This window comes from Bartonella sp. CL25QHWL (assembly GCF_042195335.1).
Lineage (GTDB): Bacteria > Pseudomonadota > Alphaproteobacteria > Rhizobiales > Rhizobiaceae > Bartonella.
This window is the reverse complement of sequence record NZ_JBHIOE010000005.1, coordinates 1-57,671: the sequence shown is the minus strand read 5'-3', so window position 1 is coordinate 57,671 and position 57,671 is coordinate 1. Positions and strand designations below refer to the sequence as shown.

Here is a 57,671-nt window from a genome sequence, read left to right as displayed (position 1 = left end):
CAGTATGTGACGATGCCGTATAATGTCAAACTTTGGTACGATATTCTGATAGCCATGGCTGTATACAAATTTTTTTGCTTGTTCATGCTTTTGAAAATGTTCAAAAGTCTCGTAATTTTCACTGATATATTCTTCGTAAAGTCTATCGTACTGCTCTAGACTATCTACGCGTGTACACCCCAACAACACAGATACAGAAAAAAGAGTTATAAATGTTACAATATGCGTTACGGATAACGATTTCATCGTTTTACCTTTTAATAACCATAATTTGTACAGCTTAACAGATTCCTATCAAATATATCAATATGTGCTGGTTTCTTGTGGCTTATTTATAGCAAATTGTACTCAACAATATTTCTTTACGTGGTTTTATTCCCTCTCAAAGAGGGAGTGCCATTTAAAATTTCCGTAAATAGGTTTATTATCTGGATTAAGGGTATTTTCTAACATCAGAAAATACAGAGCTAACGCCGCAACCAAAGAGAAAATACTCAAAAATGAGAATGAAAGATGTTGTTATCTCAACAAGATGATTGATATTTTAAAGGAGGCAATGGTAAAATCCGCTAAATATACCAACAATAAAATAGATCATCAAAATATCAAAATCGATCATAAGGGAATTCTTATGAGGACAGGCTATAAATTGTCCGACTGCTTAAATCAGCTCTAGTGCGATAAAGTGTTACCAGCAAGTAACCAATGAAAATAGGAAAATGCTCCATCACCATTCCTTAATAAGCATATAATCCAGCACAATCATTTTCTTTATCAACGTCCAATCTTGTCAGCAACTCTTGGCGCAATATTCATGAGCAGCATTTTTATTTCCTTTGTAATGATTGTTATGCCACGCCCACTTATAACGACAAGCGGATGACTTTGATTACTTCAACATACATAGATTTTAAATAAAAATAACGAATAACATTCTTCTTTTCCATTCAACATGCAAAAACAACGATGCGCCTTAATAAATAAAAGCCTTGCCCCACTATGAAACCCCATGAAACACACGTGATAATACGTTACTATTTTCACTGAACTTTTTTGAGATTTCCTTCTAAAAAAAATACCGCCAACAAGTAAATCAATAAATAAATAGCAAAAATATAAACGAGTGAGAAAAAGCCAAATATATTGACCATATACGCACTCATGTAAAAAAATACCAATAAGCTAAACCTCCCAACGGTTGACAAGAAAGATTCATATGTAGCCCTGAAATGATCACTAATACTATCATGCAAAACAACTTCTACACGAAGATATGTATACTTAATGAGATAAAAAATCATACAGACTAAAATGACAGCAATTTCTTTTCTTGGTTCAAAGAAAGCAATGGTAAAAATCAGTGAAGCCGAAAGAAACAACAGTAAAATAAAATTCACTCTTTCACTTAGTTTTGTAAAGAGAAAACTAGCCAAGAGCTGAGAGAGCAATATCAATGAAAATGTCACACCAAGATCAAAATAAGTGACATTAATATCATAATCTTTAAATATCCACTGCCAATACTGCGAGAATATATTGAAAAAAATCAATGAAAAATAAAAGCATAAAGAGATATAAGGAACTTTAATAAAAATAGATAACATCTCCTTAGCTTCACAAATGAGAGAATTCGCTTTATTTGGTTTTTTCTCCCCCTTCAAGTCATCAAGAAAAAACAAACCAAATAGTGTTGTCATCAACATTAAAAACGCCGCGATATACCATATATATTGGCTAGAATAATCAGCAAAATATGCCCCGATTAAACTGAATATAAACATGCCGATGTAATTATATTGAGAGCTGGAACCAAGCACTTTTTTAGTGGATGTCACTTTTGCTTTTGCATATTGAACAAGTAAAGCATTATAAGCCCCAGCAATTAATGTTAGCGATAAGGCATTAAAAGTTTCTGCCAAAAGAAAACCATAAAAGCTTGTAGAAAATCCCATGAGAAAGAGCCATGTAGCAGCAAAAGCAGCTGCCAAAACGATCGATATTTTATAACTTTTTCGATCAGCAAAATATCCCAGAGGAATATCGGTAACCATCATAATAAAAGCCTGAAACGACTTAATGACACCTATATCAATAAGCGTTAAGCCTTTTTCAAGCATATAAAAGACAATAAAGGCGCCAGTTAAAATCCTTATACCATTAAATAAAAAGCCAAACGCTAATATACTTGTCATGCATTCCCCCAATAACGCCCAAAAAGGCACCCGTATACATCATTTTATATCAATATAAAAGCTTATATTTTACGACAAATAGGACTATAATCGCTATAAGGATTTCCAATCCTATCAATTTGATACCCCAAAAAATGCTGGGAAAATGCCTGAAAAATCAATAAACAATGTTCTTTCTATAATTTGATATTTGAAGAATCCGTTAAATATTTTACTGTCTCAAGAGCAGCCAAAAAACCAGCAACAACATTTACGGATCTATTAAAGTATTCATATCGTTTTGCTTAATAGTCTTAACACACTTAAACTCATTAATATCCTTCATAAGCTTCTGATTCTAAAACAGGTATATCATCTGGTTTTACCTAAAATAATAAGCAACCAACAACAGTATTGACCATAGCTAAAGCAGCATACAACAGCACCCTCTTCACATTGAAGACAGCTTGTTTTAAAAAACGACACACCATTTTTACTTCAACCTTATGCGATTTTTACCTCAACCTTGCCCAAAGCGTGTATGAATATAATCACTCAAAAGCGCTTCAAATTCTTCAGCAATGTGATCACCCCGCAAAGTTTTTACCTTTTGTCCCTCAATGAAAACAGGTGCCGCAGGACTTTCCCCCACTCCAGGCAAAGAGATTCCAATATCCGCATGCTTTGACTCCCCCGGTCCATTGACGATACATCCCATCACAGCAACCTTCAAGCTTTCAACGCCAGGGTATTTTTCACGCCAAATAGGCATATTTTTGTATAAATCTGCTTCAATTTTTTGCGCCAATTGTTGAAAGACCGTTGAGGTTGTGCGCCCACAACCAGGACAAGCCGCAACAACAGGCAAAAATTGCCGAAACCCCATCACTTGCAAAAGTTCTTGCCCCACCTTTACTTCTCGTGTCCGATCACCACCAGGTTTTGGCGTTAAGGAAATTCGTATCGTATCGCCAATCCCTTGCTGTAATAAAATGCCCAAAGCCACCGAAGAAGCAACAACGCCCTTTGTTCCCATCCCAGCTTCCGTTAATCCCAAATGAAGAGCATAATCACAACGCGCCGCTAAGGTGGTATAAACAGCAATAAGATCTTGGACGTCACTCACTTTAGCAGAAAGAATAATTTTATCACGTCCCAACCCCATCTCTTCAGCGCAAAGAGCCGATTGCAGAGCAGACTGCACAACAGTTTCCCGCATCACTTCAGCAACCGATAAAGGATTTTCTTGCTGTGCATTTTCATCCATAAGCCGTGTTAACAATGCATTATCAAGAGAGCCCCAATTCACGCCAATGCGAATAGGTTTATGATACCGACAAGCAATCTCAATAATTTCTGCAAATTGACGATCTTTTTTTGCGCCAAAACCAACATTTCCAGGATTGATGCGATATTTTGCAAGCGCCTCAGCACACGCAGGATGCTCAGATAAAAGCTTATGACCAATATAATGAAAATCCCCAACCAATGGTACAAAAAATCCTAACCTCTCCAATCGCTCCCGTATTTTTGGTACAGCAGCCGCCGCTTCATCGCGATCAACAGTAATTCGAACCAATTGTGAACCAGCTTGCCAAAGAGCAGCCACTTGAGCAACAGTTGCATCAACATCAGCGGTATCTGTATTGGTCATTGACTGTACAACTATCGGGCTCTGCCCCCCAATGATCACATCACCAACAGCAACACCAACAGATCGACGACGCTCAAGTGGTTTAGATAAAAAATAGGTCGTATTCATCAAGTCCTCAAATTTTTAAAACCTGCGCTATCAATCATTACTTACATTGACTTCCTCCGCGCTTCAAAGGACGAAAATTACACCGCCCACCAATCTTAACAGATTGCTCTCAAAAGGTTCTACCTACTAACACTGATGCAATTCAACTCATAGGTGGATCATTCTATAGACGCACCGGATAAGTTCTACTACTTCTGTTCAAGTTTATACTTCTACACTTGGTTGATTCAAAAAGAAACTGAAACCAAACAGAGACAATACTGTATTTTTAAGTTGTATGCCGATACCTTACATCAACGTCATCACAAAACAGTGTTTTACAACACAACAGATAACACCCATCAAAGCGCCATTTTTAAAATGCATGAAAGACATCGCCAAATTAATCCAACATATTGATTTATAATAATCTATTTTTTACAAATTTGAATGCTAAACCCAAATATCGTAAGATTTCCTCATTTTAAATCTTCTTAATTGAATCAATCAATACCACTCCCTACAGCCACAAGAGAATATGTAGATAAAAACTCCTTATAAACTATTTCAAGTGCCAAAAGATATCCCAACACTTTAAACAAACAAAAAAATGAAGACATCGCCCACCATCTTTATGATGAATCTTACACCATCTTGTAAAAATTTTTACCTTACATCCTTAACAAAAACCATCATGAAAAGAACTCGGACACATTAAAAAATGCCTCATTAAACTCAAACTCTTAATTTTCATCTCACCCACGCGCGGCATTATCAATGCAACTTTTCAATTTTCAAGCCGTTATAGCAAAACCCCAAACACAATTCCAACTGTCACGCAACAATTTAACACATGAAGGAGTCAATAAATGTGTCTATTTTCACCCCATAGAAAAAATGCTAAAATTAAAAAACGTATAGCACAATTAAAAAGAGAGCTGGTCCCCGTAAATCATTGGAGTTTTCAAAATGATAGCTTTGAAAACATTTCTGAGCTGTTTAACACATGGAAACAAAAAGGCCGTCACGCACTTTATCACCTCAACGAACATGCTACAGAATTAAAGAAAAAAGCGAAAGAAAATCCTAAAAAAACCCTCGCATTAGCAGCAGGAATTGTTTTAGTAAGCTTCTTGCTAATCCGTAAACATTAATAACGCAATCAATAACCTTCCCTTTTAATGCCCGATTCAAAGCGGGCATTTTTATGGTTTACAAAATATAAACTTTACGTCTTTCTCCTAACTTTACGCCCTCTCCCAAAAGGATAAGTTTTCCAGCCATCCAGCCAGTCTATAATCCAGCTTTTGTCTATCGGAAACCTATCAACGCATGCGATTCACATCACCACCCCTCAAAGGAAAACATTTCTAAAGGCAACAAACAAGCCCTACAACGAATGTGCTCCCCACACAAACACTTAACGCATCAAAAAGATGCCTGATACCACACCTAAAATGAGGATATTCACGGGACAATAAGATAACAACTCAAATATTCAATCCAAAACTTCCCCCAATTTCCCAGCCTTCCCAAAACTTCATTGTGTATATAGACTAAAAATAAAGAATTAATACTGGAAAAGCTTACACTTTTACTCTATACGCCCCCGATTGTCATTTTAATTGGGGAAAGGGGAGGATATTTTGATATTGAAAACCCACACTCCTCTCACTACCAGGTATTTTTTATAAAAAATACCTTTAGACAAAAGAAATGTTTCTCAACAACAATCATTGCATTTTCCTTTGAATTTCACACGAGCGTATTTGCAATAATTCTTCTATTTTTTTCCAACTCATTTTGCCAAAATATAGAACAGATTAAACAAGAAAAACAACAGCTTGCACATTTTAAAAATCCACTCGATGAAATAAAAAAACGACATGGTTTCTTAAATAAAACATCCGCAGCTCTTCAAAGAACATTCAAAAAGCAAAAGAGTCATGGCCTCCATCGCTCTAATTTTAGTCACTTTCAAAAATTGACAGGTATCAGCAGCAGCAAAAATACTGAAAAGAGGAAAGAAAAATTCTTATACTAAAGAGCCATTAAAAAACGCAAAATCAAAAGCCGCAGTTGATATTTTTGATGAACAAAAAGCCAAAACACAACATAGAACAAGCTATTTACGAAAAAGCGCGTGAAAAACAAAAAAACCATAAAACAGCTTATTGATCAACTTAAAAGTCCTAAAGATACTGATCAAATTCAGCCCATTCAAACACTCTACGCAGCCCTACAGATTCACGAATACGAGTTCTACAAATGAAAGCCTCGGCAATAACCCAACAAGGAAAATTAGAAAACGACACAAAGATTATACCCAACCACTCTATAGTCATTAAACTAAAAAAAATTGTGAAAACGTACGAGTAGCTGATCATGAACTTGCCATAGAACGTTAGAAAAAGCTGAAGAGGAAGCTAAACGAAAAGCCGAATATGAAAATGGGAAGCTGAAGCTGAAAAACGGAGAGCTGAAAGTGAAGTTAGAGGACGAGCTAAACTTTAAGAATTACAGTGAACATAACAAGAGAATATTCGTAAAATATTTGGAACTGAAAAACAAAAAGAAAACGAAGGCATATTGACCTAGATAGATAACGATTTAGTCCCTTACAAAGACAAATAGACAACACCACACATCTTTCATCGGCTATATCTGCTCCGGTAACTACATTTTATACGCTCTATAGTGTGTCCCCGTAAAGTACAATATTATGTATAAGCGTTTTTTAGCTAGATTATTGCGACAGTTTTCAAACTTAGCATCATTGTTATACACACAATACACATTGATAATAACAACACATCTGTCAGAGATAGATTTTTCAATGATCTGCCTCACATCATTGCAAATATCACATAAAGAGTACACTCAGATAAAAAGAAGAGCCTCCTTTCCACACCTCAAAAGATGATGTTGCTAGAAACGACAGGCAAAGCTTCCAATACTCCATCCCCCCCTACTGAGTTATTTCAAAAGAAATGGAAGTGAGTAAAGATGCATGCGCTTTAATATTCTAAGGCACATTATTTTACATCATGAAATAGAATAATAAGAAGCTTAAGAGCTTTAAAAGATGTAGTATAGCAAACCAAACGAAATCTTCTAACGTGAATATCCATTTGCTATAAGTAAATGACGCAAAAATTAAACTGAAAAAACCCAAAATTTTATCCTCCAGAATCGACTCGCTGCGAAGTATCTACATAGGTAACCACGGACATGCCAGGAATGAGTTTTTCAATCCCTTCCTGTCCAGGATCTAAAGCAATTCGTACTGAAATACGTTGCGCAATTTTGATAAAATTACCAATTGTCGTATCCGTTTTTAACAATGAAAACTCTGAGCCTGTAGCAGGTGCAAAACGAACCACACGCCCTGTTAACTTTTTGTTGTTCAATGCATCAACAGAAAAAACAACCGGTTGTCCCACACGCATCTGAGAAAGTTGCGTTTCCTTATAATTAGCAATAATCCAAATATCATCAGAAATAACAGAGACCAATTGTGTCCCCGGCATAACATATTGCCCTACCCGCGCTCCAACTAATCCAATATAGCCTGTTCGAGGAGATAAAATCTTTGTATGATCGAGATTAAGTTTTGCCAACTCAACACTCACCTTCGCTCCAGAAATTTCTGACTGTAAACTTTGCCGTTCAAGATCCAATTGTTTTTGCAATTGGCGTTTTGTTTCGAGAGCTGTCAAGAGTTGTGAAAGAGGACGAGAAACAGAACTTGCCGCATCACCAAAACCTAACTTTTTACTATCTGGAACAACATTTGAAAATGCTCGTGAACGCGCCAACTCCACCTCTGCTGTATTAATCTCGCCCTGCAAAAGCTGTGCTTGTAATTCAATACTTGCCAGTTTTGCATTTTTTGAATCGAGAACAGCCTGTGCCCGTGCAAGCTGCTGGCGAAAAAGAGAATCATCGAGCTCAAAGAGCAGCATTCCCTTTTCAACGCGTTGATAATCTTGCACATAAATCCGTGCAATCACCCCAGAGATCTGTGAACTAACCAGAGTAACATTGCCCTTAATGGAAGCATTATCGGTTATTTGAATGTTACTCACAAAAGGAGGAAGTCTCCAAGCCCACAAAATCAGCAAAACACCCGTAATACCCGATAGGAATGCAACAACCGTAGCTTTTGACCGTAATGTTTTTATCATTTTTTTGCACCCCTCTTTCTATGACATTACTCTACTTTTCTAATGCGCGCAAAGAGCATGACTTAACAATCATTGTGACAAGAAAAATAACGAATACAACCATTGAAATATAAAAATAAAGCCGAAAAACGTCATCATAAGCAAAAATATTTGCTGTTAACTTAAATTTCTCTATCAACATAGAAGTACCTTGCTCACTTCTCAAGCCATTGGGAACAGAAACACCATAAGAAGGCGAAAATAAAGTATTCATCTCACCAGAAATAAGAGGATCAGTAATAATAATATTTTGTGTTAAGGACTCAAAGTTTTTATGGGCAAAATAAAACTGTAGGCTGCCAAAAAAAGCCGACCCCATCAATCCCCCTGTCACTTGCGTTAACAAAAAAACAGCAATAAAACTTAAAACGTAACGCGGTCCTCGCTCACCAGCGATCACAAACCCTTTGAAAAGAGCAGGAGGCAAAAAAAGTGCATAACTAAAACTCACCAACCCTTGGCTCAACATCATATCTTTCGGACGCGTTAAATAGTTTACATGACTGTCTAAATAAGCTCCCAACGCCAAACAACCTAAAGATAACAAATAAAAATAATCCTCACGCCCCGCCCGTAAAAAAAAGACACAAACAGCCCCCCCTAACAGAATCCCTAATGTCACCGCAAGATACATGGGCGCCATCTCACGATTGAGTAAACCAAAAAGATTAAAAAACCCTACGGGCAAATTTGACCGCTCCAATAAAAAAACATGAAAGATCAATAAAATAAAAACAGATTGGATCATTTCTTTACTGAAAATCCAACGTAAATCAATCAACGGTTTTTCTCTATTAAGCTCAATAATAATAGCAATAGCCAACGAGAAAATAGCAAGTGCGAGCCCCCAACCAATCCATGGTGCTTCATACCACCAATACAATATGCCAACAGACATGATCACAGCATTTAATCCAAGACCAAGAGCAATCAAACCATAGCTTATCCAATCTAATTTTTGAATAACCTTACTACGCACAACAGGAGTAAGAGGCAAAGTATAGATACAGACCAAGCTGATAAGAACCAACCCCATTTCCAGAGCGGAAAGACTGGAAAAACCACCATTTTCCAGCAAATCAGGAGAAATCAAACGTGATAAAGGTGCCGCTAAAGCCGCATTCATATAATTCAAACTAAGACCAATAGTAAACTTCTTTGCTGGAGCAAAAGCCTCCATCATATAAAGCAGCGCAAGCGAAGCCAAAGGAGCAGCAGCAATCCCAGCAAAAAAGCGAATAATCAATGCAGAACGCAAATCCGTAACAAAGAGCTGCAACACGCAAACCAAAACAAAGCCAAGAATTGATAATTCAGCAAAAGCGCGTAGCCCAAATTGATAGCGGATTTTGATCAACATAATCGCTACACTCACATTTGGCGCCATATAGGCCGCTACCAGCCATGTCGTCTCGGCCAAAGTTGCATGAAAATCACCCGTAAGATGGACAATATTAGACTGAACAATATTAGCCCCTAAACCATAAGCCCATTGCAAAATAAGAGAAGCCAAAATATAAACAAAGCACTTTGGCAAAGGTCCCGCAAAGACACGACCAGGACGAGGAAAGGGTTTTGCGCTCCTTTTAGCAGACACAACCGTACTCTTTTTTCCGCTCATGTCACCTTTTCCTGTATACTCTGCTACGCTTCTATCAATACAGCACCATCAGCTGACAACTGCTGGAAAAAAGACTCTATTTTATGATTGTCCTCATCACTTGTCCCTCCTTCTAACGTCGCTTGAATCTGCAAAATCTGCTGTTCTAATGCATCAAAAGAAAGATTCTCTACAGCCACAACGTGCTCTACCAATAAAGAGCAGCCCGAAAAGGTAATATTTGCAACGCCCCCGCATACAGCAAATAATTTTTCACCCAAAGAGGTGCGAACACGAACACTACCCAACACAATACTTGCCACCAATGGCGCATGATGCGCCATAACTGTCAAATAACCTGAGGCTGAAGGAAGAACAACAGACACTACCTGCTCTGAAAACACAATTTTTTCAGGCGATACAAGCTCAAATAAAAAATGCTCTTCTCTATTGTTTTCCACAAAAATCTCCACAATACCCGATATAAGGACTCTCTGTTTTCTTCAACGATGCGTCCTTTTTAACGAAAAATACCCATGACAGTTTTTTCTTGAATAAGAAGCTTCTTACTAAGAAGCCTCTGCCATGAGACGCTTTCCTTTTTCAAGTGCTTCATCAATCGAACCAACCATATAAAAAGCAGCTTCTGGCAAATCATCATAATCGCCAGCACAAAGACCTTTAAAGCCTTTGATTGTCTCTTCTAAAGGAACGAGTTTCCCCGGCGAACCAGTAAAGGCTTCCGCAACATGGAAAGGTTGTGAAAGGAAACGTTCAATTTTACGCGCCCGCCCCACCAGCAACTTGTCATCTTCAGAAAGTTCATCCATTCCAAGAATAGCAATAATATCCTGAAGCGCTCTATAACGTTGTAAAATGGTTTGTACTTGACAAGCAACTGTGTAATGCTCTTCCCCCACAATCAATGGATCCAACATACGTGAAAAAGAGTCAAGCGGATCAACCGCCGGATAAATTCCCTTTTCCGCAATAGAGCGCGAAAGCACAGTTGTTGCATCCAAATGAGCAAAAGACGCTGCAGGCGCCGGATCCGTCAAGTCATCTGCCGGAACATAAATTGCCTGAACGGAAGTAATAGAGCCTGTTTTTGTACTGGTAATACGTTCTTGCAACGCCCCCATATCCGTTGCCAAGGTAGGCTGATACCCAACAGCAGAAGGAATACGCCCTAAAAGAGCAGATACCTCAGCTCCTGCTTGCGTGAAACGGAAAATATTATCCACAAAGAAGAGAACATCTTGTCCTTCATCACGGAAACTTTCTGCAATTGTCAATCCTGAAAGAGCCACACGCGCACGCGCTCCTGGTGGTTCATTCATTTGCCCGTAAACAAGGGCACACTTTGACCCTTCCGTTGAACCATTATTCTCTTTTGGATTCACATTCACGCGGCTTTCGATCATTTCATAATAAAGATCATTTCCTTCACGTGTACGTTCTCCCACACCAGCAAATACAGAATAGCCACCATGTGCCTTTGCAATATTGTTTATAAGCTCCATAATGAGAACGGTTTTTCCAACACCAGCACCACCAAACAAGCCAATTTTACCCCCTTTAGAATAAGGGGCTAACAAATCCACGACTTTAATACCGGTGACGAGAATTTCCGAAACAGTCGATTGCTCAACATATTCAGGTGCCTCTTGGTGAATAGAACGTGTTTTGGTTGAAGCGATTGGTCCCACATTATCCACCGGTTCCCCAATCACATTCATAATACGTCCCAACGTTGCTTCTCCTACAGGAACGCTAATTTGTGTGCCTGTATCCACAACCTTTTGGCCCCGCATCAAACCATCAGTCGTATCCATAGCAATCGTACGCACGGTATTTTCACCCAAATGCTGCGCAACTTCTAATACCAAGCGATTACCTAAATTCTCTGTTTCCAAAGCGTTGAGAATATTTGGCAATGCACCTTCAAATTGCACATCAACGACAGCACCAATAATCTGCTTGATTTCACCAACAGCGCCTTTTGCACGCTCTTCTTTTTTTGCGGATGTATCTTTTTTTACAGGTGTATCTTTAGCTGCATCACGCGCAGGTACAGAGGAAGCCTTTACATCCACTTGAGATTTCGAAGCGGCTTTTTTCACGCTGGAACGAGCAGCTGGTTTCTTTTTTTCACCTTTTTCTGTTCCTTTGCTTGAGGTTACTGCTTTTACCATCAATCCTTACCTTCTCCATTTAAAGCGCTTCAGCGCCCGCAATAATTTCGATCAATTCTGTCGTAATCTGTGCTTGACGTTGACGATTATAAGCCACCGTCAATTTACTAATCATTTCACCCGCATTGCGCGATGCATTATCCATAGCTGTCATCTTGGCGCCCATCTCACCAGCAACATTTTCCAGCAAAGCCCGAAAGATTTGCACCGAAAGATTACGTGGTACAAGGGCCTCTAAAAGAGACGCAGCATCAGGTTCATATTCATAAACAATCGATTGTGAACCTGTGTTATGATCGGTTTGCTCCACAACATCTATTGCCCCAACAGCTGCTTTTGGAGCAACCATTGGAATCAAATCCAAAGCTGTTGGACGCTGATTAATTACGGAAACAAATTCAGAATAAAACAGCGTACAGACATCGAAAGCGCCTTCATTGAATAAATCAACAATCCGTTGACTAATCATCACTGCCTCTGCAAAACCAATTCGCTTTACAGCATGCAAATCGATATGGTCAATTATCAAGCCTTTGTAATCACGCGATAAAATATCCGCGCCTTTTTTACCCACAGTGATAATTTTTACTATTTTATCAGCCGCCAACAATGCCTTAATCTGTTCACGTGCACGACGAGCAATTTGCACATTAAAAGCACCACACAAACCGCGCTCAGCAGTACACACCACCAAAAGATGCACATCATCGCGCCCCGTACCACGCATAAGAGCAGGCGCATCAACACCATCTACATCAGCAGCAACACTGGTCAAAATATCAGCCATTTTCTTCGCATAAGGGCGTGCAAACTGCGCTGCCTCTTGAGCACGATGCAACCTTGCCGCTGCAACCATTTGCATAGCTTTGGTAATCTTTTGTGTTGCTTTAACCGAAGCGATACGGTCTCTAAGATCTTTTAGTGAAGCCATTCAAGCATTCCATCAATTCATCACGAGAAATTTTTCGCATAAGTATCAAGAACAGTTATCAACTTATCTTTCAGCTCATCTGTTATTTGCTTTTGCTCAGCAATTGCCTTTAAGAGATCTTGATAATCACTACGCAAAAGCACCAAAAGTCCCTGCTCAAACCGCGCAACATCAGAAACCGCCAAAGCATCAAGATAGCCATTCACACCCGCGAAAATAACCACCACCTGTTCTTCTGTTTTGAGTGGAGAAAATTGTGGCTGCTTCAACAACTCTGTCAAGCGCGCACCCCGATTTAACAAACGCTGGGTTGACGCATCCAAATCAGAGCCAAACTGCGCAAAAGCTGCCATTTCACGATATTGCGCCAATTCACCTTTAATCGAGCCAGCAACTTGCTTCATCGCCTTAATTTGTGCAGCAGAACCAACACGCGATACAGAAAGACCAACATTTACAGCAGGACGAATTCCTTGATAAAACAAATTAGTCTCTAGAAAAATTTGTCCATCAGTAATCGAAATCACATTTGTAGGAATATAGGCAGAAACATCATTTGCTTGCGTTTCAATAACTGGCAAAGCTGTCAACGACCCAGATCCATTTTCCGCATTCAACTTTGCAGCCCGCTCTAAAAGACGAGAATGCAGATAGAAAACATCTCCCGGATAAGCTTCACGACCTGGAGGACGACGCAATAAAAGAGACATTTGACGATACGCTACCGCCTGTTTTGACAAGTCATCATAACCGATCAAAGCATGTTGCCCATTATCACGGAAATACTCACCCATAGCACATCCAGCAAGAGGTGCAATAAATTGCAGTGGTGCTGGATCAGAAGCAGTCGCTGCAACAATAATAGAATATTCCAGCGCTCCACGTTCTTCTAAAACTTTAACGAATTGTGCCACCGTCGAACGTTTTTGACCGATAGCCACATAAATACAATAAACTTTATCTTGCTCTCGTCCAGCCCCTTTTTCATGAAAAGGTTTTTGGTTTAAAAATGTATCGAGCAAAATTGCTGTTTTTCCTGTTTGGCGATCACCAATCACCAATTCACGCTGCCCCCGTCCAATAGGGATGAGTGCGTCAATCGCTTTCAATCCGGTCGACATCGGTTCATGGACAGACTGACGCGGAATAATTCCAGGAGCCTTAACATCGACACGACGACGCTCTGTTGCTTTAATGGGCCCCTTACCATCTATAGGGTTTCCCAACGCATCAACCACACGCCCAAGCAAAGCGGGGCCCACAGGAACATCGACGATAGCGCCTAACCGCTTTACACAATCACCTTCACGAATATCACGATCTGAGCCAAAAATGACCACACCAACATTATCAACTTCCAAATTGAGTGCCATACCGCGCACACCGTTTGGAAAGGCGACCATTTCCCCTGCTTGGACATTATCCAAACCATAAACGCGAGCAATACCATCTCCCACAGAGAGAACCCAACCAATTTCTGAAACCTCAGCCTTTTGGTCAAAGTTTTTGATTTGCTCTTTTAGAATTTTTGAAATTTCAGATGGTCTAATATCCATCAGCTGACCTCTTTTTTCAATGCAAGCTTAAGCGAAGACAATTTTGTGAGAAGAGACGTATCAATTTGAGACGACCCCACACGAACGATTAATCCACCAAGAATTGTTGGATCCACAATGATGTGCAGCAAGACTTTTCCTCCAACAACACCTTCCAAAGCCTCACACAACTCTTGTCTTTGTTGAGAACTTAAGGGGCGCGCAGAAACAATTTGCGCAGTAACCTGCCTACGAGCGCGTGCAACACAACGCTGGAAAGCATGTAAAATACCAAATACGGCACTAAGCCTACGGTTTATTACAATAACGCGTAAAAAATTACCAATGACCTGCCCTGCGTTTTTATCAGCAAATTTGATGTTTGCACAAACAGATTGCATCACCTTAATTTGCTCTTTAACTGAAAAGAATGGACTGAGCACAAAGAATTTTAAATCCTTATTCTCCAAAACAAGCAAAAGATCCTCTACTGCCTTTTCAACCTTTTCGACGTTTCCGGCTTCTTGAACGCAATCAAAAAGCGCTTGCGCATAGCGTTGATCTACCAACGGCAGCGGTATGAGAGAAAATGAATCCGACACGAAATACCGCCTCTTTCCCTTGAGCGACTCTCTGATAGTTATCAGATGAAATGAAACAGACATTCTCAATCTTAAGAATCTTCTTCTTAAAACCTAGAACAAAAATCACTTGGTTTCTAGCATAGACATAGCCGACTCGCAACACCACAAATCGCTGCTTTTCAAAAATTTTAATAAAATATTCAAAATATTTTTGAAAAGCATTTTTTTAGATATACAGGATGGCATCACAGTTTTTTTATGCCTCTTTTTGACATTCTCTGAGCGATTTTTTCACTCTCTTTGATTTTTCTTCAAACGCTCTTGTCACCAAACGCTCTTGTCACCATAACAAAACATTCCCTTTATCACCACAAAACCTTTAACGAAAGACGACGGCGACTGAAAAAGTCTATTATTTCAAACTGATAAGAAAGAAAAAACAATGAATATCCTCCTAAAAATTAAAGAAAAAATTGATCTTTTTTCTTCAAACACCCACTCCTTTTAAAAAATTTTACCAAGTAATATTTTCTTGTAAGCACACTCTTTTAATATACAAAACATTGATTTATAATGATAATATATCATTTTTCATACCGGATGAGCTTCAAATATCGAAAGATTCTCTCTTTTCAAATTTTTTTATCAAAATCACTCCCTTGCTTCATCACAAACAAAAAAGGAAATGATTAAAGAAAACAACACCTCTTATAAACGCTCTCAAGTACTAAGAGTTTTCGTAATACTCAAAGCTAAATAATAAATGGCGCCATTTTATACCTTAATGAAATAAAGATGGGGAGCCTTAACGTGGTTTTTTCATTCATGAAAGCTTTGATATTCTACACTCGAAAAACATCGTAAAATGAATTCGAGTATGCTGAGAAACATTTGCTTAAACAAGCATATGAATGTAGTAATACAATAGATGTTCTGTAATATTCCGCTTTGGGCGTTCTGCTTTACATGAAAAATGTGCCCCCATTAGAGAACGAAAGTAATAAAAGCATGAAACAATGGATAATCTCCATTTCACGACAGCGCCTATGAATGCTATAATGGTAACCCCATTGAGCAGCCCCATCTTTACACTTATGAAAGAACAAGCCGGCACCATCACACACTTTGCCATCTCCCAATTTTACGACAGCCCTTAATTCTTGAGATGATTAGGTATTTTGGTCCTCTCTTGTATAGTTTTACGCGACACAGGCTCCCCCATCTGTAACATGCAAACGAATGGTTTTGATTGATCAATATAAATAGATTTTAAATAAGAGAATCCTACGATAGTTGAGACTATAATATGAATAACGGCATATTATCACTATAAATCAATATTTATTATTTATAAAAATTATTATTATGGACGCTTTTGAAAATTCTAGAGCCGAATGAATAAAAATGACAACGATGAATGCTCATTTTGACCTTCACGTTCCAAAATGAGTCTGTGTTCTCGTCAAAGATAAATAAAATAGATATATACAATATTCTCGCCCTAATCTAGCATACAAACGCAGGTACGACTCGTACAGCGCTGATACATCTTATGAACGCTGCTTCATAAGGCTTTAAGGTCAAATAACATCAAAAACACGTCCCTCATTAAGCCCACATAGCGTCACTTTATATGGCACTATATTGCACTGATTTAGAAAAAGCATAGATCAATATCAATTTGAACGCGAACGGAACTGGGTATTTTGGGTGTACAGCTAAGCATTTTAAGCCCTTATAAAAAGAATCCGCCTATCAAAAGAATACTGTCCCTCATACAAAAAAGGAGTAAAAGCCGAAATGATAGTGCCCTCGAAGAAGAGAGGCGCTTCTGCTGGTTTTATAACAAAGATATTTTTTCCCGTAGCTCTACTTAATGCAATGTACATGTATCATATTTTGCTGCCTGAATGCTTATTCTGAATAATATAAGAGTTCAAGTAAAGCACCTTAAGCAAAGAGACCTTCACTTTATGCGATACTGGTTTTAGAAAAAACTTTGCGGATCAATATCAATTTGAACCCGAACGGAACTGGGCATTTTGGGTGTACCGCTAAGCATTGCACGTATAAACCCTTGTATATCAAAAGAACGCTGTCCTTGCAGCAAAAGCCGAAAACGATAACGCCCCCGAACCAAAGCCAAAGGCGCTTCTGCTGGTCCCATAACCGAGATATTTTTTTCCCGTGGCGCTGCTTGACGCAATGCGCGCGCATAATGTTCTGCTGCTTGGCGCTGTTGTGCAGAGATAATCAAAGAGGCAAGCCGCCCATAGGGAGGCAAATGATAATGCTGACGCGCTGCAATCTCACGTGTGTAAAAATCTTCTGGCTGGCATGCAAGTAAGGCTTTGATAACCGGATGATCTGGTTGATAAGTTTGCAATAATCCTAAACTTTTCAATCCCACACGCCCTGCTCTTCCGGTAACTTGAGAAAGCAGCTGATAGGTACGTTCACTTGCGCGTAAATCGCCATTGGCAAGACCAAGATCAGCATCAATAACGCCAACCAGAGAGAGCTTGGGAAAATGATGTCCTTTAGCGACTAACTGTGTTCCAATAATAATGTCCACATCGCCATTTGCAATGGCTTGTAATTCGCTTCGCAACTTCCCAATCCCTCCTTTGAGATCTGTTGAAAGGATCAATGATCGCGCTTGAGGAAAAAGCATTTGTGTTTCTTCGGCAATTCTTTCCACACCCGGTCCACAAGCCACGAGATGATCTAATGTCCCGCATTCAGGACAGGCTTGAGGAAGTGGTTCATGATATCCACAATGATGACATTTCAGTTGCCCTTGCGCACGATGTTCGACCAACCAACTTGAACAATCGGTACAATGAAAACGATGTCCGCAAATTCGGCATAAAGTTAAAGGTGCATAACCACGACGATTAAGAAAAAGAAGAGCTTGTTCGCCCTTATCAAGCGTTTGTTTTAAAGCCCTTTCAAGAGCAAAGGAAATAAAGCGCCCCTTTTGCACCCCTCCTTGGCGCATATCAACCACCCGCAACTGTGGAAGTGCAGCTTCTTTAAAACGGGAAGGTAAATGCACCTTTTGATAACGCCCTTTTAAAACATTGGCTTGGCTTTCAATCGACGGTGTGGCTGAAGATAAAATAACAGGAAAATGCTCAAAAGAGCCCCGTGCAACAGCCATATCACGCGCATGATAAAAAATGCGCTCTTCTTGTTTATAAGCGCTATCATGCTCTTCATCGACAACAATCAAGCCAAGCTCATGAAAGGGAAGAAAAAGCGCCGAACGAGCCCCCGCAACAACACGCACCCGCCCTTCTGCAACTTGTCGCCAGACGCGTTCTCTACGACGTGGCGTCAAATCAGAATGCCATTCTGCTGCCGCAGCGCCAAAACGTGTATAAAAACGATCTAAAAACTGCTGTGTTAAAGCAATTTCCGGCAATAAAATTAAAACCTGCTTGCCCTCTTTAAAGGCTTGAGAAACCGCTTCAAAATAAACCTCTGTCTTTCCTGAACCCGTAACACCATTAAGCAAAAAAACTTGAAACTGAGAAGATAAAACACCTTCCCGCAATAATGTTGCTGCTTCACTTTGCGCTCCCTGCAACTGAGGGGGACAAAAATCAGGATCAGGCATTGCCACAAGATCAGGAGCAGGAACCTTAACATCTTCAAAAATTCCTAGCGCTTTTAAACCTTCAACAACAGAAACCGAAGTTCCAGCCGCATGTGCCAGACCAGAACGTGTCCATATCTTCTCACTGCGCACCAATTCCAAAACCCGTGACCGCGCTGGTGTGAGACGTTCTACATTTCCACCACAATATCGCAAACCCAGCATCTGCGCTTCCGGCTCTAAAGCAGCCGGTACCGACAAAACCAATCGTGCTACAAGACCAAAAGGCGCCATTGTATAGCGACTAACAAAACGCAAAAATGTGATCATTTCTGCTTTTAATGGGGGGCAATCAAAAACATGAAGCAGAGAGCGTAATTTTTCACGCGCCACCGAAGCAGACTTGTGACCATCGGCTGTCTGCTCTCCAACATCTACAACAAAACCGCAAAGCTCACGCCCCATCAACGGAACCCGAACAAAGGAACCAACGTTCACCTCCATAGAAGATGGAACTTTATAACTATAAGCGTGAGCAACAGGAAGAGGAACCAATACGGATACAATCTTTTCCTCTATCATGTTTGAATTCATCTTGTAAACCAATCTACGACCTATTGAGCATCAACAAGTCTACACCTTATCTTTAAACACTCTTATAAAATTCATTGCAGGATTCAATCCCCCCTTATCACAACACTTTTCTAACAAAAATTCTTTTTAACACGCATTCCATCACCAAAGTGCCAATAAAAGGACCAATCTCATCGTCTATAATAAAAAACTCTATAGCAAAAAAACAGCACTATTCTTCTGTGTAAATAAAACGCATCACTATTAAGCATTCAACATGCTATCGGTTAAGTGCATCCTTCAACAAAGCGATCCCATAGTGTGACCTCTTCCCAACGCACACTTTTATTTTTTTACCGCCTCATATCTCAATTTATCTTCAACAAACTGATTTATAAAGATATAATCATCATTTTACCTATTGTAATAAAAACCCTCCATACGATGATTTTTTTTCATTTCAAACCCATCGAGGAACATTTGTAAATCCTTATTGATAAAAAAGTATCCCATGATTTTAATTATAAGGAGAATAATATTGCAAATGGAGCCGTTACAATATTCACCTTGGCTTTGTGCCAAAAAGTGAAAACACGTGTATACATCTTTCAGCTTGATTGAAAATCAAGCAACAATACAAGCAGCACAAAAGCGTATTTTTGAAGAATGGGGAAAACAGAATAAATCAATGTAATTGACCATAAAAAAACCCTTCATGCGTAAAATTTTACAGGCGTTCTTCAACAGTGTTTTACGACAAAATAAATCCATCCGCTTTCATCAAAAACAAAGTTAAACATACCCCCTAAAAAAGGAAGGTATCTTATGATGCACTCTCAAATATCAAGAGCAATCGCAAATAGGAAATGAGCAAAGTGTTTGATAATGCTAGCTTATTTCCATAAATATAAAAACACCGCTACGCAAAGATGCCAATACGCAAAAATGTTGGTACGCAATGAATTCTATGCCTTATCACGAGCAACACTATGAAATGGGTGTGGAAACGATAAATCATATTTCTTTACCGAAAACGGATACATGATTAACACCATAGCATTCTTGTTCTTTACACAGATATTAATTCTTTCTCTTGCTTTTGCAGTCAACAATAGCGCATAACAAAAAATAGGATAAAGCTAAAAAAAAGAGGTTAGAGATGAAATTTTTTGTGGATAGCGCCAATATTGAAGAAATTCAAGAGTTACAGAATTTAAGCCTTGTTGATGGTGTTACCACCAATCCCTCTCTTATCCTAAAATCAGGACGCAATATTCTTGATGTTACAAAAGAAATTTGTGCTCTCGTTAGCGGACCTGTTTCTGCTGAAGTTGCAGCAACGGAATTTGAAAGCATCATGAAAGAAGCAGCTGTTTTAGCAAAGGTTGCCGACAATATTTGTATCAAGCTTCCTTTAACACTCGATGGATTAAAAGCCTGTAAAGCTCTCACAGCAGCAGGACTAAAAACAAATCTCACACTTTGTTTTTCTGCCAATCAAGCCTTATTAGCCGCCAAAGCAGGCGCAACATTCGTTTCACCTTTTATTGGTAGACTTGATGATTGTGGAAATGATGGAAGTGAACTGCTTCATGAAATTCGCACAATTTATGATAACTATAACTTTGAAACACAAATCTTGGCCGCTTCAATCCGCACCGTTAATCATGTCAAAGAAGCAGCACTAAGCGGTGCTGACGTTGCAACAGTTCCACCAGCAATCTTAAAAGCACTAGTCAAACATCCTCTCACCGACAAAGGGTTGCAAATATTCCTCGACGACTGGAAAAAAACAGGACAAAATATTGCTTAATGTCTAGAAATTTTATTGGAAAGATCTTTTGAAAGTAACAAAAAGATCTGTTCAGCCAACTCTTCCGCAACACGTTTTTTTGCATCTTCTTCTGCTTGCAGCGTTGCATATTCTTGACGAAGTTGCTCAAAAGATGCATTCATCATTGCTGTTCCTTTTGCAACAAGAGTATTTTTCATATCCTGCAAAGTATAAGAAGCTCTGCTCATAACAGTTCCAACAGAAGGTCGTCCCTTTCTCTTTTTCTCGAAATCAACCTCTATCTGCATAGATTCTCTTGTAAAGACGGATATCTGCAATGCCAATTTATAAGTAGGTAGAGAAGGTTTAGCACCATTTCCATACAAAAGAAAAAGCAGATGATTGCGCACCATTTGACCAAAACGATCCGAAGGTTCTTCCACAACAATAGAAGCAAGCTTTTGCGCTAACCCCAAAGAAGCTTGTCCAGAAGGGTATCCAGAAGCAGGATTCCCATAAGAAGCAGAATCCATTGTCATTGCACTCTGCAACTCTTGACGGTAAAGCGGTTCAACTTTGCATCCACACAACAGTGTGAATACACCAGCTAAAATGACAAGAATAGAACTTCTAAAAAACGACATTCACAATCCTTTGTGGAACAACAATGATTTTTTTCACAGGCTTTTCAACCAGCTGCGCCTTTACAAAATCTAACGCCAAAACCGCTTCTTTAATCATCACCTCATCAGCAGTTGCTGCAACGCTCACCTCACCGCGTTTTTTACCATTAATTTGTACTGGCAAAGTATAGCATTCCGCAACGGTTAACGCACGATCATAGACAGGCCAAGCAAGCGCAGACATTAAAGTTTTTCCTCCTAAAGCAGCATGACATTCTTCTGCTAAATGGGGCATCATGGGTGCAATCATGGCAAGAAAAAAATCCATAGCTTGACGTAAAGAAGCTTTCATTTCATCGTCAACACTTTCTATCCTATTTAACAACGGTGCCATAATATTCAAGAATTCATAAAGGCGTGCAATAGCCCGATTAAAAGCGAATTTTTCCAAATCATCTTCTACAGCGCAAAGCGTGCGATGTGCGACCTTTGAGAGTTCCAAAGCCGCCCCCTGATGCCCTGCACAAGGCGCCACATCCTTTAAAATAGAAGCACTCACAGCCACATGGCGCCAAACACGCTGTACAAAGCGATGTGCACCTTCAACACCAGATTCTGTCCAAATGACATCCCGCTCGGGAGGAGAATCTGACAACACAAACCAACGCACAGTATCAGCGCCATAAGATGCAATAATATCATCAGGATCAACGACATTCTTTTTTGATTTTGACATTTTCTCAATCAAACCAATCGTCACTTCACTTTGATCGGTTAATTTATAAGCACACCGCTTTCCATCTTTTTCAACAATCGAAATTTCTGCTGGAGAAACCCACCCTTGATCATCCCGATAGGTTTCATGCACCACCATCCCTTGGGTAAAAAGCCCCTTAAAAGGCTCATCTACCGTCACATGACCGACCAATTTCATAGCACGCATAAAAAAGCGCGCATAAAGAAGATGCAAAATGGCATGCTCAATTCCACCAATATATTGTTGCACAGGCAACCATTCAGCTGTTGCTTGTTTGTCAACAGGTCCCTGCGCAAAAGGAGCCGTAAAGCGTGCATAATACCAAGAAGAGTCAACAAATGTGTCCATGGTATCGGTTTCGCGTTTGGCAGGTTGACCACAGGAAGGACAAGTAACATTCTGCCACCTTTCATGTCGTGCAAGAGGATTTCCTGGTTGATCAAAAGTAACATCATCAGGCAACACAACCGGTAAATTGGCACGTGGAACAGGAACAACCCCACAAGTTGTACAATGGATCATCGGAATGGGACACCCCCAATAACGTTGACGCGAAATCCCCCAATCACGCAAACGAAATTGCACTGTTTTCTTCCCTTGCGGTTGCCCATTGAGCATTTGTTTTTCAAGCTTTTTAGCAGCTTCTTCAAAAGCTTGTTGGGGTGTTAAACCATCCAAAAAACTGGAATTGATCATCACCCCATCACCCGTATAAGGTGTTTCAGTAATAACAAAATCTTCTGCTTGCTCTCCTTTTGGCAAAACCACGGGTTTTATTGGAAGATCATATTTACGCGCAAAATCGAAATCTCTCTGATCATGAGCTGGACAACCAAAAACAACCCCTGTTCCATAGTCCATAAGCACAAAATTCGCGATATAAACGGGAATATGTACTGTTGAATCGAAAGGATGAACAGCCAAAAGGGGCGTGAGAAACCCTTGTTTTTCAGCTGTTTCAAGTGCTGCTGTTGTCGTTCCACCACACCGACAATTTTCAATAAAAGCACTCAACGCTTTGTCTTTTTTTGCCAAAGCTTGTGCAATAGGATGATCAACAGACAGAGCCAAAAAGGAAGCGCCAAACAGTGTATCAGGACGTGTCGAATAACAAACAACCTCATCAAATGTCTCACAAACTTCATTAGCATCACCCGTCGACTTTAATGCCCAACGAATCAGCAAACCTTGTGATTTTCCAATCCAATTTTTCTGCATGGTGCGAACTTTTTCCGGCCATTGCTCCAGCTCTTCAAGCCCAGCCAAGAGATCTTCACTAAAATCGCTAATTTTGAAAAACCACTGCGTCAATTCACGCTGTTCTACCAACGCACCAGAACGCCATCCCCGCCCATCAACAACCTGCTCATTGGCCAAAACGGTGTGGTCAACAGGATCCCAATTCACCTTAGCTACTTTACGCGCAACCAAACCCTTCTGATAAAAATCAAGGAACAACATTTGTTGACGATGGTAATATTCCACATCACAAGTCGCAAATTCACGCGCCCAATCTAAAGAGAGCCCTAATTGCTTTAATTGCCCGCGCATCACAGCAATATTCTGATAGGTCCAAGTTTTAGGATGCACTTTACTTTGCAGAGCAGCATTTTCAGCCGGCATACCAAAAGCATCCCACCCCATGGGATGAAGCACATTAAATCCCTTTGCCCTTTTATAGCGTGCAACCACATCCCCCATGGCATAATTGCGCACATGCCCCATGTGAATACGGCCAGAAGGATAAGGAAACATTTCTAAAACATAATATTTTTCACGAGCATCTTCTTGAAGAGTCTGAAAAATTTTCTTTTCATCCCAAATTTCTTGCCATTTTTTTTCTCTCGCACGTGGATTATAGCGTTCGCCTATATTATAATGTCCAATTGTCATTCCCATTATACTCTTTTAATAAAACAGAACCAAAAACTTGTTTTATTATGCTTGACCATGGATTAACCTCATCGTCAACATTTTCGTGAAATATTTCCCTAAGTATTTTATAAAACTTTAAAAAAAACGACCAACTCTTGAACAAAAAAGGTAAAGCACAAAAATATGAATACACAAACGCCCCTCGATGCCCCTTCCGTTGAAGCATGGCAAAACCTTCAAAAAGACATTGCAGCAATATGCCAAGAGCTACAACGCCCTGTAGAAGAAATTGAACTTATCGCTGTTTCAAAAACTGTTTCTGCTATTGATATACGACCCCTTTTGCAAGCAGGCCAATCTTTGTTTGCAGAAAACCGCGTACAAGAAGCAGCACAAAAATGGCCTGCTTTACGTCAACAATTTGAAAATATTAAACTCCATCTCATCGGTCCCCTACAATCAAATAAAACAGCAGAGGCGGTAAAACTTTTTGATGTCATCCAAACGGTTGACCGTGAAAAAATAGCCAAAAGCCTAGCTGAAGAAATGGAAAAGCAAAAAAAGCATCTCCCCTGCTATGTTCAGGTTAACATTGGCTTAGAACCGCAAAAAAGTGGTATCGCACCACAAGAAGCTACATCTTTTGTCAACCAATGCAAAAACAAGTATGGACTCGATATCATCGGACTTATGGGCATCCCCCCTGTCGACGAAAACCCCGGCCCCTATTTCGCGCTCTTAGCAAAATTAGCAAAACAAGCAGGTCTTCCAAAGCTTTCCATGGGCATGTCCAGTGACTTCAAAACCGCTCTACAGTTTGGCTCTAATGTCCTTCGCATTGGCTCTGCTTTATTTGGAAAACGCCCTGTGTAAAGCAATTCCCCCTTCATATAAATTCCCATTGAAAATTCTACGAACAAACCAAAAACAGCAGAAATGAGAAAAAATATTTCCTTCAATATCAATAAAAGAGCAATTCTAGCAAAAAAGATTCCAGTCCCTCTTTCATCCTGTTAGCAGGATAAGCAAAAAAGCTGGTTTCTCAAATTTCTCACCGGCACATCCACAACACGTACAATAGCTTCAAGATAGCATTGCAATTTGGCTCTCATATTCTCGCACATTGGCTCTACTTTACTCCCCTCTGACCGCCTCTCCAGCAAAAGCAATATAAAAAATAAATCCTTATATAAAGGCAAAATGATAAGAGGGGCGTTGCGCATGAATGAAAAAACTGTCGCGAAATAAATAATTGCAAAAGAATATTGAATAAGATCATCGCAATGATTTCCATTGAAAATCATGAATTCTCTTAACTTCTCCAACACGCGTAAACAATTTCCCCACATGCCAATGGCATAAAGCAGACAAAAAGAGGCTTATGGTTACATAATACAGTAACAAAACTCTTTCATGTAAGTCACTTGAGCAAAATAAACATCTCAAATGCTCAATAGAGCACCAAGAACCGCGCTAAACAACATGATAGCAATCTATAAGGTTAACGATAGCATAGAGGCTTTCCATGCTCTACAAAGCATAACATACGGTCAATATTCGCCTGAAAAATAAAAGAACGAATCCCGTGCATATGCGCATAATACATGCACGCAAAACAATGGAAATGAGAACGATTTCAATAACGATATTCCTTTATCATTATTCCTTTGTCGATCTCGTAAACAAAGAGAAAAACTTCAACTTTTCATATGCCTAATTTTTCTAATTTTAAACTTTAATTAAGGAAAAACAGGGGATATTTCTTATATTTTAAAATATTGCAAATAATATTATTATCTTCTTAAGAAGAAGATTTCATGTATACATAGTATAGATATTATTTATACAGTATTTTTATTGTTATTTTTAAAATTTATCTTTGACATTTTTCTAAAAATACATGATAGCCATTTGAAATGTATCATTATGATACTACTTTTAATGTAGATAATTAAGGAGAATTAATATTTTTGGTTCATGCAGCACATTCGGTCATATAGCGACAAAGATATCTCTCTGAAGTTAAATAATTTTGTAAGTATATTTGTAAGAATATACCAAATTAAATATCTACATCTGTGGATAAAATAATTTTCAGAGATATCTATTGTGGATCACATCTTATAATCAGAATTTTTTTATAATGAATATTTGTTATGAAATCGTAAGAATGTTTTGTATTCTCATTGTCTTTATCCCTATTATATGCTATTGGTTTTTAAAAATGGTAGTTACATTTGGAAAGTAACTATAAAATAAACTTTATATACAGTAATTCTTTTCATTATTTTTGATATTTTGGTTTAATTAATTATTAATGAACTTATTCTTATTTGAATAAGGGAATACAAAATAAAAAACATTTAAAGCGATAATCAATAAAGCACCTTCATCTCCCTTTTTATATGATATTTTTTAATGCCTTTGTGCGTTTATAAAAGGCTCTATACCGCAATAGACTTTGCCACATTTAAATATCCTAAAAGCATAAAATACCTTTTTAAGAAAAACGTATCAGATTTAAAAATTGACTATTCTAATCTTTGTCATTTAGTCTAACCTCACAATGAAAAGCTTTTGGGAAAACTCTGCCACAAATATAACCATACAAAAATACAGAGGCAGATTTTCAAAACAATAAAAAGAGGGAAACATGACTGAAAAAATCTATCCAGTATCAGAAGAGATCAAAAAAAATACTTTACTCGATGAGGAAACTTATCAACAATGGTATCGAGAAAGCATCGATGATCCAGAAAGCTTCTGGGCAAAACATGGTCAACGCATTGAATGGTTTAAACCTTTTACAAAAGTAAAAAACACTTCTTTTAACGGAGATGTCTCCATTCAATGGTACGAAGATGGGATAACAAATGTTACCTATAATTGCATTGATCGCCACCTGAAAATCCATGGAGACAAAATCGCGCTCATTTGGGAAGGAGATAATCCTTATCATGATAAAAAAATAACCTATAACGAGCTTTATGAACATGTTTGTCGTTTTGCTAATCTTTTGAAAAGCCGTGGCATTAAGAAAGGCGATAAAGTAACCATTTATCTCCCCATGGTACCCGAAGCAGCCTATGCTATGCTTGCTTGTGCTCGCATTGGAGCTATTCATTCGGTTATTTTTGCTGGCTTTTCTGCTGAGGCAATAGCAGGACGCCTTGTCGATTGTGAATCAACCTTCATTATTACCGCTGATCAAGGCTTGCGTGGCAGCAAACGGATCAACTTAAAAGACAATGTTGATCATGCCATTGAGATAGCCGCGCGCCAAAACGTGCAGGTGGACCAAGTCATGGTTATACGGCGAACTTGTGGACCCATTCAATGGGTAGAGGGGCGTGATTTTTGGTACCACGAAGAGATAGCTCATGCCAAAACAGCTTGTCCACCAGAACCAATGAATGCTGAAGATCCACTTTTTATTCTTTATACTTCAGGCTCAACAGGCAAACCTAAAGGTGTTTTGCATACCACAGCGGGCTATCTTGTTTTTGCCTCGATGACTCACCAATATGTTTTTGATTACCACCCCAATGAAGTTTACTGGTGCACGGCTGACATTGGTTGGATAACCGGTCATTCTTACTTGGTTTATGGACCTTTATGCAATGGTGCGACCACTTTAATGTTTGAAGGCACACCAACCTTTCCTGACAAAGGCAGATTCTGGGAAATTGTCGACAAACACCAAGTCAATACGCTCTATACAGCACCAACAGCTATCCGCGCCTTAATGGGAGCAGGAAATTCGTTTGTTGAACACTCAAACAGAACATCGTTGCGTCTCTTAGGCACGGTAGGAGAACCGATTAATCCAGAAGCATGGGAATGGTTTTATCATATAATTGGAAATGACCGTTGTCCGATTCTCGATACATGGTGGCAAACGGAAACAGGAGGGCATATGATCACGCCCTTGCCCGGTGCAACACCCCTCAAAGCAGGATCGGCCACACGTCCTTTTTTTGGTGTTCAACCCCAAATTGTTGATGCCCAAGGCAATGTTTTAGAAGGTGAAGCAGAAGGCAATCTTTGTATCAGTGATTCATGGCCCGGACAAATGCGCACACTTTATAAGGATCATGAACGCTTTATTCAAACTTATTTTTCCTCCTATAAAGGAAAATATTTTTCAGGCGATAGCTGTAGGCGCGATAGCGACGGTTATTATTGGATCACAGGACGAGTTGATGACATTCTCAATGTCTCGGGGCACAGGTTAGGAACTGCTGAAATTGAATCAGCTCTTGTTTCTCATCCCGCTGTATCAGAAGCAGCTATTGTGGGTTACCCGCATCCCATTAAAGGACAAGGAATTTATAGTTTTGTGACTCTCATGGAAGGAACAGAGCCAAGTGAAGAATTGCAAAAAGACCTTATCAAGCATGTGAGACAAGAAATAGGCTCTATTGCCATATTGGATAAAATTCAGTTTGCTCCGCAGCTTCCCAAAACACGATCAGGGAAAATTATGAGACGTATTTTACGAAAAATCGCTGAAAACGATTTTGATACTCTCGGAGATATTTCAACCCTTGCCGAACCACAAGTTGTTGAAGATCTGATTGCCAACCGACAAAACTAAAAAACACGACGCAATACAACATACGGTGGTTTTTGTTTTTTTGCTAAAATTATCTCAGCATTATTACGAAAACCACCAAGGAGAATAAAAAACAAAACAATGCATGAGAAGCTCAATCATTCTAACAACAAACGCTTTTTTTCATAACAGGTAAGAAATAATTTAAGCAAAAACCTCAAGATTGGGATGCGAACAAGAATAAGAAAGTAAGATAAAAAGAGCAACATAGCTTTTTAAAATCACCCAATGTCCACTCAATGCAAAAAAAGCCTCTGAGTAAGAAGGAAAAATAGTTCTGATGTTTATGCTAGAATCCCTTTGAAATTCCTGCTAAAATCATAAATAAAGCTAAAAAAAGAAAGTATAAGTGATAATATTCTTGAGCAAAAATATTTATCGATAACGAGGGTGTATAAAAAATATTGAAAACCATGAAATCTAAAATAAACAAGCTTACAACAAAAATCTAAAGCAATGAAAGTAAGAGTTTTTAGAATAAATGATGCAATATAAAATCAGGAGTAATAATAAAAAGTGATTCATTTTGAAAATGTCGGCCTACGCTATGGAATGGGCCCTGAGGTCCTTCGTGATATTAGCTTTCATATTCCTCCTGGATCATTTCAATTTCTCACAGGTGCCTCTGGAGCAGGGAAAACATCGCTGATGCGTCTTATGTTTTTGGCACTCAAACCCACCCGCGGTCATATTGATCTCTTTGGAACAGACACAGCATTACTCAAACGACAAGAGCTCCCTGCGCTGCGACAACGTATCGGTGTGGTTTTTCAAGATTTTCGTTTACTCGACCACATGACCACTTATGAAAATGTCTCCTTACCTTTACGCATTAAAGGACAAGAAGAAGCAACCTATCGCAGTGAAGTGGAAGATCTTCTCTGTTGGGTAGGTCTTGGAGATCATATTCATGTTTTACCACCGGTTCTTTCCGGTGGGGAAAAACAAAGGGTAGCCATTGCACGCGCACTCATTGATCAACCTGAAATTCTACTTGCCGATGAACCGACTGGAAATGTCGATCCGCCCTTGGCAAAACGCCTCCTCCGTTTGTTTATTGAATTAAACCGTTTTGGAACGGCTGTTATCATTGCCACCCATGATATTGCCTTAATGGAACAAGTTGCAGCACGGCGTATGCTTCTCCATAACGGACGGATGACGATTCATGAATAAGTCTTTCCCCATTTTTACAAGCAATAAAAAAAATACAACAGCGATTATTCCCAGTGGTAATATTTCTGGAAAAGCATTGGTTGCCGTAATTGCTATTATGACATTTCTTTCAAGCCTCACCTTAATCGGTGTTGATTTAGTCCAACATGCTGCCCAAAATTGGAGTAATCAGATTAGCTATGAAGCAACAATACAAATACGTCCCATTGACAATGTTGATATCAACAAAGCACTCCGTGATGCCGTACAATTGGTTAAAACATTTTCTGGTGTACAAGATGCAAAAATTGTTGACCAAAAAGCTACAGAAAAGTTACTGGAGCCATGGCTTGGAACAGGCTTCAATGTCAATGAACTACCCCTTCCCCGCCTCATCATTGTGACCCTGAATGGGGATGAAAAAATCAATTTTGCAGCCATTAATCACGCCATTAAAACCCAAATTCCAGGAGGTCAATTTGATGATCACCGTGTTTGGGTTCATCGTTTTGCGACCATGGCACACACCACTGTTTTCATTGGTTTTTCAATTTTAGCATTGGTTCTAGGCTCTCTTATCCTCACCATCATTTTTGCCACCCGCAATGCATTGGCAGAAAATACACATATTATCAATGTCTTATATTTCCTTGGTACTGAAACTCTTTTCATTGCCCGCCAATTTGACTGGCATTTTTTTAAAACCGCGCTGCGTGGTTCTTTATATGGTGGTCTTACAAGCATATTTCTGTTTTCAGCCTTTTGTCTCTGGACGAATTATAACTTGGGAAGAGTGGAAGCTAGCCAAATAACAGCTTTGTTTGGACATCTTTCCATAAGTTCCATCCCCTACGGAAAAATCATTTTTCTTATTATTTTCGTTTCTTTTCTTACCACCCTTACAAACCGCATGACTATTTTAACACAACTGAAAAAAATCGATCAATGTGAAAACGGTTTATTTTAATTTTATGACTCACAACACTTACAACTCATTGACGCAAAACAATTTAGAACGTCCTCTTCCAAAACGGCTCCACTATAGTTGGTCTCCCCGCTTTTTATTTCGCTATTTTCCACCGACAACCCTTACTCTTTCAATCATTGTTTTCATTTTCTGGAGCGGTTTTATTATTTTTTCTGAAAAAACTGAACGACTTTCTCCCCCACAGCCTCTCCCCAAAGCTGATGCCATCATTGTGCTGACAGGCGGAGAAAACCGAATAGAGACAGGACTTAATCTCTTACAAAGGGGGCTTGGTTCACGTCTCCTCATCAGTGGTGTAAATACCACAACCAACCTGAAAAGTCTCATGCATAACATGCATATTACCCGACGGCTTATCTCCTGTTGTATTGACATCGGGCATCAAGCGATTAACACCAGAGGAAATGCTAAAGAAAGCGCCGATTGGATCAAAAAACACCACTATAAAACCCTTTATATCGTCACCCATGATTACCATGTGTGGCGCTCGATGCGAGAACTTAAATATTTAATGCCTGATATCCATTTCATTGCCTATCCTGTTAAAAAGCACAATGCTGAAAGCGCAATACAACAGATCAATCAAATCCGCATTCTCATATTCCAATATATTAAAACGCTCCAAGTCTATATCAGAACCGCATTCTAATCTTTATCCTTCTGACTTTTTAAAAACCTTGCCATCTTCTGACCTCTTCATACCTTTCTCTCATACTCTTCCACAAGAGGTTGCTTCTATAAAAGCTCGACAGAGCTACCTTCATACAACACAGAACACCCCACAATACATGTATCACTGTATTGCACATTCACCCAAAACATCTCTTACATCCCAAACATATCTCACAGCACGGGATCTGTACATGCCATCTCAATATATAAGCTCTTGTAAATAGAGCCCCCAGACAACTATAAGATCTCCCGACTTGTTATAGGAGATCTATTGATACCACCGTCTTTACGCTTCATAAAAATGCAAACCACCCCACCCTATATTTTGCCGCCCCCCCCAAGTATTACGATAGCTCAAGCCTCTTGGGATGATTGGTAAGAGGCATGCATTACGCCTTTCTTAAACACAAACATACCAACCTCGTATGACATGCAAAAAAATACTTTTAATAGATTTAAAATGAGAAAATTTATGATACTTAGATTTCTCATTCAACAGAGAGAATGTTAAACTATCATTATAAGTCAATATATTAGTAACAATCTCTTATTCTAAAAAGCATCTTCTTAAGAGCATTTTAGATCACAGATAGGAATAAGCTCAAAACGCACACAGCTACAAATACCCCACGTTTTTTATCGCAATCTTTTTTGAAATCATTTTGCTCTCTAAGATCACTTTTTGTCTGGTTTCCTCCCAGAAAAAGAACGAAAATTTTTAAACTCTATTGATCTGTAAACAATAATAACTCAGCTTCTTGTCTAACGCGTTCCACCTGCTCACTTCAATATCAGAACACCTCAAAAGACAGATTTCATAAGAATTGTGATTTCCTCTCAACATCTCAAAGGACGATGATTCCTATCAGCAACGATTTGTAAACAGTTCACTTTCTCTGGACAGGTTCCTCTCAGCTTCCCCATTTATATGGTTTACTCACATAAAGCTCGACAAGAAAACCCCTGCCTGAGAATATTCATCACTGCCGCTAAAGCTCATGCGTCATAATTTTAACGACCTCACTGCCTAAGGTGCTTTATTACATACAACATATTGATTTATAATGAAATTTTATTACGCTACAACTTGAATGAGAGCTCTCAATATCATCAGATTCTCTCATTTCAAATCTGTTTATGTTGAATCAACTAAAACCACTTACTTGCACATCACAAGCGGGATGAGTGTGTGGATAAAAACTGTACAAGAAATGACTAAAAATGGCTCTTATGAACCGTCTTAATGCAAGGTCTATCGCAACACCCACGAGCTGGCAAATATAATGATGGTGCCGGCTTGTTACTTCATAAGCGTAAAGATGGAGGTGCTCAATGGATTTACCGTTGTACCATTCACGAGCGCCGTCGTGAAATGGGATTGGGTGCCTTAAGAGATGTCTCTTTAAAACAAGCCCGTGAATGTGCAAACCAATGGCGCTCTGTATCGGACTTGTAGCAGGAGGGAGAATAACCACCATACCAACTAGACATACCATTGCTCATCACTAGCGCCATTATGTTCTTTAGCAGCATAACTGCAGCTTGGTATTACGATGTTCTCTTACTTCATCTCACACCTGCTGAATATGAGCTTATTCTTTTTCAATAAATGAAAGCCCTTTTCATTGATACATCATTCAAAATAAGAAGCTATCCGCCTCTCAAACTTTTTGTCTTCCTCACCAAAACCATTAAATCAAACCCGCATTTCACGGTATTAATTCTTAAGATCACGCCCCCCTACCGAGTATCTGACGGCATCCTTACCCTAGAAACTCAAATGGCTTGTTTATCCTTCAGCTCCAAAATCATGAGATAAGGCAGAAAAAAGCGATGCCTTAAACAAAATATTCTAAAGAAAGCTAAGTTACTCGCATAAAGGAACAGAAAATGGCTGTGTCTTAGGTCACATTTTAAAACTTGAGCACGATCATAATTTATTTGCATAAACCTAAACACCTATAATTTGCACCACCCTCTGCAAAACCAAAAGTGAGAAATACTCATAACCTCTTTTCCGAAAATCTTAAAAATACTAAACGAAACCTCTTAAACTTCTCAGCTATCTCGATACCAGTTCATTTTTTTGGAAGAATGGAAGTTTAAGCTGTTTTTGGCATCAACCTTCTTTTTTGTTCTTTTGTTTGTTAGCAGATATACTATTCACTTCCCCGCCTCTTTTTAAATTAAATCTTAAGAATCGTCGCGCAATCTATTTCATTTGTTCTCCTCTTCATATCTCAGAAGACGAAGATTTTTAACAAAATTCAGTCTGCAAGCAATCTCATTCTAACGGGTTCCATTTAACTTCTCCTTAACAGGATTTACTTCCATAAGACTCGACAAGAAAGATTTAAAAATATTCATTATGCATTCTCAAAACATTCAATGCCTCAAGAAGGCTTATATGCCTATCATATCTCACATGATGTGGTGTGCTATAAGAAACGTTCACCTCTAGTGGTATGCTCCACTTAATAAACAAAGCGTTTTCTAAAATAGAGCAGCAAATAATGCCAAACTTTTCCCATTCATGTTTCGCTTCATAAACGCTTCATCCAAGTGGAAAGCATCACGAACAAACATGACCCAATTGATAAAGCTTAATCGCGTGAAAGAGCGACAACAGGGTCAAGCCGTGAAGCTTGCCGCGCTGGAGAAAAGCCAAAACATATTCCAATGAGTGTTGAAAAAGTAAGAGACATAATGATCGATTCAATAGTATAAACCAAATGGATAGGCGCCTTAAACAGAAGAAATAAGCCACCGATAGAAAGCCCAAGCAAGATCCCCAAACCACCACCAATCACACAAACCAAAATCGCTTCAATGAGAAATTGCTGTAAAATATCACTTTGCCGTGCACCAACTGCCATACGCACGCCGATTTCATTGATCCGCTCAGAAACAGTGACCAACATAATATTCATCACCCCAATACCCCCCACAATCAGGGAAATAGCTGCAATTGAAGAAATTAAAAGTGTTAAAATATTTGTACTCTCCATAACACGTTCACGGAAGAATTCAGAATTTCTAATGAAAAAGTCCTCCCCGCCATGCCGCATAATGAGAAAACGTTTTATCATGGTCTCCGCTAAATGTGAATCAATATCATCAGCAATTCTAACAGTAATTGCACGAACTTCTGTTGTGCCAAGAAAACGTGTCTGCACTGTTGTATAGGGCAAATAAAGCTGTAACGTATTTGATGTATCTCCACTTGCATTATTTTGCGAATCAACAACACCAATAATACGCGCTGGAACATTCCCCACATGCACCACCTTTCCAAGGGGGCTTTCATAGCTATGGGGAAAAAGAACAGACAATGCTTCTTTCTCGATCACGAGATCAACCGCCCGATCATGGACACTTTTTTGATCAAAAAACTGTCCTTTGAAAACTTTGAGCCCCTGTGTCTGAAAAAATTGTTCTCCCACCCCCGCAATGACGGCATTGACTTCAACTGCACCAAAACGCACTTTCGAGCTTGCTGAAATCTGTGGTGTTACACCAGAAACATAAGGTAATCCAGACAAGGCTTCTGCATCAGCTTCAACCAAACTGGTTATTTTTTCTGCTTGTGGATCAGAAAAACTTTTACCAGGAAAAATGGTTAATGTATTAGTACCCAAACTTTTAAAATTTTCCAGAATTTTCTCTCGTGTACCATTCCCTAAAGCCACCATAGCAATAATCGCCCCAATACCGATAATCACCCCAAGCATTGTTAGAAAAGTCCGCATACGATGTGCATTCATTGCCAACAGAGCCATCACAAACGCCTCACGGAATCGCTCAAAAAAAGAACGAAAAAAGCCCAGTTTTTGTTGGCCTTTTAGATTTTGTTGTTCCTGAAGAGATTTTCTACCAACTTTTGTTTTTGCAACCCTTGACCGCTTATCAGCAATAATTTCCCCATCACTGATTTCGATAATACGCTCTGCTCTTTCAGCCACCTGCATATCATGGGTTACAATGATAATAGTACGCCCTTCTTGATGAAGTTCATCCAAAATATGCAATACTTCTTGCCCACTCTTTTTGTCCAATGCACCAGTTGGTTCATCTGCAAGAATGACCTCCGCATTATTCATGAGCGCCCGAGCAATAGAAACACGTTGTTGCTGACCACCGGAAAGCTGATTTGGACGATGATTTATCCGATCACCCATGCCCAAACGCGTTAAAAGATCCTGTGCACGCTTTTTTCTTGCTTCCACGGCACATCCCGCATAAATAGCCGGAATTTCAACATTACCAAGAGCTGTCAATTCATTCAACAAATGGTAGCGCTGAAAAATAAAACCAAAATGATTACGTCGTAAAGCCGACAATTCATCCGCAGAAAGAGAAGCTGTTTCTTTACCAGAGATCCAATAACGGCCAGAAGTTGGACGATCAAGACAGCCTAAAATATTCATCAAGGTAGATTTACCTGAACCGGAAGCACCTACAATTGCCACCATTTCACCACGTTTAATGGTAAGATTGATGTTTTTCAAAACGGTAACAAACGTTTCGCCCGCAGGAAATTTGCGCACAATATTTTCCAAGACGAAGACAGCATCTGCTTGATTTGTGCTCATGCTTTAACTCTCGTCTTCGCTATGCATGTTAGAAGACTCTGGCATCACTCCATCAGACGAACTGGTGATGACGACATCACCCTCGTTAAGTCCTGAAATAATCTCCGCCATAACCTTATTATTCAACCCAACACTCACCTGTTTAGTAACCACCTTATTTTCCCCCACCAAAACAGAAACCCATGCTTTACGCTCTCTTGTCTCATCGCGTAAAGCATCACTTGGAACCAACAAGACATTCTGCGCGCGCCCTAAGATAATATGAACTTGAGCAGTCATATAGGTTCGCAAAAAATTGTCCGCATTATCAACATGTAGAATTCCATTGTAATAGATAGCCGATGATATTAAAGCACTAGAACCACTCACCATACCAGGATTAATACTCACATCAGCACGAATTGCTTCAGGAGCCGGCTCTACTTTTTCTAAAACGCCTTCATAACGACGCTGTGAATTACCTAAAACTGTAAAATAAAGTGGTTGTCCAGCTCGGACTTTAAGAATATCTGCTTCTGAGATTTGCGCCTTGATCGTCATCTTTGATAAATCACCCAAAATAACAATTGTTGGCGCCGACTGAACCGCATTCACATTCTGCCCTTCTTCCACAACTGTTGCCAAAACCGTTCCCGCTGAAGGGGCAGTGATGCGTGTATAACCTAAATTAACCTCTGCACTCTCCACATCAATTTGTGCTTGCACAATCTGCTGACGAAGTTGTTCAATTTGCGCCTCGCGTATTTTCACCTGTGTCGCAGCCTCATCGAGGTTCGCCCGTGAAATCGCACGTGTTTCGATCATTTTTTTCTGACGCTCTAAATTTTTCTGTGCAAGAGAAAGATAGGCTTCTTGTTCTACCAAATTCGCATAATAATGTGATAATGCCGCTTTTTTTCTTTTTAAATCATTTTCCTGATCTGTAGGATCAATTTCTGCCAAGAGATCGCCTTCTTTCACAACACTCCCAGGGGAAACACGCATTGACACCACACGCCCTGTTGCACGCGCACCAACAGCCACCAACCGGTAAGGACGTACAAGACCAGAAGCTAAAACACTTTCCTCAATATCCCCACGCTTCACCACCGCTGTTATATAAGTTGGAGTAGATGTTCCAAAAAAAACAGAACGTAACCATAACAACAAGAGAATGAGAAATATAGCAGTTAAAAAGAAGGAAAGTTTTTTATGTTTTGTAATGAAATTTTTGAGTAAGTTTTTTTTCATTTCCCTACCTTTGCACGCGAACGAGGTGCATTATCAACGACTTCTGGACGCGATACATCAACAACGCCATCCCAGCCTCCCCCCAATGCTTTCATCAACGTGATATATTGCGTAACCAAAGAAACACGGCTATCTTTAAGCGCCATTTGTGCAGAATAATAAGAGCGATCAGCATTTAACAATTCAAGAAAACTAGTATTTCCATTCTCAAAAAGGCTCCGTGAAAGTTTTAAGGAATGAAGAGAAGCTTTATTCGCAACGATTAGCTTTTCTAAGCGTTGATGTTCCTTCGTTAATCTTACAAGCGCATTTTCTACATCTTCTAAAGCTTCCAACACAGCAGCTCGATAAGTAATAAAAGCTTGATCACGCTGCGCGCGCGCTACCGCAATAGAAGCCTCGACCTGACCTCCATTAAAAAGAGGAAAACGAAGACCAGGTCCAAAAGACCAGCCAATCGTTGAATTTTTCCATAATTGATCAATTGCCGTTGCTGCTGTTGAAATATTACCTGTTAAAGTAAGTGATGGATAACGATCTGCTTCACGTTGACCAATCCGTGCTGTCGCTTGCGCATATTGACGCTCTGCCCGTCGTAAATCCGGACGTGTTAACAAAATATCAGCTGGAATTCCTGCTGGTATCGGCCAGCGTGGTTGTGGAATCTTTGCATGCTTAGCATTTTTTTGTAAAAGATCCTTCAATGCCGTAGGCACACGACCAGTTAAGACAGAGAGGCGATGAACGCTCATTGCTACATTCGCTTCCATCTGTGATATATCTGCCTCTGTATTTGCCATTTGCGCTTGCGCATTTGAAACATCAAGCTCAGAGACATCACCAGCTGTTAATCTAGCGCGCATCAGTTCATAAGTTTTACGTTGTGAGACAGCAATTTGCCGCACAATAAACAACTTTTGTTGCCAACCACGCATTTGCACATAATTTGTTGCCACATCTCCTAGTAATGTCACCATGGTAGCACGCATATCTTCCACAGCCGCATCAAGGCCATAACGCGCTGCTTCAACCGCACGTTTATGCCCACCAAAAAAATCCAGCTCCCAGCTTGCATCAAAACCACTACTATACTGGTTTAACAATGCATCAGACTGTCCAGAACGACTACGGGTTCCTGAAATTGAATTGGACACATTTGGCAAAAGAGTTCCCACAACCTGCCCTAAACCTGCACGCGCCTCACGTACCCGAGCTTTGGCAACAGCAACATTATTATTTCCAGAAATAGCATAATCCATTAACGCATCTAGAACAGGGTCATTCAAATGCCGCCACCATCCGGCAAGCGCAACGGACTGCCCTGCAGTCTGTGCAGATTTTTCTCCCCAAACTGCTGGAACACGAAAAGATGTTTTCTGGTAATTAGGACCAACCATACATCCTGACAAAAGCAAACACAACAAGACACTAGAAAATAATCCACGAGAAGCGCCCCATTTGAGATTTCTGATATACATCCAGTCTCCCGCATTCTTTCAGAATCATTATTTAATATTAATACTTTATTTACCTCTTATTTCAAACTTGACGTGAAAAATCAAATACAGTTTGCACAGGAATATGATCTGAAGGACGTTCCCATCCGCGCGCATCACGAAAAATAGAAAGATCTACAACAAAAGGTGCTAAATCTTGAGAAGACCAAACATGATCAAGCCGCCGCCCATAATCGGTAAATGCCCAATCGCGAGCACGATAACTCCACCATGTATAAAGCTTGGTAGGAACAGGAATATGCAACCGCATCAGATCAACCCATCCACCTTGACAACACAAATCCTGTAAACGCTCGGTTTCAATAGGAGTATGGCTTACAACCTTCAACAATTGCTGATGAGACCAAACATCCTCTGCCAAAGGAGCAATATTTAAATCTCCCACCAAAAGAGAAGAAAGACCATCGCCGTGATCCGCACGAATGGAAGACATTTCTTCTAAAAAATCAAGCTTATGACGAAATTTTTCATTCACATCAGCATCAGGGATATCTCCCCCAGCAGGAACATAAAAATTATGAATCCGCAAGCTTCTCCCATGGGCTTCCACAATAACTGAGATATACCGGCAATCTTGGTTTTGACAAAAAAAACGTTTTTCTACCTTTTTAAAAGGCAAACGAGAAACAATAGCCACCCCGTTATAAGATTTTTGTCCACTCAATGCGATATGCTTATAACCCGCTGCTTCAAAAGCCTCCACTGGAAATAAAGCATCTGGACATTTTGTTTCCTGTAGACACAAAACATCTGCGGAAAAGAGTTCCAAATACTGAAAAACCTGTGCAAGACGCAAACGAATAGAATTAATATTCCAAGTCGCAATACGAAAGAACATTTGTTTTAATCCAAATAACGTAACACTCTTTCTTCATTTCTTCGAAGGAAGCGTGAACATCCCATTAGCGAACCGGACGTCTGTCCGCACATTCATAACCTGCACAGTAGTTTCCAAATTTTGTTGGTCAACAATTGTCCACTGCCGCAAAGCAGAGCCTTTAGAATCAAAAACCATCCTTATTTGCCCTGCCCCAATCGTTTTATCACGCAGAACAATCGTCACAGCCCCTGGATCTTCGCGAAATGCCAACAAGCGCCCAGAAGATACATCAATTTTATCATCCAACAAAAACTTCATTGGCGTTTGCGAAAGTTGTGAAAAGTTCCAAGTATTCAAAGCCCGATTGTTAATACCCACAAATTGGCCATCTGCAATAATTTGTAAAGGCATTTTTTTGTAAATGAAACGAATTTTCCCTGGACGCTCTAAATAAAATGTCCCCTGAGACATTTTTCCCTTTGGACTAAACTGAATAAAATCACCTGTCATTGTTTTGATTGCCGCAAAGTGATTCACAACATTTTGCGCCTTTATCACTTTATTAGATACTTGCGAAAAAACAGGAAAAGTTAAACACCAAAAGATAATAATTCCCACCAACCCAAAGATTCTTCTTTGCGGTAAAAAAGACGTTTTCATAAAAAAAGCTCCCAAGCAATACTTAATTAACTTTATAATTCATAACTTAAGTGATCAACGACGAATAAATACCTATCTTTATAAGATAAAGATATTGTTTGAAAAAAATATCAAAAGATTTTCAAGAGTATTCTTCTTCGACAGTCTCCAAAACTTTTTGCTTACCCATATCATTTACTGGACTCATGATGCCTTCTTCTTCCATCCTTTCAATCAATGTTGTAGCACAGTTATAACCAATGCCTAAACGACATTGAATATAAGAAGTCGAAGCCTTACGATCACGAAGCACAATAGCAACAGCTTGACAATAGGAATCATCTGCTAAAGAAACATCCCTCTTTATTTCTTGCGATCTCTTTCGGTATCGTTTCCAAATAACCAGTCTGCGTTTATGTTTCCGAAATCATCAAATTTTCCTGCTTTTCTGCTGATTTTCTAAACGCATAATATATTCTTTCCCACCCCTAATCTATGAAGCAACATAAATTATAGTCAATACATAATGGATTAAGGACTAAACATATTACTCGCGAACCTGAAAGCTCTTTTAAGTGTCAAAAATGCTTTTTTGACTTCCTTCCCACCCAAAAGAATAAAAATCTTCATCCGAACCACTCTGTAAACAGTTTGGAGTTTAGCAAATTTCACTTAGCTTCCCACCCCATATAATTCATTTATATTAAGACTCGACAGATCAGCCTTGCCCTAAATATTTAGAGCGCACTTAAAAAGACACTTAAATACCAAACCTTACATGCTTTTACCCCCTCTACACTCGCAATGACATTATTTTATACCAAGATATTGATTTATAATAATTTATCTTTTTAACTTAAATCATAACGCCAAAGACAATAAGATTCTCTCATCACATACTCTCTCATATTGAATCAATTCAAATCATTTGCTTGCACGTTACAAGCAAGGTTGGTGTATGGATAAAAGTTATATAAGATAAAGAATCCCCTTATAAGGAGTCTCAAGTACCAAGGAGCTATCGCAAATTGAGAGCTGGTATATGAAAATGCAGACTTTCTACGATACAATAGGATAAACACTTGTTTTACAAGGTATTATAAAAAACAACTATAAATATTTTTCAAAAGCGTTCTTCTTCAGCCGGCACTAAAATTTCTCGTTTCCCTGCGTGATTTGCTGGACTAATAATACCTTCTTCTTCCATCCTCTCAATCAATGTCGCAGCGCGGTTATAACCAATGCCTAAACGGCGTTGAATATAAGAGGTTGAAGCCTTACGATCACGAAGCACAATAGCAACAGCTTGACTATAGGGATCATCTTCTGAAGGAGAAGACAAAGAAACATCAGCACCATCCTCTTCAACTTCTTGCGTAATTGTTTCTAAATAATCAGGTCGTGCTTGCTCTTTGAGATGCGCAACAACCTGCTCCACTTCATCATCCGCAACAAAAGGCCCATGCACACGCTGAATACGTCCTCCTCCCATCATAAAGAGCATATCTCCTTGTCCCAATAATTGCTCGGCCCCCTGTTCGCCTAAAATTGTTCGGCTATCAATTTTTGAACTCACAGAAAAAGAAATGCGTGTAGGAAAATTGGCTTTGATCGTCCCGGTAATAACATCGACGGAAGGACGCTGTGTCGCCATAATTACATGGATACCGGCAGCACGTGCCATTTGTGCTAAACGTTGAACCGCTCCTTCAATATCTTTCCCAGCAACCATCATCAAATCAGCCATTTCATCAATAATGACAACAATATAGGGCATAGAACTAAAATCAAGTGTTTCCGTTTCATAAAGAGGCTCACCGGTCTCGCGATCAAATCCAACTTGAATTGTCCGCACCATTGTCTCTCCCTGACTTGCAGCTTCCCTAAGACGTGCATTAAACCCATCAATATTACGAACGCCTAGTTTTGACATTTTACTATAGCGCTCTTCCATTTCACGAACAGCCCACTTTAAAGCAATCACGGCTTTTTTAGGATCTGTCACCACGGGTGTTAATAAATGGGGAATGCCATCATAAACCGAAAGCTCAAGCATTTTCGGGTCCACCATAATGAGACGACATTGTTCAGGTGTCATACGATAAAGCAATGATAAAATCATTGTATTGATAGCAACAGACTTTCCTGATCCTGTTGTACCAGCAACCAAAAGATGGGGCATTTTTGCTAAATCTGCAACAACAGCTTCTCCTCCGATTGTCTTACCCAAAGCAAGTCCCAGCTTTGCTTTGCTGTCAATAAATTCTTGCGCCTGCAACATTTCTCGTAAATAAACCATCTCACGCTTTGCATTAGGCAATTCTATTCCAATAACATTACGTCCTGGAACCACCGCAACACGCGCCGAAATCGCACGCATCGAGCGTGCAATATCATCTGCCAAACCAATGATACGGGAAGACTTAATACCTGCAGCCGGTTCAAATTCATACAAAGTTACTACCGGTCCAGGACAAGCATCTATAATTTTTCCTTTGACCCCAAAATCTAACAAAACCCCTTCAAGTTCCTGAGAATTTGCTCTTAAAACAGCAGGAGAAAGTTTTGCATCCCTAACAGACGGTGGTGGAACCGAAAGATAATCTACAAGAGGAAGAACAAAACCACCATTTGAAGAAGCTGTTAAAGACTTTCGATTTTTAACAGGAGAAACATAGGCTTTATTTTGATTTTTCTCACACTTTACTTTTTCACCCAAAAAAGTTGGCTCAATCCGATCAAATGGCTTTCCTTGCCCTTTACTCTGAAAACGCCTTTTGAAACAGAATAAACGAAAAAAACGCGCTTGTAAAAAATAAAAAAGATGCAAAAGAGCGCCACAAGTTGTCGCAAAAAAACCATGATTTTCATGATCCTCCTCTGCGGCATATTCCGTATCTTCTTCCAACTCAAAGACTGGATTAACGATTTCGTCTTTTGGAATGCTTTTTTCTTTTCTTTTCTTTGTTCGACGCCGCCATATCACATTACCAGCAAAAGCAGCGGTGAAAAAACCTAAAAGAATAAAAACAACACTGAAAAACACCGTGTAAGGAGGAGAAAGAAAAAGAGGAAAGACTGAAGAAGCAACACTTAAAACTTTATCTCCTAAAACCCCTCCCAATCCCATTGGCAATGGCCAATAAGTAAAAGAAGCAACAGGTGACATAAGGGCAAAAGCAATTAAAAAACAAATCGTTGATAGCACCCATAAAAAAAAGCGCAAAGTCAAATTGTAGATATTCTTTTGCGCCAACAAGAGAAAAGACCAAAATAACGGTGGCAACAAAACAGAAAGACTTGCCAAGCCAAAAAACTGCATAATAAAATCTGAAAAAATTGCCCCCATCCACCCCATAAGGTTTGTAACCTCATTTGTACTTGCATGGGTTAAAGATGGATCCGCAGCATTCCACGTCGCCAAAGCAAACACACAAAAAATAATAAAGCCCAAAAGCCCAAGCCCAATAAATACCCCTATCTGACGTAAAAACATCTCAATAAGACGCGAACCTTGAGAATTTCGCACTTCTAATGAATCATAAGGAGAAGAACTTCGGTGCATCTATCAATTCCAAATACAAAAATTTCATATTTTAAAGAGTTATAACTCCCTCTCTCTCTTAAAAAAGCATGAAGCTTAAACTCTGTGCCGATTTGTAAACAAATAGCCTGTAAACAATCCGACTTCTTATCTAGCGCGTTCTACCTTCTAACCACTTCATATCATTCATATACCACCACCCTAAGAGACAATCCTTCATAAGGCGCACAAAAAGCTCTCCCTGAATATTTATCAAACGATCAACCAAAAAACACCTCATGTGTAAAGTGTTACATGGGTGCTATAGGCACCTTCCTAAACAGATGATGTTTTTTACGCTACATCATGATAACGGCAAAATATGAATACTGTTTTAACCATCACGAATGACCACAATTTTTTATCTACCATACTAACGAAATGTCCCCCTTCAGGACAGGTATACTGAAGTAACTCACACAACTTAAAAAATACACGACATCTTTGTTTATTTTTAGTTTTCTTTTTTATCAACCAAGTGTAAAAAGAATTGAAGATGATATTCAAAAAAAAGCTTATCCGATAAATCTGTAAAATGAATCACATAAATGATTAAGCAGAAAAACTCTGAAAAACCAATCTGTCATCAGATTGGCACTAAAAAGGAACCTCATTTTTATAAAAAGAGAGAGAGAAAAGTAAAAGTTAAGTTATTTTAGGCAATGTAAAAAGATATTCTTTTTAAAAGAAAGCAAACTGTAAACAATGGAAGAAGTATTGTGTGTTCTAATCGCAATAAAGACGTACAACCCAATAAAAAAATTAAATCTCATAAAACTAAACAATGTGATCTGCTCATTGCCGGAGGGGCAGCTGTCGGTTTAACCTTAGCGATAGCACTCAAGCAAACAGCCCCTAATCTGAAAATAAAAATCGTTGATGCTGCTCCACAAGGAGATCCCCCTGCTTCTAACATACGAACCATTGCCCTTGCTGCTGCTTCTATTCGTATGTTAAAACAATTACAATGTTGGGAACCTATAAAACCCTATACGCAACCCATTCATTCAATGATCATCACAGATGCAAGCACTAGTGATCCTGTCAAACCCACCCTTTTAACCTTTGAAGGCGACATTACCCCCGGTGAGCCCTTTGCTGCTATGGTAGAGCATAGAGAACTCATCAACACTCTAAAAAAACGTGTCAAAGATCTCAATATCCCTGTTATTACAAACACGCGTGTCATTGATTTTCATCAAGAACACCAACATACAACCGTCACTTTAAATAATGAAGAGGTTTGGCAAACAAAATTGCTTATTGCAGCTGACGGAGCCCATTCGAAATTACGCCAAAAAGCTGGTCTGAAAAATTTTTCTCATCCCTATAAACAAACAGCAATCATCTGCACAGTTGAACATGAAAAACCCCATAATGGTCAAGCAATTCAACATTTTTTACCTGCCGGTCCTTTTGCTCTTCTCCCTCTCAAAGGCAACCGATCCGCCATTGTGTGGAATGAAGATCATAAAACTGCGCAATATTATCTCAAAGCTGATGCACTTATTTTTGAAACAGAACTCGAAAGACGCATTGGCCATCGGTTAGGCAAACTCTCTTGGGATGGCGAACGTCAAGCTTTTCCTTTGAGTCTTTCTTTAACACGTCAATGCGTTAAACCACGTTTTGCTCTCGTTGGCGATGCCGCCCATACCATCCACCCCATTGCAGGACAAGGACTCAATTTAGGATTACGCGATAGCGCTGCCCTCGCTGAAGTGATTATTGAAACAGCACGACTAGGTCTTGACATTGGCTCCCTCACGGCTTTAGAGCGCTATCAAAGCTGGAGACGTTTTGAAATTGTCCGTATGGCTTTAAGCAATGATTGGCTTAATAAACTCTTTTCTAATGATAGCCTTCTTTTACGGATGCTCCGCGATACCGGCCTTGGAATCATTAATCAAGCACCAAAAATAAAAAAATACTTCATTCAAGAAGCTGCCGGACTCACTCCAAATGCCCCACGTCTTCTACACGGCTTCCCACTTTAAGAAAAAATTCATACTATTTTACAACCTTTCCCTTCCTCCTTCAAAGAACAAAAAATTCCTATCTCATCCAATCTGTTTACAAACCGGATTCCTGTCGAGTAATTTTTCTTGACTTCCTCCTCCCATATTTCACTCAACATAAGACTCGACAAGCAAGCTACATTATGAGAATATTCACTACGCACTGAAAAAAACGTTTAATGTCTCAAAGAGGTTGTTGCTTTATATCACCACACTTTAAAAGAAGCCATTTCACGGCATAATAAAGTAAACAAGACTTTTTAGCACACAACACTTTTATTTATAATAATAAGTTCATTGTTCTCATATTGAGTGAGAAATCTAAAGATCATAAAATACCCTTATTTCAAATCTCTCTACATGTTGAAGCAATCAAAATCATTCGCTTGCACATCACAAGCGAAAGTGTCGTATAAATAAAAACAATTAAACAAAGCGACAAAAGCCTCCCTCTCTCAAGAACTAAGGACTTTAGCAATATTGGAGGCGAGTAAAGTGTATAAGGACGCCGGCTTATACTTTTTATTGAAGTAAAAATGGTGGTGTACAATGAATTTTATATGATCATAGGGGCTTTTACGTTATACTATTCACGAGAAGCGCCATAAAATAAGCTTAGTTGCATTGAAAAATTTTTCTTTTAAAAAAGCGCGTAAATTAGAAACACAAATGCATTCCGTTTGGGGCATTCTGTTTCTCAGACAAACCCTTTAACTTATTGTGGAATACCACACAATTTTAGAAAAAATATTCCGATATATAACAAAGTGTTCCGCACTCTATACCATCACACACAATTGTAAACCTGCATACCCCCCCTATTTCACACCATAAAAGAAGATAAACCGCAATAGAAATGATCCAATCCTTTTATTTTCAAATACACTCTTTATTCATTATTCATAAACGCTCATAAATGAATTTTAATCACAAACGCTCAGAAATATGTCATAAATTCTATAAACCCCATAACAGCCATAGAAATTTTCCATTTTCTACACACTCACTCATCTCAACTAACGATAAATAAAGTAAATTCCTCATATATAATCTTACAGAAAAAAGCCCAAACAAAATCTATAACATCAGGCTTGTTCTACAGAACAGTATTTCAAAAATATAAGTATGCTAATTTATTAACATATTAATTGATAAAATTATCATTTTACATATTGAGTTAAAATCCCTATGCAATAAATTATTCTCATTTCGACCATTTTTGTAAATAATCAATAAAACTCTTTATTTACATAGACTAAAAAGAGCAACGTTAATGAAACGATAAAAAGAAGTAAAATACCCCCCTCTCTCAAATGCCAAAAGCAATTACAATATTTCAACCTGGCATCATCATTATGCTTGCCAGATTATGACAACAAGACCTTTTGCATTTAAATAAATTTGTTCACGCTCCCTATTGTCGTATTTGGTAACTCAATACTTTAATATATTTGTTCAGTATGTTTATACAATCAAATTACCCAAAAGAGCATACTTCTTGCATTTACATTCCTTAGTATTCCCTTATCTTGTAAATATCGCACACGTGTTACGTTACTTCGAGTTCATCAAGTGTATACCCATTCTCCAACCACTCTTTAATCCACTTAGGTCTACGTCCACGCCCATTCCATAATTCCCATTGGTTATTGGGATTTCTATAATGGCGCTCTTTGCTCACAAGATCAGCGATATCAATTCCATGGGCATTAGCAATTTCAAGAATTTTTCGTCGCGCATTTTGCTTTTCCTTTGCTTGCCGTTTTTTTAATTCCACATCGATTTGTGTACGCATCTCTTGTAGTTCATCAAAATTCATATTCTTGAGATCATTCACCTTAATTACTCCCCTTGCAAAAAAGAATTTCTTTTTGCCATATTTTAAACACAATTATAGACAATTTCTGTCCATTTATTATCGAAATTAAAATTACGATACATATATCACTTTGACGGAGATGTGCTTTGAGCCACAAAGAACTGTTTATTGGTATATCAACTACCACCACTGCATCTTTTTTCAGTTCAATTACTGGAACTACTAAATGCAGTGCTCAAACACCATCACACCTCTCTGACTCTCATGAATCAGTAGTCAAAAGTAAATATAAATCGTCACTCTATAAATTATGGCAATACGCAACAAAGAACAAGCCCTCTCTGTATAATGATAGTGTAGTTCATTATAACAGTAAAACCTCCCCTTACACACAATGGCTTTTTACTTCGTATAAATTTTTTTTGAAAAGATTTTTGCAACTAGAGAATTATATAAAACAAGCAGCTTCAATACAGTATCAAAGATTATTATTTTTTAAAAGCAGCGCCTTTTTTCGTGATTCCAATAATATTGGTTGGCGTAATGTGCTCTGTTTTATTCAACACTTTTATCTCGTTGGTTGGATATTCGCATATATTAGAAATCTTCTTAGAAGAGAACAAAGCAATAATCACAAGGAATATTCTAAGCTAAACAATCTCATTCTGCAAATTTATAAAATCAAAAGACAACGAGAAAAAGCACCACAAAGAATTAGCATTTGTATTAATAAAATTCTTCGTAATAAGGTGTATTGCTAATGATTGTTCCAGATTTCACATTTTTTGCTGCTGCATACATATCCAATACGCCCCCCATAGCATTTTCAGTTGTTGCCGAACAAGAAGCGCGGGACAATGTCTATGTAACAGATGATAAAGATAACTTGTTCTATCAATCATCTCAGCTTAAGGAAACAATCGCAACAGCTGAACAGAGTGAACATAATTTTAACATAATTTTAGGGCAAATTGGTGTTGGAAATGTGAAATTGTTTTCTCTTTTTGATGCATTTGATTTTTGCAGAAATCTTACAGCTGCACAAAGCGCTTTAACTTACTGCTATGAACAAACAACATCAAAGTGCGTCTTTGAAAAAGCGACTTTACAGTCTGTGCTGAATTTTTACAATACAGAAAACTCAAGCCACACCCGTATGCAAAAAGTTACTTCATATATTGGAGTAAAAGCTGCTGTACGAGGAAATGAAGACTTGCAGGAGCCTGTAAAACTTAAAAAAGAAGAACCAGAACAGACAACTAAAGTAGATTCTCTTCCTCTCTCTTCAAAAGGAGAAGAAGATGCATTTACACATAAAGAAAGTAGCGCCCGCGATGCTTTTTCAGCTGAAGATTTTTCTTCATCGAGAAGATCGCAGAGTGAGGACTGATATTTTCACGAAACTCCAGAAATTTGATAGGATATTATAATGAAGGGTAGATAAGAAAATGTTAAAGCTCTAATTAGTAAGATTGAACAAAATCTCTTCTAATTGAGGGCAAAGATAATGAAAATGATAGAACAAAACAGCGTTGATATAGCATTTAGTCAAAAAGCAGCACGTGAGATTACAGTCGTGATGCTTTCAGAAAGAGAATGGTATTTCACGTTTATTTCCGACGATCCAATCACCGGAAAGCCAAATAAATATACGTTACTTACACAAAGAGGAAAACTAAGAACTTGGGCTGATCCAAAATATCTTTTTAAGTTTCTTCATGAACGAGGGGTCATTTGTGGGAGTTTTAATCTTAATCAGGATAAAGAACATGAAACAATTAAATATTCTTCACACAACAGCTCGTAATAAAATTGCTGCATTTTCTGCAGCTTTAACCGTATTTTTTATTACCAATCCCGCATATACCCAAGCAGCAGGTTTAGAGCATGCAAAAAAGGCTTTAGGTCTGCTTCAAACAGATTTAAAAACGATTATCCCTATCGCCGCTGCCGTGATACTTTTGTGCTTAGCAATTGGTTATGCAGGGCGCTATATCGGAAAAGATACATTTGTACGATGGGCAATTGGTGTCGTTATCGCTGGTTCAGCAGCTGAACTTGCTAACTTGTTATTTAAAAACTCCTGATAAATCTTATTAAGCACGAAATATTTATATCAAAAAAAAAGAAACTTAGCTTTCTGTGTTTTTATTTAGTGAAATAATAAACTATATCAAAAAAGAGATTATTTATGTCAACTGTAATCTAAATTGGAATAAACAATATGAAACAATTAAAAACTCTTCAAACAATAATTTGGAATAAAGCTACAAAAACCTCTGCAGCTTTAACTGTATTTTTTATGGCCAATCCTGTGTTAGCCCAAGCAGTAGTTTTACAGCCTGCAAACAAAGCTTTAACTGAACTCCAAAAAGACTTGAAGACGATTATCCCTATCGCCGCTGCTGTTATACTTTTGTGCTTAGCAATTGGTTATGCAGGGCGCTACATCGGAAAAGACACATTTGTACGGTGGGCAATTGGTGTCGTTATCGCTGGTTCAGCAGCTGAACTTGCTGGTTTATTATTTACAAAATGATAATCTTTTGAAACATGAAATGCTTCTTTCATAAAAAAGAAATTTAGGTTTCAGTGCTTTTATTGCACATCAATAAAATTATTCCTTATTTCATGGAAAAACTACTTACGTCAAATACAATTTGATAAGGTTGAATAATATGAGAAAATTAATAAATTTTCAATTGAAAGATAATAATAAAATTACGGCAATCTCTGCAGCTTTAACTGTATTTTTTATGAACAATCCCGTATGGGCTCAAGCAGCACAAGGTTTGAAAAACGCAGATACAGCTTTAAAAGCGCTCCAAAAAGACTTGAAAGATATTATCCCCATTGCTGCTGCTGTGATACTTTTGTGCTTAGCAATTGGTTATGCAGGGCGCTACATCGGAAAAGATACATTCGTACGGTGGGCAATTGGTGTTGTTATCGCTGGTTCAGCAGCTGAACTTGCAAATATGTTATTCATAAAAGTGTAATGAGAATGACTATTAAAGTCATGCTGTATAAAATATCTTTTTATTCTAAAGAAAAATCTAAATTGAGATAAACAATATGAAACAATCAAATACCCTTCAAACAATAACTAGAAATAAAACTACTAAAATCTCTGCAGCTTTAACTGTATTTTTTATGAGCAATCCTGTGTGTGTTCAAGCAAAATTAACAAATGCAAAAACTGCTTTAGAGACACTCCAAACAGACTTGAAAGTGATTATCCCTCTTGCTGCTGCCGTTATACTTTTATGCTTAGCAATTGGTTATGCAGGACGCTACATCGGAAAAGATACATTCGTACGGTGGGCAATTGGTGTTGTTATCGCTGGTTCAGCAGCTGAACTTGCAAATATGTTATTCATAAAAGTGTAATGAGAATGACTATTAAAGTCATGCAGTATAAAATTTCTTTTTATTCGAAAGAGAAACTAAATTGAGATAAACAATATGAAACAATCGAAAATTCTTCAAACAATAATTCGGAATAAAGCTACTAAAACCTCTGCAGCTTTAACTGTGTTTTTTATGGCCAATCCTGTGTATGCTCAAGTAACATTAACAAATGCAAAAACTGCTTTAGAGTCTTTACGGGACGACCTTATTAAAAACATTATCCCTATTGCTGCTGCCGTTATCCTCTTGTGCTTAGCAATTGGTTATGCAGGGCGCTACATCGGAAAGGATACATTTGTACGCTGGGCAATTGGTGTTGTTATCGCTGGTTCAGCAACCCAACTTGCTACAATGCTATTTACAGGTAAACCATGAATAAGTATAATACAAAATGTTTTTAACATAAAAGTTCATTCAGTAATTATTAACATGGCAAAATGCTATTCCATTTATAATAGTAAATACAAAGTATTCATAAGAATTTAATAAGGGTAAAATATGCGAAAACCAATTAATCTCCAATCAAAAAATAATAAGAAAATCACCATACTTTCTGCAGCTATGACCGCATTTTTTGTAACAAATCCTGCATGTGCAGCGTTAAATAATGCTAAAACAGCTTTAGAAAATCTCAAAACAGATCTTACTACCAATATTATTCCTATTGCTGCTGCTGTTATACTATTATGCTTAGCAATTGGTTATGCAGGACGCTATATCGGAAAAGACACATTTGTACGGTGGGCAATCGGTGTTGTTATCGCTGGCTCAGCAACCCAACTTGCTACAATGTTATTTAAACAATGAATAAATATAACACAAAGTGTTTTAAAGGTAAAAGTTCATCCAGTAATTATTAACATGGCAAAATGCTATTCCATTTATAATAGTAAATACAAAGCATTCATAAGAACTTAATGAGAGTAAAATATGCAAAAACTAATTAATCTCCAATCAAAAAATAATAAGAAAATCGCTACACTTTCTGCAGCTATAGCTGCATTTTTTATAACACATCCTGCATATGCAGCAATAGATAATGCTAAAAACGCTTTAAATGCTCTGAAAACAGATCTTATTGATAATATTATTCCTGTTGCTGCTGCTCTTATACTTTTGTGCTTAGCAATTGGTTATGCGGGACGCTACATTGAAAGAGATACATTTATACGGTGGGCAATCGGTGTTGTCATCGCTGGCTCAGCAAGCCAACTTGCTACAATGCTATTTACAGGTAAATAAATATAATACAAAATGTTTTTAAAATAAAAATTCATCTAATAATTATTAACATATCAAAATGTTATTCCGTTTATAATAGTAAATATAAAGCATTTATAAGAATTTAATAAGAGTGAAATATGCAAAAACTAATCAACCTTCAATCAAAAAATAACAACAGAGTCATTGCGATTTCTGCGACTATAGTTGCATTTTTTATAACGCATCCCGCATATGCAGCAATAGATAATGCTAAAAACGCTTTAAATGCTCTGAAAAACGATCTTACTAGCAATATTATCCCTATTGCTGCTGCCGTTATCCTCTTGTGCTTAGCAATTGGTTACGCAGGGCGCTACATTGAAAGGGATACATTTATACGATGGGCCGTCGGCGTTGTCATCGCTGGCTCAGCAAGCCAACTTGCTACAATGCTATTTACAGGTAATCCATAAGTAATTATAATACAAAACGTTTTTAATGTAAAAACTCATCTAATAATAAGAGTAAAATATGCAAAAACTAATCAACCTTCAATCAAAAAATAACAACAGAGTCATTGCGATTTCTGCGACTATAACTGCGTTTTTTATAACGTATCCTGCATATGCAGCAATAGATAATGCTAAAAACGCTTTAGAAGCTCTGAAAAACGATCTTATTGGTAATATTATTCCTGTTGCTGCTGCTCTTATACTTTTGTGCTTAGCAATTGGTTATGCGGGACGCTACATTGAAAGAGATACATTTATACGGTGGGCAATCGGTGTTGTCATCGCTGGCTCAGCAAGCCAACTTGCTAAAATGCTATTTACAGGTCAAGCATAAATTAGTATAATACGTAATGTTTTTAATGTTCGTCGATTATAGATTTGCACCAGTAATAATGTCGCTCATACTACGAAAAAAGGAATATTATTTATAGCAACTTTAATTAAAAGGGGATAAAAGATATGAAACAATTAAATACGCTTCAATCAAAAATATGTAAGATTAGTGCTATTTTTATCACTTCGATTATGTTATTAATAACTCAATCTGCATATGCTCAGACGGAAACAAAGAGTTTAGATGTTTTCATAGGGATGCAATATGGATTAAGTATAATTATTCCTATCGTTGCTGCTATCATTCTTTTATTACTTTTGCTTATTTATATATTTCGCATCATCGCAAGAGCTACATTTATGCGATGGGCATTCAGTGTCATTATTGCTGGTGCAGCTTTTTATATTAGCCACATATTATTTCACCTCCAGTGACGAGGACATTCCATGAAATCGCAAGAAAAAAAAGAATTCCCCCTATTCAAGGGAGCAACACGTGTTCCAACGATATGGGGTGTCCCCATGATGCCATTTATCGTTATGGTTATGGGGGTCGCTGTTATTGCCATGACAGTAAGTATCTTTTTATGGATTATAGCACCTCCATTATGGTTCATTATGGTGCAAATTACTAAAAACGATGATAAAGCGTTTCGTATTTGGTGGTTATGGATCGATACTAAGTTTCGCAATCGTAACAAAGGTTTTTGGGGCGCATCAAGTTATAGTCCCTCTGATTATAGTAAAAGGAGATAAACATGACAGCTGTTGAAAGCAGCAAACGCCTTGCATCAGAGACACCTGTAAGCCTGTTTCTGCCTTATTCACATCATATTACAGATACGATTATTTCTACTAAAAATGCGGAATATTTGTCAATTTGGAAAATTGATGGGCGTTCGCATCAAAGCGCTTCAGAAGAAGATATTTTTCAATGGATAAAAGAGCTTAACAATACTCTACGGGGTCTTGCATCAGCCAATTTATCATTTTGGACGCATATTGTGCGCCGTCGTGTTTATGAATATCCCGATTCAACATTTGATCAAATGTTTTGCTATCAACTTGATGAAAAATATCGACAAAGCTTTACTGGTTATAATTTGATGGTCAATGATTTATATCTGACTGTTATTTTTCAACCGATAGCGGATAAAATTATGTCGTTCTTTTCTAAACATGAACGTGAAACGCTTGATCAAAAAAAGATGCGACAAGACACATGTATCAAAGAACTCAATGACATCAACCGTACTTTAGGCCAATCTTTAAACCGTTACGGTGCAGAACTTCTTGGTGCTTATGAAAAAAATGGGCATGTTTATTCTTCTGCACTTGAATTCCTTGGAATGCTTGTCAATGGTGAATATCGCCCTATGCCAATTTGCCATGATCGTTTTTCCGACTATATGTCTATCAATCGACCTTTTTTCTCAAAATGGGGTGCTCTTGGTGAACTGCGAACAACCAGTGGAATGCGTCGATTTGGAATGCTGGAAATTAAAGAATATGATGCAACAACCAAACCAGGACAATTAAATGTTTTGTTGGAAAGTGACTTCGAGTTCGTATTGACGCAGAGCTTTTCAGTACTCTCTCGACATGCTGCTAAAGACTATTTACAACGGCATCAGCGTAATCTTATTGATGCACGAGATGTAGCAACGAGCCAAATTGAACAAATTGACGAAGCACTAAACCAGCTTATCAGTGGGCATTTTGTCATGGGAGAACATCACTGCACATTGACTATCTATGGTGATACAATTCAACAAGTACGCGACCATATGGCCAAAGCGAGTGCAGCATTACTAGACGTTGCGGTACTGCCCAAACCTGTAGACTTAGCGATAGAAGCTGGCTATTGGGCGCAACTTCCTGGCAATTGGAAATGGAGACCACGTCCTGCTCCGATTACATCATTGAACTTTTTATCATTTTCATCTTTTCATAATTTTATGTCAGGAAAACCCACTGGCAACCCATGGGGACCAGCTGTCACAATTCTTAAAACAACCAGTAAAACACCGCTTTATTTCAATTTTCATGCCTCCAAACTTGAAGAGGACTCGACAGATAAACGTTTACTTGGTAATACCGCACTTATCGGACAATCTGGTTCCGGTAAAACCGTGTTACTCGGCTTTTTGTTAGCACAAGCACAAAAATTTAAGCCGACAACTGTTGTTTTTGATAAAGATCGTGGCATGGAAATTGCCATTCGGGCGATGGGTGGAAAATATTTAACATTCAAGCCAGGCAGGAGAAGTGGTTTCAATCCTTTCCAACTCCCCCCCACACAAGAAAATCTTATTTTTCTGAAACAATTTGTTAAAAAATTGGCAGAAGCTGGTGGTGAGGTCACGCATCACGACGAGGAAGAAATTAACAAAGCGGTTATGTCTGTTATGAGCAGTAACATTGACCAATCACTCCGTCGTTTGTCCTTTCTGGTACAATTTTTACCAAATCCGCGTTTAAGTGATTATAATGCTCATCCTTCTGTTCATGCTCGCTTACTAAAATGGTGTGAAGGTGGTGATTATGGATGGTTATTTGATAATCCCCATGATGCTCTTGATCTCTCAACACATCAAATTTACGGCTTTGATATCACGGAATTTTTAGATAATTTTGAAACTCGCACTCCAGTGATGATGTATTTGCTTTACCGCACAGAAGGCATGATTAGCGGACAGCGATTTATGTATATCTTTGATGAGTTTTGGAAGCCTTTGCAAGATCCGTACTTTGAAGATTTAGCAAAAAATAAACAAAAGACTATCCGTAAACAAAATGGTATTTTTGTTTATGCAACACAAGAGCCTAGCGATGCCTTGGAAAGTAATATTGCCAAAACACTCATTCAACAGTGTGCAACTTACATTTTTCTAGCCAACCCCAAAGCAAACTATGAAGATTATACAAAAGGCTTTAAACTAACAGATACCGAATTTGAACTCGTTAAAGGACTTGGTGAGTTTAGTCGCCAATTCCTCATTAAGCAGGGTGATCAATCTGCGCTTGCAGAACTGAATCTTGGTAAATTCCATCTGACACGCGATGGAAGAACCATCGAACACGACTTTAGTGACGAGCTCTTGGTGTTATCAGGTACACCTGATAACGCAGAATTAGCCGAAAGCATTATCGCGGAAGTCGGTGATGATCCAGCAATATGGTTGCCAATTTTCTTACAGCACGCAAAAAATGACAGGAGGGAAACATGAAAAAAAAGGTCATTTCAATAGTAGTTGTAATAACTTTAGGGATTTCAAACCCAGCAATGGCCTGGGTTTTTGGCGCTGGAGCAGCGGATTTGTCTGCATCAATTCCAACGACGTGGCCCAATTTTTTTGGGAGTTCAAAAACATCAAAGAAAACACCTCCACAACAAAAGAAAGCGCCACCTGATGCCCAACTTCTCGATATGCTAAAAAAACAACTTGAGGAAACAAAAAAGATACACGAATCTATAACGGGAAACCAAAAGTTCGACACTAAAAAACTTAAAAGTGCACAAACAGATCACAGCAGTTTTTTTCTCAAAAATCCAGAAACGCTCTACAATAGAAATGAATCTTCAGCGCTATCTACATCACTTAAAAAGATTTTAAAAGAAGAAGAAATTCCTATTTCTATCCATGAATCTAGCAGTTTTATCAACGATCGTATTCAATATGCAGCCATCACTGATAAAGCCGTAAGTTTAAAGACTTTTGAAGAAGCAAACTATCGTTTTCAGCAAATTGAAGAACTATTAAATGAAATCAAGACAACAAAAGATCTAAAAAGTATTGCTGAGTTACAAGCATATATAATTGGAATGCTCGCTAAGCTACAAAATGAAACAGCAAAACTACAAATGGTCGCACATTTACGCAACGCTGAACATGCACTTATCAAACAGCAGAAGGACAAACATAACATAAAAATTTTAAATAGTAAAAACACGAAAATGCCTACCATAAGATTTATTAGATAAAGCTTTTTGTAACAATATTTCGTTGTATTATTTTTCTTGTATGCTCGTAAAAAGCAAAAGTTAATGCATAATATTCAGTTATCTCTCATAAACTGAAAAGGTCTACGAAATTTAATTCCATCCTAAAAAAATCAACGAAAAATGCTTAAAAATCATATAAAAAGTTGAAAATTCGTTAAAGAGGAATTCCATGGACTTTACAGTGTTCACGCAACTTTTCAATAAAATTGATCAGATAACAAAAACATATGTCACGGATATTTCCTCAAAAACAATAGCTACAATTACACCCTTTGTTTCAATCGGTATCACAATTGCTTTCATCATCTATGGTTGGCTCATCATTCGGGGCGCTATAGATATGCCTCTCTCCGGATTTGTAAATCGTTTCCT

At 38.4% G+C, this 57,671-nt stretch carries 44 protein-coding genes and 3 pseudogenes (1 of these 47 running past the window's edge); 26 read left to right on the top strand and 21 right to left on the bottom strand.

What is annotated here, in order from left to right:
* The 3 genes from ACFILY_RS04075 to ispG all read right to left on the bottom strand — a co-directional run.
* On the bottom strand, nucleotides 1–246 hold the 5' portion of the coding sequence (locus ACFILY_RS04075) for a hypothetical protein (protein WP_375637563.1). Its footprint begins 354 nt before the window's first position; only the first 246 of its 600 coding nucleotides appear in the window; its start codon is at nucleotides 244–246; its stop codon lies off the left edge, out of view.
* A 794-nt stretch (nucleotides 247–1,040) separates the two neighbouring features.
* Complete coding sequence (locus ACFILY_RS04070) at nucleotides 1,041–2,192, bottom strand: MFS transporter (RefSeq protein WP_375637562.1); 1,152 nt, start codon at nucleotides 2,190–2,192, stop codon at nucleotides 1,041–1,043.
* 499 nt (nucleotides 2,193–2,691) lie between these two features.
* Entirely contained in the window at nucleotides 2,692–3,933 is a 1,242-nt protein-coding gene (ispG, locus tag ACFILY_RS04065; RefSeq protein WP_273790506.1) for a flavodoxin-dependent (E)-4-hydroxy-3-methylbut-2-enyl-diphosphate synthase, read from the bottom strand.
* Between the two features lie 848 nt (nucleotides 3,934–4,781).
* Here ispG and ACFILY_RS04060 point away from each other — a divergent pair.
* Nucleotides 4,782–5,066 (top strand): hypothetical protein, encoded by a 285-nt coding sequence (locus ACFILY_RS04060; protein ID WP_273790507.1) that lies wholly within the window; start codon nucleotides 4,782–4,784, stop codon nucleotides 5,064–5,066.
* A gap of 2,025 nt (nucleotides 5,067–7,091) precedes the next feature.
* Here ACFILY_RS04060 and ACFILY_RS04055 read toward each other — a convergent pair.
* The 8 genes from ACFILY_RS04055 to ACFILY_RS04020 form a co-directional block, all read right to left on the bottom strand.
* Nucleotides 7,092–8,099, bottom strand: coding sequence for an HlyD family secretion protein (locus ACFILY_RS04055; RefSeq protein WP_375637561.1), 1,008 nt, complete (start codon nucleotides 8,097–8,099; stop codon nucleotides 7,092–7,094).
* 31 nt (nucleotides 8,100–8,130) lie between these two features.
* On the bottom strand, nucleotides 8,131–9,759 hold the full coding sequence (locus tag ACFILY_RS04050) for an MFS transporter (RefSeq protein WP_375630912.1): 1,629 nt from the start codon (nucleotides 9,757–9,759) through the stop codon (nucleotides 8,131–8,133).
* Between the two features lie 23 nt (nucleotides 9,760–9,782).
* Nucleotides 9,783–10,199, bottom strand: a complete 417-nt coding sequence (gene atpC, locus ACFILY_RS04045) for an ATP synthase F1 subunit epsilon (protein WP_273790510.1) — start codon at nucleotides 10,197–10,199, stop codon at nucleotides 9,783–9,785.
* Between the two features lie 108 nt (nucleotides 10,200–10,307).
* Nucleotides 10,308–11,933, bottom strand: a complete 1,626-nt coding sequence (gene atpD, locus ACFILY_RS04040; protein WP_273790511.1) for a F0F1 ATP synthase subunit beta — start codon at nucleotides 11,931–11,933, stop codon at nucleotides 10,308–10,310.
* A 19-nt stretch (nucleotides 11,934–11,952) separates the two neighbouring features.
* Nucleotides 11,953–12,864 (bottom strand): F0F1 ATP synthase subunit gamma, encoded by a 912-nt coding sequence (locus ACFILY_RS04035; RefSeq protein WP_375637560.1) that lies wholly within the window; start codon nucleotides 12,862–12,864, stop codon nucleotides 11,953–11,955.
* 20 nt (nucleotides 12,865–12,884) lie between these two features.
* Nucleotides 12,885–14,420: a F0F1 ATP synthase subunit alpha gene (gene atpA / locus ACFILY_RS04030; RefSeq protein WP_273790513.1), complete on the bottom strand. Its 1,536-nt coding sequence runs from the start codon at nucleotides 14,418–14,420 to the stop codon at nucleotides 12,885–12,887.
* Nucleotides 14,420–15,001, bottom strand: a complete 582-nt coding sequence (gene atpH / locus ACFILY_RS04025; RefSeq protein WP_273790514.1) for an ATP synthase F1 subunit delta — start codon at nucleotides 14,999–15,001, stop codon at nucleotides 14,420–14,422. Before atpH ends, atpA begins: the two co-directional genes overlap by 1 nt.
* 1,969 nt (nucleotides 15,002–16,970) lie before the next feature.
* Complete coding sequence (locus tag ACFILY_RS04020; RefSeq protein ID WP_375637558.1) at nucleotides 16,971–19,166, bottom strand: primosomal protein N'; 2,196 nt, start codon at nucleotides 19,164–19,166, stop codon at nucleotides 16,971–16,973.
* Between the two features lie 1,150 nt (nucleotides 19,167–20,316).
* On the opposite strand from ACFILY_RS04020, the gene fsa reads away from it, so the two are divergent.
* Nucleotides 20,317–20,970: a fructose-6-phosphate aldolase gene (gene fsa, locus ACFILY_RS04015; RefSeq protein WP_273790517.1), complete on the top strand. Its 654-nt coding sequence runs from the start codon at nucleotides 20,317–20,319 to the stop codon at nucleotides 20,968–20,970.
* On the opposite strand, the gene lptE is transcribed toward fsa, so the two are convergent.
* Nucleotides 20,967–21,575: an LPS assembly lipoprotein LptE gene (gene lptE, locus ACFILY_RS04010; RefSeq protein WP_375637557.1), complete on the bottom strand. Its 609-nt coding sequence runs from the start codon at nucleotides 21,573–21,575 to the stop codon at nucleotides 20,967–20,969. The two genes, fsa and lptE, sit on opposite strands and share 4 nt — an antisense overlap.
* The gene (leuS, locus tag ACFILY_RS04005) at nucleotides 21,562–24,204 is read right to left on the bottom strand and encodes a leucine--tRNA ligase (RefSeq protein WP_375637583.1); all 2,643 of its coding nucleotides are present in this window, start codon (nucleotides 24,202–24,204) and stop codon (nucleotides 21,562–21,564) included. Before leuS ends, lptE begins: the two co-directional genes overlap by 14 nt.
* Nucleotides 24,205–24,369: 165 nt before the next feature.
* Between leuS and ACFILY_RS04000 the strand changes: the two genes are divergently transcribed.
* From ACFILY_RS04000 to ACFILY_RS03975, 6 genes and pseudogenes are all read left to right on the top strand, one after another.
* On the top strand, nucleotides 24,370–25,059 hold the full coding sequence (locus tag ACFILY_RS04000) for a YggS family pyridoxal phosphate-dependent enzyme (protein ID WP_375630908.1): 690 nt from the start codon (nucleotides 24,370–24,372) through the stop codon (nucleotides 25,057–25,059).
* A gap of 1,780 nt (nucleotides 25,060–26,839) precedes the next feature.
* On the top strand, nucleotides 26,840–28,783 hold the full coding sequence (acs, locus tag ACFILY_RS03995) for an acetate--CoA ligase (protein ID WP_375637556.1): 1,944 nt from the start codon (nucleotides 26,840–26,842) through the stop codon (nucleotides 28,781–28,783).
* A gap of 534 nt (nucleotides 28,784–29,317) precedes the next feature.
* Nucleotides 29,318–29,977 (top strand): cell division ATP-binding protein FtsE, encoded by a 660-nt coding sequence (gene ftsE / locus ACFILY_RS03990; RefSeq protein ID WP_273723097.1) that lies wholly within the window; start codon nucleotides 29,318–29,320, stop codon nucleotides 29,975–29,977.
* Nucleotides 29,970–30,923 (top strand): ABC transporter permease, encoded by a 954-nt coding sequence (locus ACFILY_RS03985; RefSeq protein WP_273790524.1) that lies wholly within the window; start codon nucleotides 29,970–29,972, stop codon nucleotides 30,921–30,923. Before ftsE ends, ACFILY_RS03985 begins: the two co-directional genes overlap by 8 nt.
* Nucleotides 30,924–30,927: 4 nt before the next feature.
* A complete protein-coding gene (locus ACFILY_RS03980) occupies nucleotides 30,928–31,593 on the top strand; it encodes a YdcF family protein (RefSeq protein WP_375637555.1) in 666 nt (221 codons plus the stop codon).
* Nucleotides 31,594–32,837: 1,244 nt separating this feature from the next.
* Nucleotides 32,838–33,060, top strand: a pseudogene (locus ACFILY_RS03975) (Arm DNA-binding domain-containing protein); the annotation flags it as partial.
* 1,159 nt (nucleotides 33,061–34,219) lie between these two features.
* On the opposite strand, the gene ACFILY_RS03970 reads toward ACFILY_RS03975, so the two are convergent.
* From ACFILY_RS03970 to ACFILY_RS03940, 7 genes and pseudogenes are all read right to left on the bottom strand, one after another.
* A complete protein-coding gene (locus ACFILY_RS03970) occupies nucleotides 34,220–36,208 on the bottom strand; it encodes a MacB family efflux pump subunit (protein WP_273790526.1) in 1,989 nt (662 codons plus the stop codon).
* 3 nt (nucleotides 36,209–36,211) lie between these two features.
* Nucleotides 36,212–37,438, bottom strand: a complete 1,227-nt coding sequence (locus ACFILY_RS03965) for an efflux RND transporter periplasmic adaptor subunit (protein WP_273790527.1) — start codon at nucleotides 37,436–37,438, stop codon at nucleotides 36,212–36,214.
* Nucleotides 37,435–38,916 (bottom strand): efflux transporter outer membrane subunit, encoded by a 1,482-nt coding sequence (locus ACFILY_RS03960; protein WP_273790528.1) that lies wholly within the window; start codon nucleotides 38,914–38,916, stop codon nucleotides 37,435–37,437. The genes ACFILY_RS03965 and ACFILY_RS03960 overlap by 4 nt, the downstream gene beginning before the upstream one ends.
* Nucleotides 38,917–38,977: 61 nt before the next feature.
* The gene (locus tag ACFILY_RS03955) at nucleotides 38,978–39,793 is read right to left on the bottom strand and encodes an exodeoxyribonuclease III (RefSeq protein WP_273790529.1); all 816 of its coding nucleotides are present in this window, start codon (nucleotides 39,791–39,793) and stop codon (nucleotides 38,978–38,980) included.
* A 33-nt stretch (nucleotides 39,794–39,826) separates the two neighbouring features.
* On the bottom strand, nucleotides 39,827–40,435 hold the full coding sequence (locus ACFILY_RS03950) for an outer-membrane lipoprotein carrier protein LolA (RefSeq protein ID WP_273790530.1): 609 nt from the start codon (nucleotides 40,433–40,435) through the stop codon (nucleotides 39,827–39,829).
* 121 nt (nucleotides 40,436–40,556) lie between these two features.
* Nucleotides 40,557–40,815 (bottom strand): annotated as a pseudogene (locus ACFILY_RS03945) (DNA translocase FtsK); the annotation flags it as partial.
* A 722-nt stretch (nucleotides 40,816–41,537) separates the two neighbouring features.
* A complete protein-coding gene (locus ACFILY_RS03940) occupies nucleotides 41,538–43,979 on the bottom strand; it encodes a DNA translocase FtsK 4TM domain-containing protein (RefSeq protein WP_375637554.1) in 2,442 nt (813 codons plus the stop codon).
* 737 nt (nucleotides 43,980–44,716) lie between these two features.
* Here ACFILY_RS03940 and ACFILY_RS03935 point away from each other — a divergent pair.
* Entirely contained in the window at nucleotides 44,717–45,994 is a 1,278-nt protein-coding gene (locus ACFILY_RS03935) for a ubiquinone biosynthesis hydroxylase (protein ID WP_375637553.1), read from the top strand.
* Between the two features lie 1,570 nt (nucleotides 45,995–47,564).
* Here the strand turns inward: ACFILY_RS03935 and ACFILY_RS03930 are convergent.
* Nucleotides 47,565–47,852 carry an H-NS family nucleoid-associated regulatory protein gene (locus ACFILY_RS03930; RefSeq protein WP_015857007.1) on the bottom strand — a complete coding sequence of 96 codons (288 nt, stop codon included), beginning with the start codon at nucleotides 47,850–47,852 and terminating at the stop codon, nucleotides 47,565–47,567.
* Nucleotides 47,853–47,980: 128 nt separating this feature from the next.
* Here ACFILY_RS03930 and ACFILY_RS03925 point away from each other — a divergent pair, with 128 nt between their 5' ends.
* The 17 genes and pseudogenes from ACFILY_RS03925 to ACFILY_RS03845 all read left to right on the top strand — a co-directional run.
* Complete coding sequence (locus ACFILY_RS03925) at nucleotides 47,981–48,595, top strand: hypothetical protein (protein WP_375637552.1); 615 nt, start codon at nucleotides 47,981–47,983, stop codon at nucleotides 48,593–48,595.
* Nucleotides 48,595–49,224: a TrwN protein gene (locus ACFILY_RS03920; RefSeq protein ID WP_375637551.1), complete on the top strand. Its 630-nt coding sequence runs from the start codon at nucleotides 48,595–48,597 to the stop codon at nucleotides 49,222–49,224. The genes ACFILY_RS03925 and ACFILY_RS03920 overlap by 1 nt, the downstream gene beginning before the upstream one ends.
* A gap of 117 nt (nucleotides 49,225–49,341) precedes the next feature.
* The gene (gene korA, locus ACFILY_RS03915) at nucleotides 49,342–49,641 is read left to right on the top strand and encodes a KorA family transcriptional regulator (RefSeq protein ID WP_015857010.1); all 300 of its coding nucleotides are present in this window, start codon (nucleotides 49,342–49,344) and stop codon (nucleotides 49,639–49,641) included.
* A complete protein-coding gene (gene trwL, locus ACFILY_RS03910) occupies nucleotides 49,604–49,921 on the top strand; it encodes a VirB2 family type IV secretion system major pilin TrwL (protein WP_375637550.1) in 318 nt (105 codons plus the stop codon). The genes korA and trwL (ACFILY_RS03910) overlap by 38 nt, the downstream gene beginning before the upstream one ends.
* A 137-nt stretch (nucleotides 49,922–50,058) precedes the next feature.
* On the top strand, nucleotides 50,059–50,373 hold the full coding sequence (gene trwL / locus ACFILY_RS03905; protein WP_375637549.1) for a VirB2 family type IV secretion system major pilin TrwL: 315 nt from the start codon (nucleotides 50,059–50,061) through the stop codon (nucleotides 50,371–50,373).
* Between the two features lie 139 nt (nucleotides 50,374–50,512).
* Nucleotides 50,513–50,833: a VirB2 family type IV secretion system major pilin TrwL gene (gene trwL, locus ACFILY_RS03900; RefSeq protein WP_375637548.1), complete on the top strand. Its 321-nt coding sequence runs from the start codon at nucleotides 50,513–50,515 to the stop codon at nucleotides 50,831–50,833.
* Nucleotides 50,834–50,909: 76 nt separating this feature from the next.
* Nucleotides 50,910–51,224 (top strand): VirB2 family type IV secretion system major pilin TrwL, encoded by a 315-nt coding sequence (gene trwL, locus ACFILY_RS03895; RefSeq protein ID WP_375637547.1) that lies wholly within the window; start codon nucleotides 50,910–50,912, stop codon nucleotides 51,222–51,224.
* 75 nt (nucleotides 51,225–51,299) lie between these two features.
* Nucleotides 51,300–51,620 (top strand): VirB2 family type IV secretion system major pilin TrwL, encoded by a 321-nt coding sequence (gene trwL, locus ACFILY_RS03890; protein ID WP_375637546.1) that lies wholly within the window; start codon nucleotides 51,300–51,302, stop codon nucleotides 51,618–51,620.
* A 123-nt stretch (nucleotides 51,621–51,743) separates the two neighbouring features.
* Nucleotides 51,744–52,052 (top strand): VirB2 family type IV secretion system major pilin TrwL, encoded by a 309-nt coding sequence (trwL, locus tag ACFILY_RS03885; protein ID WP_375637545.1) that lies wholly within the window; start codon nucleotides 51,744–51,746, stop codon nucleotides 52,050–52,052.
* Between the two features lie 123 nt (nucleotides 52,053–52,175).
* A complete protein-coding gene (gene trwL, locus ACFILY_RS03880) occupies nucleotides 52,176–52,487 on the top strand; it encodes a VirB2 family type IV secretion system major pilin TrwL (RefSeq protein WP_375637544.1) in 312 nt (103 codons plus the stop codon).
* A 119-nt stretch (nucleotides 52,488–52,606) separates the two neighbouring features.
* Nucleotides 52,607–52,921, top strand: coding sequence for a VirB2 family type IV secretion system major pilin TrwL (gene trwL / locus ACFILY_RS03875; RefSeq protein WP_375637543.1), 315 nt, complete (start codon nucleotides 52,607–52,609; stop codon nucleotides 52,919–52,921).
* Between the two features lie 58 nt (nucleotides 52,922–52,979).
* Nucleotides 52,980–53,294: a VirB2 family type IV secretion system major pilin TrwL gene (gene trwL, locus ACFILY_RS03870; RefSeq protein ID WP_375637542.1), complete on the top strand. Its 315-nt coding sequence runs from the start codon at nucleotides 52,980–52,982 to the stop codon at nucleotides 53,292–53,294.
* Between the two features lie 125 nt (nucleotides 53,295–53,419).
* On the top strand, nucleotides 53,420–53,728 hold the full coding sequence (locus tag ACFILY_RS03865; protein ID WP_375637541.1) for a conjugal transfer protein: 309 nt from the start codon (nucleotides 53,420–53,422) through the stop codon (nucleotides 53,726–53,728).
* Nucleotides 53,729–53,740: 12 nt separating this feature from the next.
* Entirely contained in the window at nucleotides 53,741–54,049 is a 309-nt protein-coding gene (locus ACFILY_RS03860; RefSeq protein ID WP_375613868.1) for a type IV secretion system protein VirB3, read from the top strand.
* A gap of 2 nt (nucleotides 54,050–54,051) precedes the next feature.
* Nucleotides 54,052–56,523, top strand: coding sequence for a VirB4 family type IV secretion/conjugal transfer ATPase (locus ACFILY_RS03855; protein WP_375637540.1), 2,472 nt, complete (start codon nucleotides 54,052–54,054; stop codon nucleotides 56,521–56,523).
* Nucleotides 56,520–57,278, top strand: coding sequence for a type IV secretion system protein (locus ACFILY_RS03850; protein ID WP_375637539.1), 759 nt, complete (start codon nucleotides 56,520–56,522; stop codon nucleotides 57,276–57,278). The genes ACFILY_RS03855 and ACFILY_RS03850 overlap by 4 nt, the downstream gene beginning before the upstream one ends.
* A gap of 190 nt (nucleotides 57,279–57,468) precedes the next feature.
* Nucleotides 57,469–57,671: pseudogene (locus ACFILY_RS03845) on the top strand (trwi protein); the annotation flags it as partial.

Coding starts and splice junctions, on each gene's coding strand:
- ACFILY_RS04070 (WP_375637562.1), bottom strand. CDS start 2,192: ATGACAAGTATATTAGCGTTTGGCTTTTTATTTAATGGTATAAGGATT.
- ispG (WP_273790506.1), bottom strand. CDS start 3,933: ATGAATACGACCTATTTTTTATCTAAACCACTTGAGCGTCGTCGATCT.
- ACFILY_RS04060 (WP_273790507.1), top strand. CDS start 4,782: ATGTGTCTATTTTCACCCCATAGAAAAAATGCTAAAATTAAAAAACGT.
- ACFILY_RS04055 (WP_375637561.1), bottom strand. CDS start 8,099: ATGATAAAAACATTACGGTCAAAAGCTACGGTTGTTGCATTCCTATCG.
- ACFILY_RS04050 (WP_375630912.1), bottom strand. CDS start 9,759: ATGAGCGGAAAAAAGAGTACGGTTGTGTCTGCTAAAAGGAGCGCAAAA.
- atpD (WP_273790511.1), bottom strand. CDS start 11,933: ATGGTAAAAGCAGTAACCTCAAGCAAAGGAACAGAAAAAGGTGAAAAA.
- ACFILY_RS04035 (WP_375637560.1), bottom strand. CDS start 12,864: ATGGCTTCACTAAAAGATCTTAGAGACCGTATCGCTTCGGTTAAAGCA.
- atpA (WP_273790513.1), bottom strand. CDS start 14,420: ATGGATATTAGACCATCTGAAATTTCAAAAATTCTAAAAGAGCAAATC.
- ACFILY_RS04020 (WP_375637558.1), bottom strand. CDS start 19,166: ATGATAGAGGAAAAGATTGTATCCGTATTGGTTCCTCTTCCTGTTGCT.
- fsa (WP_273790517.1), top strand. CDS start 20,317: ATGAAATTTTTTGTGGATAGCGCCAATATTGAAGAAATTCAAGAGTTA.
- lptE (WP_375637557.1), bottom strand. CDS start 21,575: ATGTCGTTTTTTAGAAGTTCTATTCTTGTCATTTTAGCTGGTGTATTC.
- leuS (WP_375637583.1), bottom strand. CDS start 24,204: ATGACAATTGGACATTATAATATAGGCGAACGCTATAATCCACGTGCG.
- ACFILY_RS04000 (WP_375630908.1), top strand. CDS start 24,370: ATGAATACACAAACGCCCCTCGATGCCCCTTCCGTTGAAGCATGGCAA.
- acs (WP_375637556.1), top strand. CDS start 26,840: ATGACTGAAAAAATCTATCCAGTATCAGAAGAGATCAAAAAAAATACT.
- ACFILY_RS03985 (WP_273790524.1), top strand. CDS start 29,970: ATGAATAAGTCTTTCCCCATTTTTACAAGCAATAAAAAAAATACAACA.
- ACFILY_RS03980 (WP_375637555.1), top strand. CDS start 30,928: ATGACTCACAACACTTACAACTCATTGACGCAAAACAATTTAGAACGT.
- ACFILY_RS03970 (WP_273790526.1), bottom strand. CDS start 36,208: ATGAGCACAAATCAAGCAGATGCTGTCTTCGTCTTGGAAAATATTGTG.
- ACFILY_RS03965 (WP_273790527.1), bottom strand. CDS start 37,438: ATGAAAAAAAACTTACTCAAAAATTTCATTACAAAACATAAAAAACTT.
- ACFILY_RS03960 (WP_273790528.1), bottom strand. CDS start 38,916: ATGTATATCAGAAATCTCAAATGGGGCGCTTCTCGTGGATTATTTTCT.
- ACFILY_RS03955 (WP_273790529.1), bottom strand. CDS start 39,793: ATGTTCTTTCGTATTGCGACTTGGAATATTAATTCTATTCGTTTGCGT.
- ACFILY_RS03950 (WP_273790530.1), bottom strand. CDS start 40,435: ATGAAAACGTCTTTTTTACCGCAAAGAAGAATCTTTGGGTTGGTGGGA.
- ACFILY_RS03940 (WP_375637554.1), bottom strand. CDS start 43,979: ATGCACCGAAGTTCTTCTCCTTATGATTCATTAGAAGTGCGAAATTCT.
- ACFILY_RS03920 (WP_375637551.1), top strand. CDS start 48,595: ATGATTGTTCCAGATTTCACATTTTTTGCTGCTGCATACATATCCAAT.
- korA (WP_015857010.1), top strand. CDS start 49,342: ATGAAAATGATAGAACAAAACAGCGTTGATATAGCATTTAGTCAAAAA.
- trwL (WP_375637550.1), top strand. CDS start 49,604: ATGAAACAATTAAATATTCTTCACACAACAGCTCGTAATAAAATTGCT.
- trwL (WP_375637549.1), top strand. CDS start 50,059: ATGAAACAATTAAAAACTCTTCAAACAATAATTTGGAATAAAGCTACA.
- trwL (WP_375637548.1), top strand. CDS start 50,513: ATGAGAAAATTAATAAATTTTCAATTGAAAGATAATAATAAAATTACG.
- trwL (WP_375637547.1), top strand. CDS start 50,910: ATGAAACAATCAAATACCCTTCAAACAATAACTAGAAATAAAACTACT.
- trwL (WP_375637546.1), top strand. CDS start 51,300: ATGAAACAATCGAAAATTCTTCAAACAATAATTCGGAATAAAGCTACT.
- trwL (WP_375637545.1), top strand. CDS start 51,744: ATGCGAAAACCAATTAATCTCCAATCAAAAAATAATAAGAAAATCACC.
- trwL (WP_375637544.1), top strand. CDS start 52,176: ATGCAAAAACTAATTAATCTCCAATCAAAAAATAATAAGAAAATCGCT.
- trwL (WP_375637543.1), top strand. CDS start 52,607: ATGCAAAAACTAATCAACCTTCAATCAAAAAATAACAACAGAGTCATT.
- trwL (WP_375637542.1), top strand. CDS start 52,980: ATGCAAAAACTAATCAACCTTCAATCAAAAAATAACAACAGAGTCATT.
- ACFILY_RS03865 (WP_375637541.1), top strand. CDS start 53,420: ATGAAACAATTAAATACGCTTCAATCAAAAATATGTAAGATTAGTGCT.
- ACFILY_RS03860 (WP_375613868.1), top strand. CDS start 53,741: ATGAAATCGCAAGAAAAAAAAGAATTCCCCCTATTCAAGGGAGCAACA.
- ACFILY_RS03855 (WP_375637540.1), top strand. CDS start 54,052: ATGACAGCTGTTGAAAGCAGCAAACGCCTTGCATCAGAGACACCTGTA.
- ACFILY_RS03850 (WP_375637539.1), top strand. CDS start 56,520: ATGAAAAAAAAGGTCATTTCAATAGTAGTTGTAATAACTTTAGGGATT.